At 64.3% G+C, this 57,671-nt stretch carries 44 protein-coding genes and 1 tRNA gene (2 of these 45 only partly in view); 19 read left to right on the top strand and 26 right to left on the bottom strand.

Features of this window, described 5'->3' with window-relative positions; all coding sequences use genetic code 11:
• Positions 1–31: the 3' portion of an MFS transporter gene (locus CJU94_RS10995; RefSeq protein WP_095418712.1), read on the top strand. The gene continues 1,229 nt to the left of window position 1, outside the view; 31 of the gene's 1,260 nt are visible here — the last part of the coding sequence; the start codon falls outside the window, past its left edge; it ends in the stop codon at positions 29–31.
• A gap of 197 nt (positions 32–228) precedes the next feature.
• On the top strand, positions 229–2,133 hold the full coding sequence (locus CJU94_RS10990; RefSeq protein WP_095418711.1) for a propionate--CoA ligase: 1,905 nt from the start codon (positions 229–231) through the stop codon (positions 2,131–2,133).
• 77 nt (positions 2,134–2,210) lie between these two features.
• Here CJU94_RS10990 and CJU94_RS10985 read toward each other — a convergent pair whose 3' ends face one another.
• From CJU94_RS10985 to CJU94_RS10975, 3 genes are all read right to left on the bottom strand, one after another.
• Positions 2,211–3,026, bottom strand: a complete 816-nt coding sequence (locus tag CJU94_RS10985; protein ID WP_095420297.1) for a 5'-methylthioadenosine/adenosylhomocysteine nucleosidase — start codon at positions 3,024–3,026, stop codon at positions 2,211–2,213.
• Between the two features lie 110 nt (positions 3,027–3,136).
• Entirely contained in the window at positions 3,137–5,488 is a 2,352-nt protein-coding gene (locus tag CJU94_RS10980; protein WP_095418710.1) for a UvrD-helicase domain-containing protein, read from the bottom strand.
• A gap of 200 nt (positions 5,489–5,688) precedes the next feature.
• Positions 5,689–9,546 (bottom strand): DNA-binding protein, encoded by a 3,858-nt coding sequence (locus CJU94_RS10975; RefSeq protein WP_095418709.1) that lies wholly within the window; start codon positions 9,544–9,546, stop codon positions 5,689–5,691.
• A 261-nt stretch (positions 9,547–9,807) separates the two neighbouring features.
• On the opposite strand from CJU94_RS10975, the gene CJU94_RS10970 reads away from it, so the two are divergent.
• Both CJU94_RS10970 and galU read left to right on the top strand, forming a co-directional pair.
• Positions 9,808–12,687, top strand: a complete 2,880-nt coding sequence (locus CJU94_RS10970) for a valine--tRNA ligase (protein ID WP_095418708.1) — start codon at positions 9,808–9,810, stop codon at positions 12,685–12,687.
• Positions 12,688–12,760: 73 nt separating this feature from the next.
• Positions 12,761–13,642 carry a UTP--glucose-1-phosphate uridylyltransferase GalU gene (gene galU, locus CJU94_RS10965; protein ID WP_095418707.1) on the top strand — a complete coding sequence of 294 codons (882 nt, stop codon included), beginning with the start codon at positions 12,761–12,763 and terminating at the stop codon, positions 13,640–13,642.
• Positions 13,643–13,768: 126 nt separating this feature from the next.
• On the opposite strand, the gene CJU94_RS10960 is transcribed toward galU, so the two are convergent.
• Positions 13,769–13,996 carry a sulfurtransferase TusA family protein gene (locus CJU94_RS10960; protein ID WP_041746333.1) on the bottom strand — a complete coding sequence of 76 codons (228 nt, stop codon included), beginning with the start codon at positions 13,994–13,996 and terminating at the stop codon, positions 13,769–13,771.
• Positions 13,997–14,292: 296 nt separating this feature from the next.
• Here CJU94_RS10960 and CJU94_RS10950 point away from each other — a divergent pair, with 296 nt between their 5' ends.
• Entirely contained in the window at positions 14,293–15,561 is a 1,269-nt protein-coding gene (locus tag CJU94_RS10950; RefSeq protein WP_425272189.1) for an IS256 family transposase, read from the top strand.
• Here the strand turns inward: CJU94_RS10950 and CJU94_RS10945 are convergent.
• The 4 genes from CJU94_RS10945 to CJU94_RS10930 all read right to left on the bottom strand — a co-directional run bounded on the left by CJU94_RS10945 (position 15,545) and on the right by CJU94_RS10930 (position 18,808).
• Complete coding sequence (locus CJU94_RS10945; RefSeq protein WP_157763733.1) at positions 15,545–15,712, bottom strand: hypothetical protein; 168 nt, start codon at positions 15,710–15,712, stop codon at positions 15,545–15,547. The genes CJU94_RS10950 and CJU94_RS10945 overlap by 17 nt on opposite strands.
• 150 nt (positions 15,713–15,862) lie before the next feature.
• Positions 15,863–16,906, bottom strand: a complete 1,044-nt coding sequence (locus CJU94_RS10940) for a Gfo/Idh/MocA family oxidoreductase (RefSeq protein WP_095418704.1) — start codon at positions 16,904–16,906, stop codon at positions 15,863–15,865.
• A complete protein-coding gene (iolG, locus tag CJU94_RS10935) occupies positions 16,906–17,934 on the bottom strand; it encodes an inositol 2-dehydrogenase (protein ID WP_095418703.1) in 1,029 nt (342 codons plus the stop codon). The genes CJU94_RS10940 and iolG overlap by 1 nt, the downstream gene beginning before the upstream one ends.
• Positions 17,927–18,808 (bottom strand): MurR/RpiR family transcriptional regulator, encoded by an 882-nt coding sequence (locus CJU94_RS10930; protein WP_095418702.1) that lies wholly within the window; start codon positions 18,806–18,808, stop codon positions 17,927–17,929. Before CJU94_RS10930 ends, iolG begins: the two co-directional genes overlap by 8 nt.
• Positions 18,809–19,085: 277 nt before the next feature.
• Between CJU94_RS10930 and CJU94_RS10925 the strand changes: the two genes are divergently transcribed.
• The 7 genes from CJU94_RS10925 to iolB all read left to right on the top strand — a co-directional run bounded on the left by CJU94_RS10925 (position 19,086) and on the right by iolB (position 28,094).
• Entirely contained in the window at positions 19,086–20,132 is a 1,047-nt protein-coding gene (locus tag CJU94_RS10925) for a sugar ABC transporter substrate-binding protein (RefSeq protein ID WP_095418701.1), read from the top strand.
• A gap of 144 nt (positions 20,133–20,276) precedes the next feature.
• On the top strand, positions 20,277–21,434 hold the full coding sequence (locus tag CJU94_RS10920) for an ABC transporter permease (protein ID WP_095418700.1): 1,158 nt from the start codon (positions 20,277–20,279) through the stop codon (positions 21,432–21,434).
• 13 nt (positions 21,435–21,447) lie between these two features.
• The gene (locus tag CJU94_RS10915; RefSeq protein ID WP_095418699.1) at positions 21,448–22,284 is read left to right on the top strand and encodes an ATP-binding cassette domain-containing protein; all 837 of its coding nucleotides are present in this window, start codon (positions 21,448–21,450) and stop codon (positions 22,282–22,284) included.
• Between the two features lie 63 nt (positions 22,285–22,347).
• Positions 22,348–24,390, top strand: a complete 2,043-nt coding sequence (locus CJU94_RS10910) for a bifunctional 5-dehydro-2-deoxygluconokinase/5-dehydro-2-deoxyphosphogluconate aldolase (protein WP_095418698.1) — start codon at positions 22,348–22,350, stop codon at positions 24,388–24,390.
• Positions 24,387–26,360, top strand: a complete 1,974-nt coding sequence (gene iolD, locus CJU94_RS10905) for a 3D-(3,5/4)-trihydroxycyclohexane-1,2-dione acylhydrolase (decyclizing) (protein WP_095418697.1) — start codon at positions 24,387–24,389, stop codon at positions 26,358–26,360. The genes CJU94_RS10910 and iolD overlap by 4 nt, the downstream gene beginning before the upstream one ends.
• A gap of 10 nt (positions 26,361–26,370) precedes the next feature.
• A complete protein-coding gene (gene iolE, locus CJU94_RS10900) occupies positions 26,371–27,297 on the top strand; it encodes a myo-inosose-2 dehydratase (protein ID WP_095418696.1) in 927 nt (308 codons plus the stop codon).
• On the top strand, positions 27,294–28,094 hold the full coding sequence (gene iolB, locus CJU94_RS10895; protein ID WP_095418695.1) for a 5-deoxy-glucuronate isomerase: 801 nt from the start codon (positions 27,294–27,296) through the stop codon (positions 28,092–28,094). The genes iolE and iolB overlap by 4 nt, the downstream gene beginning before the upstream one ends.
• Before the next feature lie 57 nt (positions 28,095–28,151).
• On the opposite strand, the gene CJU94_RS10890 is transcribed toward iolB, so the two are convergent.
• The 10 genes from CJU94_RS10890 to CJU94_RS10845 all read right to left on the bottom strand — a co-directional run bounded on the left by CJU94_RS10890 (position 28,152) and on the right by CJU94_RS10845 (position 39,817).
• Positions 28,152–30,536, bottom strand: a complete 2,385-nt coding sequence (locus CJU94_RS10890; protein WP_095418694.1) for a hypothetical protein — start codon at positions 30,534–30,536, stop codon at positions 28,152–28,154.
• A gap of 389 nt (positions 30,537–30,925) precedes the next feature.
• Complete coding sequence (locus CJU94_RS10885) at positions 30,926–31,639, bottom strand: ABC transporter ATP-binding protein (RefSeq protein ID WP_095418693.1); 714 nt, start codon at positions 31,637–31,639, stop codon at positions 30,926–30,928.
• Positions 31,636–32,388 (bottom strand): ABC transporter ATP-binding protein, encoded by a 753-nt coding sequence (locus tag CJU94_RS10880; protein WP_095418692.1) that lies wholly within the window; start codon positions 32,386–32,388, stop codon positions 31,636–31,638. Before CJU94_RS10880 ends, CJU94_RS10885 begins: the two co-directional genes overlap by 4 nt.
• Complete coding sequence (locus CJU94_RS10875; protein ID WP_095418691.1) at positions 32,385–33,695, bottom strand: branched-chain amino acid ABC transporter permease; 1,311 nt, start codon at positions 33,693–33,695, stop codon at positions 32,385–32,387. Before CJU94_RS10875 ends, CJU94_RS10880 begins: the two co-directional genes overlap by 4 nt.
• Entirely contained in the window at positions 33,688–34,626 is a 939-nt protein-coding gene (locus CJU94_RS10870) for a branched-chain amino acid ABC transporter permease (RefSeq protein ID WP_095418690.1), read from the bottom strand. Before CJU94_RS10870 ends, CJU94_RS10875 begins: the two co-directional genes overlap by 8 nt.
• Before the next feature lie 4 nt (positions 34,627–34,630).
• Complete coding sequence (locus CJU94_RS10865) at positions 34,631–35,080, bottom strand: acyl-CoA thioesterase (protein WP_095418689.1); 450 nt, start codon at positions 35,078–35,080, stop codon at positions 34,631–34,633.
• Between the two features lie 66 nt (positions 35,081–35,146).
• A complete protein-coding gene (locus CJU94_RS10860; RefSeq protein ID WP_095418688.1) occupies positions 35,147–36,295 on the bottom strand; it encodes an iron-containing alcohol dehydrogenase in 1,149 nt (382 codons plus the stop codon).
• A 66-nt stretch (positions 36,296–36,361) separates the two neighbouring features.
• Positions 36,362–36,892 carry an NUDIX domain-containing protein gene (locus CJU94_RS10855; protein WP_095418687.1) on the bottom strand — a complete coding sequence of 177 codons (531 nt, stop codon included), beginning with the start codon at positions 36,890–36,892 and terminating at the stop codon, positions 36,362–36,364.
• A 266-nt stretch (positions 36,893–37,158) separates the two neighbouring features.
• Positions 37,159–38,190: a threonine aldolase family protein gene (locus CJU94_RS10850; RefSeq protein WP_095418686.1), complete on the bottom strand. Its 1,032-nt coding sequence runs from the start codon at positions 38,188–38,190 to the stop codon at positions 37,159–37,161.
• 121 nt (positions 38,191–38,311) lie between these two features.
• Positions 38,312–39,817, bottom strand: a complete 1,506-nt coding sequence (locus CJU94_RS10845) for a YbfB/YjiJ family MFS transporter (RefSeq protein ID WP_095418685.1) — start codon at positions 39,815–39,817, stop codon at positions 38,312–38,314.
• A gap of 115 nt (positions 39,818–39,932) precedes the next feature.
• Between CJU94_RS10845 and CJU94_RS10840 the strand changes: the two genes are divergently transcribed.
• The gene (locus CJU94_RS10840; RefSeq protein ID WP_095418684.1) at positions 39,933–40,850 is read left to right on the top strand and encodes a LysR family transcriptional regulator; all 918 of its coding nucleotides are present in this window, start codon (positions 39,933–39,935) and stop codon (positions 40,848–40,850) included.
• A gap of 182 nt (positions 40,851–41,032) precedes the next feature.
• On the opposite strand, the gene alaS is transcribed toward CJU94_RS10840, so the two are convergent.
• Positions 41,033–43,657 carry an alanine--tRNA ligase gene (gene alaS, locus CJU94_RS10835; protein WP_095418683.1) on the bottom strand — a complete coding sequence of 875 codons (2,625 nt, stop codon included), beginning with the start codon at positions 43,655–43,657 and terminating at the stop codon, positions 41,033–41,035.
• 296 nt (positions 43,658–43,953) lie between these two features.
• On the opposite strand from alaS, the gene CJU94_RS10830 reads away from it, so the two are divergent.
• Positions 43,954–45,174: a CaiB/BaiF CoA transferase family protein gene (locus tag CJU94_RS10830; protein WP_095418682.1), complete on the top strand. Its 1,221-nt coding sequence runs from the start codon at positions 43,954–43,956 to the stop codon at positions 45,172–45,174.
• Between the two features lie 18 nt (positions 45,175–45,192).
• Here the strand turns inward: CJU94_RS10830 and CJU94_RS10825 are convergent, their stop codons facing one another.
• Together CJU94_RS10825 and ggt are read right to left on the bottom strand one after the other, a co-directional pair.
• Positions 45,193–45,756, bottom strand: a complete 564-nt coding sequence (locus tag CJU94_RS10825; RefSeq protein ID WP_095418681.1) for an RBBP9/YdeN family alpha/beta hydrolase — start codon at positions 45,754–45,756, stop codon at positions 45,193–45,195.
• Between the two features lie 112 nt (positions 45,757–45,868).
• Entirely contained in the window at positions 45,869–47,608 is a 1,740-nt protein-coding gene (gene ggt / locus CJU94_RS10820) for a gamma-glutamyltransferase (RefSeq protein ID WP_095418680.1), read from the bottom strand.
• 373 nt (positions 47,609–47,981) lie between these two features.
• On the opposite strand from ggt, the gene CJU94_RS10810 reads away from it, so the two are divergent.
• Positions 47,982–49,691 carry a glutamine--tRNA ligase/YqeY domain fusion protein gene (locus CJU94_RS10810; RefSeq protein ID WP_095418678.1) on the top strand — a complete coding sequence of 570 codons (1,710 nt, stop codon included), beginning with the start codon at positions 47,982–47,984 and terminating at the stop codon, positions 49,689–49,691.
• A gap of 136 nt (positions 49,692–49,827) precedes the next feature.
• Complete coding sequence (locus CJU94_RS10805) at positions 49,828–50,853, top strand: transporter substrate-binding domain-containing protein (protein ID WP_095418677.1); 1,026 nt, start codon at positions 49,828–49,830, stop codon at positions 50,851–50,853.
• Positions 50,854–50,888: 35 nt separating this feature from the next.
• Here the strand turns inward: CJU94_RS10805 and CJU94_RS10800 are convergent, their stop codons facing one another.
• Complete coding sequence (locus tag CJU94_RS10800; RefSeq protein WP_095418676.1) at positions 50,889–51,338, bottom strand: NUDIX hydrolase; 450 nt, start codon at positions 51,336–51,338, stop codon at positions 50,889–50,891.
• Positions 51,339–51,444: 106 nt separating this feature from the next.
• Positions 51,445–51,834 (bottom strand): RT0821/Lpp0805 family surface protein, encoded by a 390-nt coding sequence (locus CJU94_RS10795; RefSeq protein ID WP_095418675.1) that lies wholly within the window; start codon positions 51,832–51,834, stop codon positions 51,445–51,447.
• A gap of 300 nt (positions 51,835–52,134) precedes the next feature.
• Between CJU94_RS10795 and CJU94_RS10790 the strand changes: the two genes are divergently transcribed.
• Entirely contained in the window at positions 52,135–52,374 is a 240-nt protein-coding gene (locus CJU94_RS10790) for a hypothetical protein (protein WP_095420296.1), read from the top strand.
• Between the two features lie 148 nt (positions 52,375–52,522).
• Here the strand turns inward: CJU94_RS10790 and CJU94_RS10785 are convergent, their stop codons facing one another.
• On the bottom strand, positions 52,523–53,869 hold the full coding sequence (locus CJU94_RS10785; RefSeq protein WP_095420295.1) for a cytochrome-c peroxidase: 1,347 nt from the start codon (positions 53,867–53,869) through the stop codon (positions 52,523–52,525).
• A gap of 292 nt (positions 53,870–54,161) precedes the next feature.
• Here CJU94_RS10785 and CJU94_RS10780 point away from each other — a divergent pair, with 292 nt between their 5' ends.
• Both CJU94_RS10780 and CJU94_RS10775 read left to right on the top strand, forming a co-directional pair.
• Positions 54,162–55,739: an acid phosphatase gene (locus CJU94_RS10780; RefSeq protein WP_095418674.1), complete on the top strand. Its 1,578-nt coding sequence runs from the start codon at positions 54,162–54,164 to the stop codon at positions 55,737–55,739.
• A gap of 248 nt (positions 55,740–55,987) precedes the next feature.
• Entirely contained in the window at positions 55,988–56,371 is a 384-nt protein-coding gene (locus CJU94_RS10775; protein ID WP_095418673.1) for a DUF427 domain-containing protein, read from the top strand.
• Positions 56,372–56,475: 104 nt separating this feature from the next.
• On the opposite strand, the gene CJU94_RS10770 is transcribed toward CJU94_RS10775, so the two are convergent.
• Both CJU94_RS10770 and CJU94_RS10765 read right to left on the bottom strand, forming a co-directional pair.
• Positions 56,476–56,549: transfer RNA gene (locus tag CJU94_RS10770), tRNA-Arg, on the bottom strand.
• A 307-nt stretch (positions 56,550–56,856) separates the two neighbouring features.
• Positions 56,857–57,671, bottom strand: partial view of an undecaprenyl-diphosphate phosphatase gene (locus CJU94_RS10765; protein ID WP_095418672.1) — the 3' portion only. 16 nt of this gene lie beyond the right edge of the window; only the last 815 of its 831 coding nucleotides appear in the window; its start codon lies beyond the right edge, outside the window; the stop codon is at positions 56,857–56,859.

Raw genomic sequence — 57,671 nt, 5'->3', positions numbered from 1 at the left:
GGATGTGGAAGGCAAGCGCGCGAAGGCCTGACCGGCATCACGGAAGGGGCATCGGGAGAAAGGCGCCGCGGCGCCTTTTTTCTAGCGCGCCGCTCATGGTGAACCCGCGTTGTCCGCCGAGCCGCGCGTGCTCTATGCTTGTGCGGATACCCGCGTTGTTCTCGCGCCGCGCCACACGGCAGCGCGCCCCGACATGCGTTCACTCACGCAGCAGAAGGATCGCCGCAGATGACCAGCTATCGCGACTTCCATCGCCGTTCGATCGAGCACCCCGAGGCATTCTGGCGCGACGAAGCGCGGCGCATCCACTGGCAGACGCCGTTCGACACGGTGCTCGACCGTTCGAATCCGCCGTTCGCGCGCTGGTTCGTCGGCGGCCGCACGAATCTCTGCCACAACGCGGTGGACCGTCATCTGGCCGAGCGCGCGCAGCAGAACGCGCTGGTGTATGTCTCGACGGAAACCGGCATCGAGCGGCGCTACACCTACGCCGAACTGCACGCGGAAATCAATCGCATGGCCGCGGTCATGCGCTCGCTCGGCGTGAAGCGTGGCGACGTCGTCCTGCTCTATTTGCCGATGATCCCCGAGGCCCTGTTCGCGATGCTCGCGTGCGCGCGGCTCGGCGCGATTCATTCGGTGGTGTTCGGCGGCTTCGCCGCGCCGAATCTCGCGGCCCGCATCGACGATGCGAAGCCCGTGCTGATCGTCACCGCCGACGCCGGCGCGCGCGGCGGCAAGGTGATCGACTACACGCCCCTCGTGGACGAAGCGCTCGCCCGCGCGAGCCACAAGACGCCGCGCGTTTTGCTGATCGACCGGCAACTCGCGCCCGAGCGCCTCAACGCGAGCTACCTGGTCGCCTACGAACCGCTGCGCGAACAGTTTTTCGACGCCCACGTGCCGTGCGAGTGGCTCGAATCGAACGAGCCTTCCTATGTGCTGTACACGTCGGGCACGACCGGCAAGCCGAAGGGCGTGCAGCGCGACGTCGGCGGCTATGCGGTCGCGCTGGCCGCGTCGATGGAACATATCTTCCAGGGCAAGCCGGGCGACACGATGTTCACCGCCTCCGACGTGGGCTGGGTGGTCGGCCATAGCTATATCGTCTACGCGCCGCTGATCGCGGGCCTCACCACGGTGATGTACGAAGGCACGCCGATCCGCCCGGACGGCGGCATCTGGTGGCGGCTCGTCGAGCATCACAGGATCAATCTGATGTTCACCGCGCCGACCGCCTTGCGCGTGCTGAAAAAGCAGGACCCGGCGTTCCTGAAGAAAGCCGATCTGTCGAGCCTGCGCGCGCTGTTCCTTGCCGGCGAGCCACTCGACGAACCGACCGCCGCATGGATCGCCGACGCGCTCGGCAAGCCGGTGATCGACAACTACTGGCAGACCGAAACCGGCTGGCCGATGCTGGCCATTCCGCGCGGCGTCGAAGCGCTGCCCACCAAGCTCGGCTCGCCCGGTGTGCCGTCGGCGGGTTTCAATCTGACCTTGCGCAACGAGCTGACCGGCGAGCCTTGCCCGGCCGGCGAAAAAGGCGTGCTCACGCTGGCCTATCCGCTGCCGCCGGGCTGCATGTCGACGGTATGGGGCGACGACCGTCGCTTCGTCAGCACGTACTGGTCAAGCGTTCCGAACCAGCAGGTCTATTCGACCTTCGACTGGGGCGTGCAGGACGAGGACGGCTACGTGACGATCCTCGGCCGCACCGACGACGTGATCAACGTCGCCGGTCACCGGCTCGGCACGCGCGAGATCGAGGAAGCGCTGTCGAGCCACGCGGCCGTCGCGGAAGTGGCGGTGGTCGGCGTGGCGGACGCGCTCAAGGGCCAGGCGGCGATGGCCTTCGTGGTGCTGCGCGACGCGCAGGCCTATGCCGACGCGAAAAAGCGCAGCAAGCTGGAAACCGAACTCATGGCGACGGTGGACCGTCAGCTCGGCGCGATTGCGCGGCCGACGCGGGTCGTCGTGGTGCCGATGCTGCCGAAGACGCGCTCCGGCAAGCTATTGCGACGCGCGATCGCGGCACTCGCCGAAGGGCGCGAACCGGGCGATCTGCCGACCATCGAGGATCCGGCGGCTTTGCAGCAGGTGCGCGAGGCGCTGGGCGACGCCAGCGACAAGTAGCATGCAACGGGCGCGCCGGGTCGACGCGCGCGCCATTGTCGTCGTGAGCGCCGGCAAAACGCGCTCGACGCCATCCGTCAGACTCGTGAACTCCGCGCCTGCAGAAACCGCGTCAGAATCGCGTTCGAATACGTCCCGGCAATCTCCGTGAGAAACGACACGAACGACGCCGGCGCGTGATCGTCCGCGGTATCCGAGATGGTGCGCACGACCGCGCATGGCACGCCGTATTCGTGACACACCTGCGCGATGGCCGCGCCTTCCATCTCCACCGCGAGCGCATTCGGCAGCGCATCGCGCAAAGCGCGAACGCCCGCCGCGCTCGCCACGAACTGATCGCCGCTGATGATCAAACCGCGATGTACGCGCGGCTCGCGCGTACCGAAACGCGCTGCCGAGGCCGCGCCCTCTTGCGCGACGAAGCATTCGCAGGCCGCCGCCAACTGCCCGGCCAATGCCGCATCGGCGCTGAAATGCGAGATGCCCAGCAACGGCACTTCGAAACGCGGAAACAACGGCGATGCGTCGAGATCGTGCTGAAGCAGCGTGTCGGCGACGACGATATCGCCCACCCGCACCTCGGTCCCCACGCCGCCGGCCACGCCGGTGAACACGATCGCTTCCACGTCGAACGCGTGGATCAGCGCGCTGACCGTGGCCGCCGCCGCGACCTTGCCGACGCGCGCCAGCGTGACGACGCACGGCGCGCCGTGAACGGTGCCCAGGTGATAGTTTCGCTGACCGTGCGTGATGGTGCGCACGCCGGCCTCGGCACGCATCGCTTCGAGCAGATCGCCGAGTTCTTGCGGCAAAGCCGCCAGAATCCCGAGCGGCCGATGCGAAACCGGCGCGCCGCCGCGGTTCGGGTCGAGCGCGGACGTGCGCGCGGCCATGGTGCCTGCGTCAGCCGCTCCTGCCCCGGCCACTCGCGTGCCGGCCGCGCCCGCGTCAGCCGTTCCTGTGCCGGGCGCGCCCATCCCCGGCATGCCGGCGTCCGCCCCGCTCATTCCACCGCCTGCAGTTTGGCGACCGCGAGCGCCAGCCACTTCTCGCCGTGCCGCTTGAATTTGACCTGCGCCTTCGCGTCGGTGCCGCCGCCTTCGAGCGCGGTGATCGTGCCTTCGCCGAACTTGGTATGGAACACCTGTTGTCCCACGCGGAAACCCGTTTCCGCCGCACGCTGTTCATTGGCGAACGCGGGCAACTGCGCCGGTGTGGATGAGGCAGGTCCCGTATAACCCGGCCGCGCGAACCAGTCGCGCCCATAGCCCGCGTTGTCCGAACGGCCGCCCCAACGCGCGCCCGCCTCGACTTTCGGCGTGAGCCACTTGAGCGTTTCCTGCGGCAGTTCGTCGAAGAAACGCGAGCGGATGTTGTAACGGGTCTGGCCGTGCAGCATGCGGCTTTGCGCGAAGGACAGATACAGCCGCTCCTTCGCCCGCGTGATCGCCACGTACATCAGGCGGCGCTCTTCCTCCAGACCGTCCGATTCCATCGCGCTGTTCTCGTGCGGGAACAGCCCCTCTTCGAGACCGGTGATGAACACCGCCGTGAATTCGAGGCCCTTGGCGGCGTGCACCGTCATCAGTTGGACGGCCTCCTGGCCGGCTTGCGCCTGGTTGTCGCCCGCTTCGAGCGACGCGTGCGACAGGAAGCCGGCGAGCGGCGTCATCGTGTCCGGGTTTTGCGCGGGATCGGCGATGCCCGGTGCGTCGAGCACGACGGTATTCGGATCGTCGGTGGCGACGGCCAGTTCGGGTGCGGCGGTCGCGCCCGGACGCAGCGGAATGGAGCGCGCCGGCGTGTCCATGCCGTAGCCCTCTTCGCTGACGAACGCGGCGGCCGCGTTGACCAGTTCCTGCAAGTTCTCCAGCCGGTCCTGGCCTTCGCGCTCGTTCTGGTAGAACTCCGCGAGGCCGCTGGTGCGGACCACGTACTCCACGGTTTCCGGCAGGCTCATCTGCTGCGTTTCCGCGCGCATCTTGCCGATCAGGTTCGCGAAGCCCGCGAGGCTCGAACCCGCCTTGCCCGCGACGTACGGAATCGCCGCGGCCATCGAGCAGTTGTACAGGCGCGCCGCGTCCGCGAGTTGCTCGATGGAGCGCGCGCCGATGCCGCGGGTCGGGAAATTGACGACGCGCGCAAACGCGGTGTCGTCGTTCGGATTGTCGATCAGGCGCAGATAGGCGAGCGCGTGCTTGACTTCCTGGCGCTCGAAAAAGCGCAAGCCGCCGTACACGCGGTACGCGATGCCCGCGTTGACCAGCGTGTGTTCGATCGTGCGCGACTGGGCGTTGCTGCGATAGAGAATCGCGATTTCGCTGCGCGACGTGCCGGTGCTGATCAGCGCCTTGATTTCCTCGACGATCCAGCCGGCTTCCTGCGAATCGGTCGCGGATTCATACACGCGCACCGGTTCGCCGTGGCCCGCGTCGGTACGCAGATTCTTGCCCAGACGCCGCGAGTTGTTGGCGATCAGCTGATTGGCGGCGTCGAGAATATGGCCGTGCGAGCGGTAGTTCTGCTCGAGCTTGATCAGGTGGCGAACGTTGAACTCGTGTTCGAAGTCGCGCATGTTGCCGACGTTCGCGCCGCGGAAAGCGTAGATCGACTGGTCGTCGTCGCCGACCGCGAAGATCGAGTTGGTCTGGCCCGCCAGCAGCTTGAGCCACGCGTATTGCAGCTTGTTGGTGTCCTGGAACTCGTCGACCAGAATGTGCTTGAAGCGCGCCTGGTAGTGGGCGCGCAGCGGCGGATTGTGCGCGAGCAGCTCGTAGCAGCGCAGCAGCAATTCCGGAAAGTCGACGACGCCTTCGCGCTGGCACTGCTGGTCGTAGGCTTCGTAGAGTTCGACGAATTTGCGGTTGAAGTTGTCCGTGGCGTCGACGTCTTTAGGCCGCAGGCCTTGTTCCTTCGCGTTGTTGATGAAGTACTGGAGATTTTTCGCCGGGTACTTTTCGTCGTCGATATTGAGGCCCTTCATCAGACGCTTGATCGCGGACAGCTGGTCCGCGGTATCGAGAATCTGGAAGGTGGCCGGCAGGCCGGCGTCGCGATGATGCGCGCGCAGCATGCGATTGCACAGACCGTGGAAGGTGCCGATCCACATGCCGCGCGTGTCGATCGGCAGGAGCGCGGACAGGCGCGACATCATTTCACGGGCGGCCTTGTTGGTGAAGGTCACCGCCAGAATCGTGGCGGGTGAGGCCAGCCCATGCTGGATCAGCCAGGCGATGCGCGTGATCAGAACGCGGGTCTTGCCGCTGCCCGCGCCGGCGAGAATGAGCGCCGGCTCGTTGGGGAGCGTGACGGCGGCGTGTTGTTCGGGGTTTAGATTGGCTAGCAGGTCGGGCATTTGTCTGGAGGGGCGGCAGGTCGTTCGACATTATATGCCCCCGGGAGGAATGGCTTTTTCGTCGTCACGGCGCTTTTGTCTGTGCGGGTTCGGGTGTGCCGCTTCACGGCCTCAACTGTTGGTGGACTGGCATTGCGCGTGAACGGGCAGCCCCTCGCCCGCAGGGCATGCCCGCGCCCGGTAAGTCGCCTACGGGGTGCTCAGGGATTCGAGCTCAGTATTTTTTGAATGTCTTCCACTCGCGCATCAATCAGATTGGCAATGAATGACGCGCTCACACCGCTTCTGTGCGCCAGATTTCGGATTTCAGCTTTATCGGCCTCGCTGAGCGCAGTCGTTCCATGATGAGACAGTTGCGCTGTGGGGACGTCCATAACATCGTCCTGCGGTGCCACGAGTGGTAAATCCCCCTCGTGCAAACGCTCGATCGCCGCGTAAGGTTGATTGAGTTGCGCAGCAACGTCCTTAAGACTCCCGCCTTCATTCATTGCACGAACCGCCTCGATTTCCTGCTCTGGAGAAAGCGGTGGAATCCACTCGTAATGATCGCCACGTCCCAGCGACATATCGGATGACGTACCCGGTTGTGGAAACCGCGAGCGAGCTATATAGCCACCCGCATACTGCTGCTCGACAAGCGCAACCGTACTTTCGGGCAAGTCGGTCGCCTTGGCGAGATCGCCGGTCGTCAGGCAATAGTCCACATTGCTGAGTATCCGTGCGATGTCGTCCAGTTGCTCCGGCGTCACCGAATCCATGGTTTGCGTCTGGAATTCATTAACAAGGCTACGGGCCTTCCACGGAGAAATGCCGAGTTTCGCGGCAACCTCCTCTTTGTCATAACCCTTCTCGAACATGTCCATTGCCGCATCCCGGTCTTTCGAAGTGAAATGGCTGTCATGTGTACCTTCGCGTATACCGTCGGTCAGACGCCTGACATAGTCGGGATGCATGTCTAGCGACTCGGCCACCTCTTCGGCGGACTTTCCTTGCTCCAGAAGCTCCCTCGCCAACGAATCTCTTGCCATCCGGTGTTCGTTGGCAATCCCCCGCACGGTTTCAAATGGAAGTTTCAGATCCCGTGCAATTTCTCTGGAAGTTTTGCCCTCGTCCAGTTGCTGAATCGCCGCTGTCCGGTTTTCCGGCGTCGTATTCCACCACGACCTTTTGTAAGTAGCGGGGTTGTAATTGACGAGAATGTCGCTGACTTTACTCTTCGAGAACTTGAGCGCGTCGGCAATATGGACATTGGTCTTCCCCTGGTCTTTCAGTGCAAATATCTGGTCGATCTGCTCCGGCGTCACGCCCTTGGGCATGGCAGCAACGATTCCCTCCTGCTTCGCGATCGTCGAAATCGTCGCTTGAGACACGCCCGTCTGCGCGGCGATTTCTCGTTTCAACACGCCCTCCTCGAGCAGTTTGATGATTGTCTGGCGATCTCCGTCCGAAGTTTTCAGGGTGCGCAGAGATGCGGCGGCAGTAAGGGGGATCTTGTGTTTCTCGGCAATTTTGAATACCGAACCTGCCGATATATCTAATTGCCGCGCTATTTCTCGACGCGACATATCTTTCTTCAGCATTTGAATCACTTTCTCGCGGATTTCCGGCGTAATCACAGTGCGACCAGACATAGCTCCGGCAGATGACGCGATACCGGCTTCCTTGGCGATCCTGCCGACAGTCGTTTGGGATACGCCAAATTGCGCGGCTATCTGCCCACGTGACACGCCGTCTTTCAACAACTTGACAATATCTCGCCTGGTTCCGTCTGAGATTGGTACATATTTAAAAGAAGCAGCGGCAAGCGAGGTAATTTTTTCTTGTTTGGCAATTCTGCGTACCGACCCTTCAGATATTCCCAATTTCTTTGCGATTCCGCCGCATGACAAGTCCTCTTCATTCAATAGCCTGATGACTTCCTGCCGGACTTCATCACTAATTTTTTTTCCTGCCGCTCCGCCCCTCAGCCCCACTTCACGATCAAGCTCCCACTTCTGCGTTGTCTCATTCAGGCGGACGGGGTATTGCGGCTTCAAATCCGCCCCTTTGTTAAACACCCGCCAACTGTCTGTATCCCGGTCAAAACGGGCGTGATAAGCCTTTCCGCCAAGTTCGATATACCGGTCACCTTTGGCATCCACCAGGATGCCTCGGGTCGGGCCCGCACGGAGATCCTTCAACGATACGTCGGGATCGGCGTAATTCACCAGCGATCCATGGGGCCCGTCCGCCACGCTCTGGTGCGCGAGCAGGCTGGTGGGATCCACGGCTGGACCAGCCTCGGCCAGGGTCTTCTCCAGCAGCGCCTGTTCCGCTGCCCTCGCGTCGCGACTCAAGGTCTGTTCTGCCTGCAGGCCCTCCAGAACGCCTTTACCCGCTGACTGAACCAGACCTTTGCCGGCAGTGGCGCCGCCCTCTCCAGCCAGGTTGGCCGCCTCGGCATCCCGTGCTGCCGCGGAGACCGCTTTGCCCGCGAGACCGATTTCTCTGGCGATACCCCAGCCTTCCCCACCCAGCATGCCGAGGAGCGCCGATCCATAATCGAGGCCCATGCGGACGTTGTCCGGCAAGGTGGAGGGTTGGAGATCGGCCAGCGGAGCTAAAGGCGTCAGGCCGAGCAGCACGCGCTCAACGCCTTCCAGCACCTGCCCGGCCGTCTTTTCCGCCCGCGCCGCGGGGGTGATGGAATCGTCTTTATAAGTGACGTCCTGGAGGACGGCGTTGTACCGGTCGCTGAGATCACGCACGTAGTCGGCGCTCACGGGCGGCAGGTTGCTGAGAATATCCGTATATTTTTTGGCCGCGCCCACGGATTGCGCATTGAGTGGGCCGCTGACATGATCGTGCCAGGTATCCAGTTTGTCCCGCAATGGCGGCGAATCGTGCATGCGTTCTGTAAAGGCCAGAACGACTTTGTCTTTCAACGCGTCCTCGCCCGGGTTGATCTGAAAAAGTTGACGGCCAATCAGTTCGTAGCGCCTCGCGGGATCGGTCTGCGCCTCGGCTTCCCGCAGAATGCGGTCCACTTCACCGTTGGCCTCCTTCCACTGCGCGTGTTCCACGCGCTGGCGTTTGCCGACTTCGACGGAGATTCGCCCTTGCAGTTTGCTTTTCAGGTCGCTGGCTTCGGCGAATATGCTCTCCCTTTCGCCGGCATCCGCCGCCCCTAGAAACTGTTCGCGCAATTTGTCCAGACTGCCCGAGCGTTCCCGGTCCTCCTTGTTCAGATAGGCTTCGCCCATGGGCGGGTTGAACTGGCCTAGCACCCGGTCGACCGGATCGTTGCGAGCCCGGTTGACTTCCTCGCGAACGGTATGCTCCAGACCGGCCAGCTTCTGGTCTAGTACGTAGCGTTTGTCGCCGTCGGTTTCGAGCTGGTAGGCCGCGCCCACTGTGGCAAGAACACCGCCGTAGAATTGCCGCTCGCTATCCGGAAGCTCGGACAGCATGCCTTGCAAATGCGTTTGCCTTTCCTGAAACCGGATCACCTGAGGCGGATATCCGGTCATTTCCTGCTGGATGCCGGCTTCGATTTCCTGCGCAATTCGGGAGTTGGTCTCGCTGCTGCGGTGAGCGTAGCCATCCACCGTGTCGTACTTCCTGTTGAGTTCCTTGAACTCTTCGGTGCTGGCGGCGGGCAGCATATCTGTGGGTTGCGTGACCTGCGGCGCATTCGCGGCCCCGGCGGAAGACTTGCCGTTCAAACCGTTGAGATCCCCTGCCGCAATGGCACCGGCGCGCGCAGGCACAGCCCTCGCAGAACGGTTTTCGCTCGATAAAGCATCCGGCGCTCTGGCTCTCGCAGTCGCATGGCCGACCTGCACCGGCAGCGCCTCGCCGCAGGTCTGGCGCGACGATAAGGCAGCTGATGTGGAAGGCCCTGCCCGACGGCCGGGGGCATCGTTCTTCTTCGACCCTGCCTGCGAAGCGACGGGTGGTGTGACAGCGGGGTTCGGCAAAGCATTTGCGGCGGGCTCGGGCTTACCGGTGTCTTTGTTCGCCTTATATAGATCCTCCCGCACGGGAGAGGTCGAACCGCTTGCCGGGGATATCGTCATTTTTCCAGACTCCGTGTGAAGGAAAGGAAGGCAGCAAACATGAGGAAAGGCGCGGTGCTGCCAGACCCATTGCAGCACGGCCGAGGTGCAGGGATGTGATACCCGCGTGTACTGGCCCGACGACGTTGCGCGTCCGGTTTGACGCAGACGGCGACCCGGACTCGACTCGCATCTCATCGCGCCTCAAACGGCAAAAATCCCCGGCCGCGGAGCGCCGCTTATAATCAGGCATTCTTTGCATTCACCAGCCGAATCGACACAATGAGCGAGACTCCGAGCGACACCACCTCCACGCTTGCAAAAAGCTTCGAGCCCCAGACCATCGAAGCCCACTGGGGCCCCGAATGGGAAAAGCGCGCGTACGCGACGCCCGTCATCCAGGAAAACCGGAAAGATTTCTCAATCCAGCTGCCGCCACCGAACGTCACGGGCACTCTCCACATGGGCCACGCGTTCAACCAGACGATCATGGACGGCCTCACCCGCTATCACCGCATGCTCGGTGAAAACACCCTGTGGGTGCCGGGCACGGACCACGCGGGTATCGCCACGCAAATCGTCGTCGAGCGGCAACTGGACGCGCAAGGCGTCTCGCGCCACGACCTGGGCCGTGAAAAGTTCGTCGAACGCGTCTGGGAATGGAAACAGCAATCCGGCTCGACCATCACGAATCAGGTGCGGCGTCTGGGCGCCTCGATCGACTGGACGCGCGAATATTTCACGATGGACGACAAGATGTCGGCCGCCGTGCGCGACGTGTTCGTACGCCTGTACGAGCAAGGCCTGATCTACCGCGGCAAGCGCCTCGTGAACTGGGATCCGGTGCTGCTCACGGCCGTCTCCGACCTCGAAGTGGTCAGCGAGGAAGAAAACGGCTCGCTCTGGCACATCCAGTACCCGCTCACGGACGGCTCGGGCCATCTGACGGTCGCCACCACCCGACCGGAAACCATGCTCGGCGACACCGCCGTGATGGTCCACCCGGAAGACGAGCGCTACGCGCGCCTGATCGGCAAGACGGTCACGCTGCCGCTGTCGGGCCGCGAAGTGCCGATCATCGCGGATGATTATGTCGACCGCGAATTCGGCACCGGCGTCGTCAAGGTCACGCCCGCGCACGATTTCAACGACTACCAGGTCGGCCTGCGCCACAAGCTGCCGCAAATCGAAATCCTCACGCTCGACGCGAAGATCAACGACAACGCGCCGGAAAAATACCGCGGCCTCGACCGTTTCGAAGCCCGCAAGCAGGTGGTGGCCGACCTCGAAGCGCTCGGCGTGCTCGAATCGGTCAAGCCGCACAAGCTGATGGTGCCGCGCGGCGACCGCACGGGCGTCGTGATCGAGCCGATGCTGACGGACCAATGGTTCGTCGCCATGAGCAAGCCGGCGCCGGAAGGCACCTTCAATCCGGGCAAATCGATCGCCGAAACTGCGCTCGACGTGGTGCGCAGCGGCGAAATCAGATTCGTGCCGGAAAACTGGACCACCACTTACTACCAGTGGCTCGAGAATATTCAGGACTGGTGCATCTCGCGCCAGCTCTGGTGGGGCCATCAGATCCCGGCGTGGTACGGCGAAAACGGCGAAATCTTCGTCGCGAAAACCGCAGAAGACGCGCGCGCCAAGGCCACGGCAGCCGGCTACACGGGCGCGCTCAAGCGCGACGAAGACGTGCTCGACACGTGGTTCTCATCTGCTCTGGTGCCGTTCTCGTCGCTCGGCTGGCCGAATGAAACGCTGGAGCTCAAGCACTTCCTGCCTTCTTCGGTGCTGGTCACCGGCTTCGACATCATCTTCTTCTGGGTCGCGCGCATGGTCATGATGACCACGCACTTCACCGGCAAGGTGCCGTTCGACACGGTGTACGTGCACGGTCTCGTGCGCGACGCCGAAGGCCAGAAGATGTCGAAGAGCAAGGGCAACACGCTCGACCCGATCGACATCGTCGACGGCATCGGCCTCGACGCGCTGGTCGCCAAGCGCACGACCGGCCTGATGAACCCGAAGCAGGCCGCGTCGATCGAAAAGAAGACCCGCAAGGAATTCCCCGACGGCATCCCGGCGTTCGGCACCGACGCATTGCGCTTCACCATGGCCTCGATGGCCACATTGGGCCGCAACGTCAACTTCGATCTCGCGCGCTGCGAAGGCTATCGCAACTTCTGCAACAAGCTGTGGAATGCCACCCGTTTCGTGCTGATGAACTGCGAAGGCCACGATTGCGGCTTCGGCAAGCCGGCGCAATGCGGCGAATGCGGTCCGGACGGACACCTGAACTTCTCGTCGGCCGACCGCTGGATAGTCTCCCGTCTGCAACGGGTGGAAGCGGAAATCGCCAAGGGTTTCGCCGACTATCGTTTTGACAATGTGGCCAACGCCCTATACAAGTTCGTATGGGACGAATACTGTGACTGGTATCTCGAACTCGCCAAGGTTCAGATCCAGACGGGTCAGCCGAACCAGCAGCGCGCAACTCGCCGCACGCTGCTGCGCGTGCTCGAGACGGTGCTGCGCCTCGCGCATCCGGTGATTCCGTTCATCACCGAAGCGCTGTGGCAAAAAGTGGCACCGTTGGCCGGGCGTTATCCCGAAGGCATGGCTGAGGGTGAAGCGTCCATCATGGTGCAGCCTTACCCCGTTGCCGAACCGTCGAAGATCGATGAAGACGCCGAGCAGTGGGCGGCCGACCTGAAAGCAGTGATCGATGCGTGCCGGAATCTGCGCGGCGAAATGAATCTGTCGCCGGCGGTCAAGGTGCCGTTGCTCGCTACCGGCAACGCGGAGCGCCTGCGCACGTTCGCTCCGTACGCCCAGGCATTGGCCCGTTTGTCCGAAGTGCAGATCATTGCCGACGAAGCAAGCCTGGATGCGCAGGCAGATGGCGCGCCAATTGCTATCGTTGGGAATGACAAGCTCGTGCTGAAGGTGGAAATCGATGTGGCAGTCGAGCGCGAGCGGTTGTCGAAGGAGATTGCGCGGTTGAGCACGGAGATCATCAAGTGCAACGGCAAATTGCAGAATGAGAGTTTCGTTGCAAAGGCGCCGCCGGCAGTCGTTGAGCAGGAGCAGAAAAGACTGGCAGAATTCGAAGCCACGGTGGGCAAGCTGAAAGCCCAATTGGCTCGCTTGCCGGCCTGATCGACGCTCCGTGCCCGCCCCCTGAGAGGCGGGCAAGGACCGATAGCTAATTCAGAGGATTCAGGGTAATCACATGCTAAAAGTTACAAAGGCGGTTTTTCCGGTAGCAGGTCTTGGCACCCGGTTCCTCCCTGCCACGAAGGCGAGCCCGAAAGAGATGCTCCCGATCGTCGACAAGCCTTTGATCCAGTACGCGGTCGAAGAGGCGATGGCGGCCGGCATCACCGAAATGATCTTTGTCACGGGCCGCAGCAAGCGCGCGATCGAAGACCATTTCGACAAGTCGTATGAGATCGAAGCTGAACTCCAGGCGCGCGGCAAGGACAAGCTGCTGGAGCTCGTGCGCAGCATCAAGCCGAGCCATGTGGATTGCTTCTACGTGCGTCAGCCGGAAGCGCTGGGCCTCGGCCACGCGGTGCTGTGCGCCGAGAAGCTGGTGGGCGACAACCCGTTTGCCGTGATTCTCGCGGACGACTTGCTGTACGGCACGCCGCCTGTCATGGCGCAGATGATCGAGGTGTTCGATCACTATCACAGCTCGGTGATCGGCGTGGAAGAGATCCCGGCGCAGGAAACCAAGTCGTATGGCATTGTCGACGGCAAGGAATGGGAAGATTCGATCATCAAGATGTCGGGTATCGTCGAAAAGCCGGAACCGAGCGTGGCCCCTTCGAATCTCGGCGTGGTGGGCCGCTACGTGCTCAAGCCGCGCATCTTCGAACATCTGCGCGCGTTGAAGCCGGGCGCGGGCGGTGAATTGCAGCTGACGGACGCGATTCAATCCCTGCTCGCCGACGAACAGGTGCTGGCGTACAAGTATCACGGCACGCGTTTCGACTGCGGCAGCAAGCTCGGCTATTTGAAGGCGACGGTCGAATTCGCCCTGCGTCACCCGGAAGTGGCTGCGGATTTCGAAGAATATCTGCGCACGCGTTCGCCGGTGCTGGAAGGCTGAGCGGGTCCCGCTAGCCTCCCGATAGCGTCGAACCGAAGTAAAAAGGCGCTGTGCCCTGCTTTCGCGGGCACAGCGCCTTTTGTTTTCTCGCGGCTGCCTGGTTGTCTCGCGGCGTGCGCGCCGGTTTCAGCGGCGTTTCATCAGGAAGGTGAAGACTTTGTCTTGCGCCGAGCTTTCGACGATTTCATTGCCCGTTTGCTTGGCAAACGCGGCGAAATCGCGTTGCGAGCCAGGATCGGTGGCCAGCACCTTGAGAATCTGGCCGCTTTCCATGTCGGCGAGCGCTTTCTTCGCGCGCAAAATGGGCAGCGGGCACATCAGCCCGCGCGCATCGACTTCCTTGTGAATCTGAATTTGCATCGACGATGACCTTCGGGGACAGGGCGTCGTTCGCGACGCCGGACGGAGGCTTGAATTCTACCGCAGGGGGCGCGGGGGTGCTGGGGCGCGGGGTTGTGTCGGTGTTTCTTTTGGGGTTGGCCTTTCCTTGATTTGTAAGTGGTCTATTGGCATCTTCATCTCGGCGCCCATTGCGCGCTCGATGAGTGCCTTGTTGAATGCCAGCATCAGGTCCTGGACCTCGCCGGGCGTCATGGACCTATCCGCGATTTCGTGGGCGGGGCATATCATGAGGGATCAAGGTCATGGATATGCCGATGAAAAAGAAACGGACAGCAGCGTCTCAGGCAGCGGCCCGCGGGCCGCTGCCTGAACTGCCAGATGAGTTGATGGATCAACTGGTCAAAGGGCCTATGTCGCCCGGCGACGTTCAAGACCTGATGCTGGCATTCAACAAGGCCATCATCGAACGGGCGATGGGCGCCGAGATGAATCTGCATCTGGGTTACCCGTCCGGCCAGGTCAAGCCGCTCGGTCAGGTCAACGAACGCAACGGCGCCAGTGGCAAAACCGTCATGACCGACCGCGGCCCGGTTCGGGTCGAGATCCCACGCGACCGGGACGGCAGCTTCGAGCCGATCCTCATTCCCAAGCACGAGCGCCGTTTTACCGGCTTCGACGAGCGCATCATCGCGATGTACGCGCGTGGCATGAGTGTGCGTGAGATCCGCGCTTTTCTAGCCGAGAGCTACGGAACCGAGGTCTCGCCCGATTTCATCAGTTCGGTGACCGACGAAGTCATGGCCGAAGCCTTCGCCTGGCAAAGTCGTCCGCTCGAGACGATGTATCCGGTGGTGTTCTTCGACGCGCTGCGGGTCAAGATTCGCGACGGCGGCATGGTCAGCAATAAGGCCGTGTACCTGGCGCTGGGCATCCAGGCCGACGGCCAGCGCGACGTGCTGGGGCTCTGGATCGAGCAGACCGAAGGCGCGAAGTTCTGGCTCAAGGTGTTCAACGAACTCAAGACGCGCGGCTGTCAGGACATCCTGATCGCCGTGGTGGATGGTCTGAAGGGTTTGCCCGAGGCAATCGCTGCGGTCTACCCCCGTGCCACCGTGCAGACCTGCATCGTGCATTTGATCCGCAATAGCCTGGAATTTGCCAACTACAAGGACCGCAAAGCGCTCGCCCAAGCGTTGAGACCGATCTATGCTGCCGCCAGCGCAGAGGCCGCAGAGCAAGCGTTACGCGACTTCGCCGAAGGGCCATGGGGCGCCAAATACCCGATGATCGTCCAATGCTGGCAGCGTGCCTGGGAGCACGTCATACCGTTCTTCGTGTTCCCCCCGGACATTCGACGGGTGGTGTACACCACCAACGCCATTGAGAGTTTGAACATGCAACTGCGCAAGATCATCAAGACGCGAGGCCATTTCCCGAACGACGAGGCGGCCGTCAAGCTGCTCTGGCTCGCGCTACGCAACATGTTGGCGAAATCGGTGCGGAGCACCTTTGATTGGAAATCCGCGATGAACCAGTTTGCTATTCTGTTCGGTGAACGATTTACGCAGGCCCGTTGAGCACGAGGGTTTTTAACCGCCTCGCCCACGAAAATGCGGACAGGTCCGGCGTCATCGGGCCTCTGACCAGGTCGTCAAGCAGACCTTCCGGCAGGGCAGGCAGCGGCCCTCGGGCCGCTGCCTGCGAAGCGACGGTGCGTTTCTTCTTCATCGGCATATCCATGACTTTTACTTCTCATGATATGCCTCGCCCACAAAATTACGGATAGGTCCATAGGCCCCGCACAGGGGCAACGCCAATAGACCACTAACAAATCAAGGAAAGGCCAACACCAAAAGGAACATAGACAAAGAAACCCACCTACAGCACAACCGCCTCCCCCTTCAGCAAAGACTCCCTCAACGCCCCGGCAATCCGCGTAGCCTCCAACGCATCCGCAAGCGAAGCCCCAACCTGCGCAGCGGAACAACCCACCCCACCCCGCACAGCCGCAACAAACGCCTGCGCCTCGAACAAAAACGCGTCCTCAAACCGATCAAAGAAATTCGCCGTACATTCGTTGCGAATCCCGGTCGCGTCATAAATCTCAACACGATTCGCACGCGGGTTACGACCAATCGCCAGCGCCCCAGCCGTACCAATCACTTCGCTATGCGTATCGTTGCCATGCGCCTGCGTCCGCGACGCATAAAACATGGCCAGCTTGCCGCCCTCGAACTCGCAGATCGCGACACCGTTATCGACATCGCCGAATTCCCGCAGCCCCTCATGCATCGCAGCGACACCCGCCGCAAACACGCGTTTGGCGCGCGGCCGGCCCAATAACCAGCGCGCCACATCGATATCGTGCACCGTGCAATCGAGAAAGATTCCGCCAGACGTCGCCGCAAAGCGCACAAAAAACCCGTGGGCGTCGTTCTGATCCGCGGTCTGCGAGCGCACCAGAAACGGCCGGCCGATCTTGCCCGCTTCGATCTTGTCGAACGCGTCCTGATAGCTCGGATCGAAGCGCCGCATGAAACCAATCGTGGCTTGCAGATGCGGATAGCGCGCAGCCTCGGCGAGTACCCTCTCGCACTCCGCCAGATCCAGGGACAAAGGCTTCTCGCAAAACACATGCTTGCCCGCACGCAACGCATCGACGATCTGTTGCGCGTGCAACGACGACGGCGTCACCAGCCAGACGGCATCGACCTCGCGATCGGCGAGCAACGCCGCGTAATCGTCGTACAGACGCGGCGCGGGCAACGCTTCACGCGCCCACGCCCGCTCCTCGTCCACCGGACTGCAGGCCGCCACGACCGACGCGCCCGGCACGCGATACGCCAGATTCTCCGCGTGCCGCTTGCCCAGACGCCCAAGGCCGACCACACCCACCCGAAGCCGCGCTGCGCCCGCGGTCATCACGACGCCTCGCCTAGTTTGACCGCACGGCCCTCGCGCCACGACCGGCTCGCGGCCTCCGCGAGTTCGAGCGCTTTCAGGCCGTCGGCCACGGTGGTGCGCACCGGCTTGCCATGTGTCACCGCATCGAAGAAATGCGCGATTTCATGCGCGTAAGCGGCCCGATAGCGTTCGAGGAAAAACGCTTCGGGCACATCGCTCGACACTTCGGTTTTCGAATACGCGGTGACTTCCGTCGGCCGCACATTGCCCGCCTGCAGCATGCCGCTGCTGCCCAGCACTTCGAAGCGCTGGTCATAGCCGTACGCGGCGCGGCGCGCGGTATTGATCTGGCACAGACGGCCGCGCTTCGTGCGGATCGTGACCGCGGTCGAATCGATATCGCCGGCCTCGGCGATCGCCGGGTCGCTCAAACAGCTGCCGGTGGCGTGCAGCGTGTCGGCCTCGTCGTCGAGAATCCAGCGAAAAATGTCGAAGTCGTGAATCAGCATGTCCTTGAAGATGCCGCCCGAATGGCGGATGTAATCGACCGGCGGCGCACCCGGATCGCGGCTCGTCACCACCAGCATCTCCGGCGTGCCGATCTCGCCGGCATCCAGACGCGCTTTGAGCGCCGAAAACGTCGGATCGAAACGCCGCTGAAAACCGATCATGCACACCACACCCGCGCGCTCGACCGCTTGCGCGCAAGCCTGCGCACGCACCAGCGTCAGATCGACAGGCTTCTCGCAGAACACGTGCTTGTTCTGCGCGGCCGATTGCATGATCAGATCCGCATGCGTGTCCGTGCTCGAACAGATCACGGTTGCGCCGACTGCGGCATCGCCCATCGCCTGATCGACATCCGCAACCTGCGCGCCGTGCTCGGCGGCGAGCGCGGCGGCCGCCTCGCGATTCACATCCACCACATACTTGAGCCGCACGCCCGGCTGCCGGGCGAGATTGGCCGCATGAATCTTGCCGATGCGCCCCGCGCCGAATACCGCTACGTCGATCGTCTTTGCCGCCTGCTTTGCTCCATCAGTCATCGTATCCTCCGGTGTCTTTGGATTCTTCAACATTCAATTCGAGCTTGTACGCGAGCGCGATGAATAACGCCTGGCACAAACAGATCGTGCTGGTCAGCGAGCGAAACGCGAATGCGCTGCCCTCTTTCACATACAGTTGCGTAGTCGCGTAACGCGCGAGCGGAGATAGTTGGCTATCCGTAATAACCAGCGTCCTGGCCTGATGGTGATGCGCAACCCGCAAGCAATACTGCGTTTCCTTTCCATAGGGCGCGAAACTGATCGCGATCACCACATCGCCCTTTTTCACGCTGCGAATCTGTTCGCGGTACATGCCGCCGAATCCGGACACCAGATGCACGCGCTTGGGCGTGTGCTGCAATGCATAGACGATATAGCTCGCCACGGGAAAGGAACGCCGCACGCCGATTACGTAGATGTTGTCGGCCTGCTGCAACATCTTCACCGCGGCGTCGAACTGCTTGTCGTCGAGCCCGGCTTCGAGTTCTTCGAGACCGCCGCGCGCAGCCGCAATGAATTCGCGTGCCACTGAACCGCCGGACAGCGCGGCCGGCTTTTCGTCGATCAGCTTGCGAATCCGCTGCTGATAACTCGGCGACGAACTGCCTTGCCCGGTATAAGCCTGCCGAAATACCGCCTGCAGATCAGAGAATCCGGAAAAGCCGAAGCGCTGCGCAAAACGCACCACGGCGGACGGATGCACGCCGCAGCTCGCGGCAATGTCGCTGGTGCGATCCACCATCACGCTCGAACGGTGCTGCTCGATATAAGTCGCGACGTTCTTCAACTGACGCGGCAACGCGTCGTAGTTTTCCGCGATGCGCTGCATCAATTCTTCGACGCTCGGCAATTCCTCGGTGCTCTCTTCCGCCATGGCTCTCTCTCGGGTGCTTTTTTGCAGTGCGTCAGCGGGCTGCGAAGCCCGCCGCACGGCGTCCTGACGCTGCCGATTATAGGCAGGCGCCATGTCAAATGGAACGTATTTTCCATTTTTATTTATAATGAAATTTTCATTGCAACGCCTTGGAAGATCGCCTAATCTTGGTCGTGAGCGATGGTGCTTTGGTGGAGACACCCGGGTTTGTACGCGGATGGAAAGCCGCCTGCCAGACGCTCCCTTCAAAAACGACATACCGAGAAAGGTGGAGACAATGAGACTTTGCAAGGGCAAGGCTACGCTCAGGATTCTGGTGACGGCATTGACGTTGGCGACGGGATTCGGCGCGGCCTCGGCCGCCCGCGCGGCTGACGCACACTTCGTGCTGATCAGCCACGCGCCGGATTCGGATTCGTGGTGGAACACCATCAAGAACGCCATCAAGCAGGCCGACGAGGACTTCAACGTCGAGACCGACTACCGCAATCCGCCGAATGGCGACATCGCCGATATGTCCCGCCTGATCGAACAGGCGGCCGCGCGCAACTACGACGGCGTGATCGTCACCATCGCCGATTTCGACGTGCTGAAAAGCTCGATCAACAAGGTCACCGCGAAGAAGATTCCGCTCGTCACGATCAACTCCGGCACAGAAGAGCAGAGCGCGCAACTCGGCGCGATCATGCATGTGGGTCAACCCGAATACGTCGCGGGCAAAGCGGCCGGCGAAAAGGCCAAGGCCGCCGGCGTGAAGTCGTTCCTGTGCGTGAACCACATCGCCACCAACACGGTGTCGTTCGACCGTTGCCGTGGTTTCGCCGAAGCGCTCGGCGTCGACTACAAGGCATCCACCATCGACTCCGGCCAGGATCCTACCGAAATCCAGTCGAAGGTCAGCGCGTATCTGCGCAACCACCCGAACACCGGTGCGATCCTGACGCTCGGACCGACCCCGGCTTCGGCCACGCTGAAGGCAGTCACGCAGATGGGTCTGGCGGGCAAGATCTACTTTTGCACGTTCGACTTTTCCGACGACATCGCCAAAGCGATCCAGAGCGGCACGATCCAGTTCGCCATCGACCAGCAGCCGTACCTGCAGGGTTATATCCCCGTGGCCGTGCTGGCGATCGTGAAGAAAGAGCACACCACCGATCCCGCGAAGATCCGCCAGATTCTCGAGGCGAATCCGAAGTTCAAGGAGCGGCTTGCCACCTACGGTCTCGCACCGTCTTACGGGCCGAAGAATATCCGATCGGGCCCGGGCTTCATCACCAAGGAAAACCTCGACAAGGTCATCAAGTACGCAGGGCAGTACCGCTGATTCTTTTCTCTAGTTAGTCACGCGCACGGCGGGCACCGCTTCGATACGGGCGGGCCGCCCGCCGCCACCGCGCATTACACCGGCTGTCGTTCTCGCCATCCATTCCCGCGCGAGGCAGGCACAACCGGGCTCCAAGGAGACATCATGGGTGTAGCCGGCAAACACTTCCCACCGCACGTCAAGTCGAACAGCGCCGAGGCCGCGTCCTCGCTGCCCGATTCGGATGAACGCTTGCGCAAGGAATCCAGGTTCGGCCACGTGCTGAACCGCCCCGAATTCGCCGCGATTTCCGGCGCGGTACTGGTGTTTCTCGTTTTCGCGCTGACGGCCGGCAATTCCGGCATGTTCAATCTCGACGGCGTAATGAACTGGTCGCAGGTGTCCGCGTATCTCGGCATCCTCGCCGTGGGCGCGTGTCTCTTGATGATCGCTGGCGAGTTCGATCTGTCGATCGGTTCGATGATCGGTTTCGCGGGCATGATGGTCGCGATTCCGTCGGTCTACTTTCATTGGCCGATTTCTCTGGCCATCCTGTTCGCGTTTGCCGGCTCCATGTTGCTAGGCGCGCTGAACGGCTATCTGGTCATGCGCACGCGCCTGCCCTCGTTCATCGTCACGCTCGCGTTCCTGTTCATCCTGCGCGGCCTCACGCTCGCGCTGTCCATCATGTTCGCGGACCGCACGATAGTCTCCGGCGTCGGCGACCTCGCGCAGCAGGACTGGTTCGCGAATACGCTGTTTCACGGCGTCGCGTTGAACGGTCTCTTCACGATGCTCGCGCATCACGGCATCGGCACGCTGCTCGATAACGGTCACGCGCTCGTGCCGGGCATTCCCAAAGTGATTCTGTGGTGGCTCGGCCTCGCGGCGGTTTGCGCGTTCGTGCTGGCGAAAACGCGGGCGGGCAACTGGATTCTCGCGGTGGGTGGCGACGCCAACGCAGCCAAGAATGTGGGCGTGCCGGTGCGTCGCGTGAAGATTTCGCTGTTCGTGCTGACCGCGTTCTGCTCGTGCCTGTTCGCGGTGCTGCAAGTGTGCGACATCGGCTCGGCCGCGGCCGACCGGGGCTTGCAGAAAGAATTCGAAGCGATCATCGCCGCGGTGATCGGCGGCACCTTGCTGACGGGCGGCTACGGCTCGGTGGTCGGCGCGTGTTTCGGTGCCTTGATCTTCGGCGTCGTGCAGATCGGCATTACGTACACGAACGTCAGTTCCGACTGGTTCCGCGTGTTCCTCGGCGTGATGCTGCTGATCGCCGTACTGTTCAATCACTATGTACGCCGCCGCGTCTCGCAGGCGTAACGAGGAGACGACCATGTCCGATACGAATACCGCAGCGAACGCCGTGGACAGCGCCCGTGCTGCGCAGGACGACGTGATCCTCGCGCTCGAAAACGTCAACAAATACTTCGGCAAGGTGATCGCGCTGAGCGGCGTGACCTTGCGCCTGAGACGCGGCGAAGTGCATTGCCTGCTCGGCGACAACGGCGCCGGCAAATCGACGCTGATCAAGACCCTCGCCGGCGTGCATCAGCCCTCTTCCGGCCAGTATCTCGTGGATGGCAAACCGGTGCTGTTCGAGTCGCCGAAAGACGCGCTCGATCTCGGCATCGCCACCGTCTATCAGGATCTGGCACTGGTGCCGCTGCTCTCGGTCGCACGCAACTTTTTCATGGGACGCGAGCCGCAAAAGAAACTGTTCGGTTTCCTGAGCGTCATGGATCTCGAGACCAGCGCCACTACCGCGCGCGACAAGCTCGCCGAAATGGGCATCAACGTGCGCGATCCGCATCAGCCGATCGGCACCATGTCCGGCGGCGAGAAGCAATGTCTGGCGATCGCCCGGGCGATTCACTTCGGCGCACGCGTGCTGATTCTCGACGAACCGACCGCCGCGCTCGGCGTGAAGCAGAGCTTCAATGTGCTGAAGCTGATCCACAAGGCGCGTGCGAAAGGCATCTCGGTGATCTTCATCACGCACAACGTACATCACGCGTATCCGATCGGCGATTCGTTCACGGTGCTCAATCGCGGCAAATCGCTCGGCACGTTCACCAAGGAAACCATCAGCAAGGACGAGGTGCTCGACATGATGGCCGGCGGCGCCGAGATGCAGAAGATGATCGGCGAACTCGAAGGCGCGACGATCTGATTCATTCGCGCGAGGACCGGCGCGGACGCGCCGGCCACCGCGCACAGCTACTCAGGAAACTTCATGGATCATTCCAGCACATCCAGCGCAACCCCGTCCGCCTCTGCGCCGGCGTCCAGCCGCTTCGCGCCGGGCCGCAGCCGCGACATTGTCTGCCTCGGCCGCCTCGCCGTCGATCTGTACGCGCAGCAAGTCGGCGCGCGGCTCGAAGACGTGTCGAGCTTCGCGAAGTATCTCGGCGGATCGTCGGCGAATATCGCGTTCGGCTGCGCGCGGCTCGGCCTCGCGTCGTCGATGCTGGCGCGCGTCGGCAACGATCACATGGGCCGCTTTCTCACCGAGACGCTCGTCAAGGAGGGCTGCGACGTCAGCCACGTGCGCATCGACCGGGAACGCCTGACCGCCCTCGTGCTGCTCGGTCTGAAAGACCGCGACACGTTCCCGCTGATCTTCTACCGCGAGAACTGCGCCGATATGGCAGTGGATGAAGCGGATTTCGGCGAGGCTTTCATCGCGTCATCCAGGGCGCTGCTGATTACCGGCACGCACTTTTCCACCGAACAGGTGAACCGCACGAGCCGCCGCGCGCTCGACTACGCGCGCCGCAATCAGGTGCGCACCGTGCTCGATATCGACTATCGCCCGGTGTTGTGGGGACTCACCGGCAAAGCGGACGGGGAAACGCGCTTTGTCGCGAGCGAAGGCGTCACCGCGCATTTGCAGCGCATTCTGCCCCTCTTCGATCTGGTGATCGGCACCGAGGAGGAATTCCGCATTGCCGGCGGCAAGACCGAACTGGTCGACGCACTCGCCATGGTGCGCGCCGTCACGCCGGCCACGCTGGTGCTCAAGCGCGGACCGCTGGGCTGCCAGATCATCGACGGCGCGGTGCCCGCCTCGCTCGACGACCTGCCGATTCACGGCGGCGTGGAAGTCGAAGTGCTGAACGTGCTGGGCGCGGGCGATGCGTTCGCCTCCGGCTTTCTCTCCGGCTGGTTGCGCGATCAACCGCTCGAAGCGTGCGCGCGCGCCGCGAACGCGAGCGGCGCGCTGGTCGTTTCGCGGCACGGCTGCGCACCGGCCATGCCGACGCCCGCCGAGCTCGACTACTTCCTGCGCGAAGCCCAGGCCGATCCGCAGCGCATGCGGCGCCCGGACCGCGACGCGACGCTCGCTCGCCTGCATCGCGTCTCACCGGCACGCAAGCAATGGGACGAAGTACTCGGTTTCGCCTTCGACCATCGCAACCAGTTCTTCGAGCTCGCGCAGCAAACCGGCGCCGACGACGCGCGCATTGCACAGCTGAAGGGCCTGTTCGTCGAAGCCGTCGCGCAAACCGAGAGCGCGTTGGGTTTGCAGAACCGCATCGGCGTGCTGATCGACGACCGTTACGGCCAGGACGCGCTGAACGCGGCCACCGGCCGTGGCTGGTGGATCGGCCGACCGGTGGAACTGCCGGGCTCGGTGCCGCTCGTGTTCGATCATGGGCGCTCGATCGGCACCACACTGATCCCGTGGCCGCAGGAGCATATCGTCAAGTGCCTCGTGCAGTTCCATCCCGACGAACCCATCGAGCAGCGCCTCGAACAGGAAGCCCAATTGCGCGCGCTGTACGACGCGACGCAGGCGAGCGGCCATGAATTGCTGCTCGAAGTGATTCCGCCGAAACACGCGTATTTGCCGCAAGCGCCGGACACCGTGTATCGCGCGTTGAAGCGCCTCTACAACATCGGCATCTATCCCGAGTGGTGGAAGCTCGAACCGATGGACGCCGCGCAATGGCGCAACATCGACGCGCTGATCGCCGAGCGCGATCCCTACTGCCGCGGCGTGGTTCTGCTGGGCTTGTCGGCGGCGGTCGAACAGTTAAACGAAGGATTCCGCGCGGCGGCGCAATCGGCCACGTGCCGCGGCTTCACGGTCGGGCGCACGATCTTCCACGAGCCGAGTCATGCATGGCTGGCCGGAGAAATCGGCGACGACGAACTGATCGCGCGCGTGCGCCGCACCTTCGAAACGTTGATTGCTTCATGGCGTGCCACGCGTGGCGCGAGCGCCGCGTCACCTGGCGCGTCCAGTCATATCCATCAGGAGCAGGCCGCATGAATCAGCGCGTAATGCATCACGATGCGGCGTCAGCCAACGACGCCAACCAGGCCCGCGCGGGTTCCGGCGGTATGGTGCGCCTCACCTGTGCGCAGGCGCTGGTCCGCTATCTCGCCGCGCAACGCGTCGCGACCGAGGACGGCCACGGCAGCGAGCCGCTGTTCGGCGGCGTGTTCGCCATTTTCGGCCACGGCAACGTGGCGGGGCTCGGCGAAGCGCTGTATCAGCACCGCGACGAACTGCCGACCCTGCGCGCGCATAACGAACAGGCGATGGCGCACAGCGCGATCGCCTATGCGAAGGCGCATTTCCGCCGCCGCATGATGGCCGTCACGACCTCGATCGGACCGGGCGCCACCAACCTCGTGACGGCGGCGGCGCTTGCCCACGTGAACCGCTTGCCGGTTCTGCTGCTGCCCGGCGACATCTTCGTCTCGCGCGCACCCGACCCGGTGTTGCAGCAGCTCGAAGACTTCCACGACGGCGGCGTTTCCGCCAACGACGCGCTCAAGCCGGTGTCGCGCTACTTCGACCGCATCGTGCATCCGGCGCAATTGCTCAATGCGCTGCCGCGTGCCGTGCGCGTACTCACGGACGCCGCCTTGTGCGGGCCCGTCACGCTCGCGTTGCCGCAGGACGTGCAGGCGCAGGCATGGGACTTCCCCGTCGACTTCTTCCAGCCGCGCGTGGTCGCGTTTCATGCGCCCGCGCCGCGCGTCGACGACATCGAGGCCGCTTTCGCGCGTCTGCGCGAGGCCAGGCGGCCGTTGATCGTCGCGGGCGGCGGCGTGCTCTACGGCCGCGCCGCCGATGCCCTGCACCGTTTCTCGACCACGCACGGCGTGCCGGTCGCGGAAACGCAGGCCGGCAAAGGCTCGCTTGCCTGGAACGATCCGTTGAACGTGGGCGCGCTGGGCGTGACGGGCTCGCCCGCCGCGAACGCGCTCGCGCACGACGCCGATTGCGTGCTGGCCATCGGCACCCGCTTGCAGGACTTCACCACCGGCTCGAACACCTTGTTTACGCAAGCCGAGGTGGTCGCCATCAACGCCAACGCCTTCGACGGGCTCAAGCATCGCGCGCTGGTGGTCGAAGCCGACGCGCGGCTCGCGCTCGACGCGCTCGCCGAACCCCTGCAGAGCTGGCACGCGGACCGCGCATGGACCGCGCGCGCGCACAAACTGGCGGCAAGCTGGCGCGATACGGTGAGCACGCTCACCCATGCGCCGCAACGCGATTCCGTGCTGCCTTACGAGGGCGATGTGATCGGCGCGATACAGCGCTCGGCCGCGAGCTCGCCGGCGAACGACATCGTCGTCAGCGCGGCCGGCACGCTGCCCGCGGAATTGCACAAACTGTGGCGCGCCGGCAAGCCGGGCGCCTATCACGTCGAGTACGGCTATTCGTGCATGGGCTACGAGATTGCCGGCGGACTCGGCGTGAAGCTCGCGCGGCCCGCGCGTGAAGTAATCGTGATGGTCGGCGACGGCAGCTATCTGATGATGAACAGCGAGATCGCGACCTCCGTGATGATCGGCGCGAAGCTGATCGTCGTGGTGCTCGACAATCGCGGCTATGGCTGCATTAACCGCCTGCAACAGGCGTGCGGCGGCGCGCCGTTCAACAACCTGCTCGAAGACTGCAAGCAGGGCCCGCTCGGCGCGCCGAAGATCGACTTCGCCGCGCACGCGCGCGCCTTGGGCGCGCAGGCCGAACATGTCGCGAATATCGCGGAACTCGACACGGCTTTGGAACGCGCCCGCGCGGCGGATCGCACCTACGTCGTCAGCATCGATACCGACCCCGCCCGCACCACCGATGACGGCGGCTGGTGGTGGGAAGTGGCGGTGCCGGAAGTCTCGGCGCGCCCCGCTGTTCGCGACGCCCGCGCGAAATACGAAACGCAGCTCGCGGCCCGCGCCGAACCGCCCGGCTCCGCCCGCAACGCCGGCCCCACCGACAACGAATGAGGACGCCCGCATGACTGCTCTCGACGTACGTATCGGCATCAATCCGCTCTCGTGGATGAACGACGATCTGCCTTCGCTCGGCGGCGAGACGCCGCTCGAGGTGGCGCTGACGGAAGGCCGCCAGATCGGTTATCAAGGCTTCGAACTGGGCAACAAGTTTCCGCGCGAGCCGCAGGCATTGAAAACGCTGCTCGCGCAATACGATCTCGCGCTGGTGTCCGGCTGGTATTCAGGGCGCCTCGCACGACGCAGCGTGGCAGAGGAAATCGCCGCCGTCGGCCCGCATCTGGACTTGCTTGCGCAAAACGGCGCGACGGCCATGGTGTACGGCGAGGTCGCCGATTCGATCCAGGGCGCGGCGCAGCCGCTTTATCAACGGCCGCGCTTTTTCAGCGACGCGCAATGGGCGGCGTATTCGGCGCGCGTCGACGAATTCGCACGCTATACGCTGAGCCGCGGCGTGCGGCTCGCCTATCATCATCACATGGGCGCTTATGTCGAGACACCCGCCGATGTCGATCAGTTGATGTCGCGCACCAGTGACGCGGTGGGCCTGCTGTTCGACGCCGGACACATTACCTTTGCCGGCGGCGATCCGCTCGCCGTGCTCGACAAACATATCGGGCGGGTCTGCCACGTGCATTGCAAGGACGTGCGCCCCGCCGTCATGAAGCTCGCGCGCAATCGCAACTGGAGTTTTCTCGACGCGGTCATCGCCGGCGCCTTCACGGTGCCGGGCGACGGCGCGGTGAATTTCCCGGCGATCATCGAGCGATTGAAGCGGCACGGTTATCGCGGCTGGCTGGTGGTCGAAGCCGAGCAGGATCCGGTCGTGGCGCCCTCATTCGAGTATGCGCAGAAAGGCTACAAGACATTGCGCGCGTTGGTGGATGCCCCGCTCGACGCCGCTGACAAGACCCGGCAGGAGGCAGCATGAGTTTATTGGTCAAGGCGCAGCGCGAAGGCCAGACGATCGCGCGAGTGACACCGGAGTCGGCGTGCTGGCGGTATGTGGGATTTGCCGCTTACCGGCTGGGTACGAACGAAGTCGTGCACGTGCACGAGCCGGCGCGTGAGGTGTGCATTGTCGTGCTCACCGGCGCGGTGGATATTGAAACCGCGCAGACGACATGGCGTTCGCTGGGTTCGCGTGACAGCGTGTTCGAAGACGCCGCGCCGTATGCGGTGTATCTGCCGCCCAACGTGCGGGCCACGGTTCGTGCCTGCCGCGATGCGGAAATCGGCGTGGCGAGCGCGCCGGCCAACGGCGAGTATCCCGCGAGGTTGATCGAGCCCGCTTCGATGAAACGCTCGACGCGCGGCAAAGGCCTGAATACGCGATACGTTTGCGATATTCTTCCGCAGACCGAGCCCGCAGAGTCTTTGCTGGTGGTCGAAGTCAGAACGCCTGGCGGACACGCTTCGAGCTACCCGCCGCATAAGCACGATACCGATAATGTGCCGCAGGAGAGCTCACTCGAAGAAACCTACTATCACCGCCTCGATCCGCCGCAAGGGTTTGCGTTCCAGCGCGTGTACACGGACATGCGCGATATCGACGAGTCGATGGCCGTGGAGGATCACGACGTCGTCATGGTGCCGCGCGGGTATCACCCGGTGGTCGTGCCGTACGGCTATGACTCGTATTATCTGAACGTCATGGCGGGCGGCAAGCGGGTCTGGCATTTCCGCAATGACCCGGCGCATGAGTGGATCATCAATAAGGACGCTTGAACCTGAAGCCTGCGCGACGCATCGACATGGCATCGCGCAGGCTTCAAACGGGTCGCGCTACTTCCTGACGGCCAGATCGACATCGAGGCCGCCGTCCTCCCCCATCCTCACGGTTCCCTTCGACACGTCCTTGCGATAAGCGTACAGGTCGAACTTCATCACGCCCGGATTCGAACTGTCCTTGATGAACGTGCGCGTGTTCGTCACCAGCGAGTTGAACATCTTCACGTCGCCGGACTCGATCCATACGAAGCTCCTGCCCGCGCTCGCGGGCGGCCTGGCGGCGGCGACGCTGCCGTCGCGCTTGAACTTCAGCACGAGGCCAGCGTCGGTGACGGTCGCGCTCGCGAGACGCCCTTGCAGAACCGGCGGCGGAAACACCGTGTACTGATCGAACACCAGTTCATTGCCCTTGAGCGCCACGCCCTTGCGCGTGAACGGCGTGAGCGAAGCGAGCGGAATATCCAGCGCGCGCAGCAGGCCGGCCTGCGGCACGCCCAGCACTTTCACCGAAGTCGGCTCATACACGAGATGCCGCTCGTCTTTGGCGACGATCGTGCCGCTCATCGCGGTCGGCAGCCACACGCCGGGAAAGTGATTCCACAACTTGATGCCGCCCGCCACTTCCAGCTTGCCGTCCACCGGCTTCAACTGCAAGTCGTTGAGCGAGCGCGGCTCGTAGTCGAGCAGATAGTCGTTGAAGAGGGCCGCCATCGCTGGCCACGGCTCCACGACCTCGCCGCCGATGATACGGATATCGTACTGATCGGGATCATCCAGATCGACAGGTTGTCCAGACTTTTTCGGCACCATCTGCGCATCCAGCGAGCGCACGTGAAAACCGATCCGCCCCGCCACGTAGAAATCGACGTTCTCGACGTGAATCAACGGCGCGGGGCCCGGCGAATGCCGTTCGTCGCTGGACGCCGAACCCGGCGTGGTCATGCGTTGCCCGGCAAACGCCGCGCGCGTGCCGACCGGAATCGCACGCGCCACCGAGGCGCCTTGCACAGCCTGCGGCACGCGTTGCCACACGAGCCGCGCCTGCGCGAGCGCGGCCTGCTGGGCGCGAATGAAGCTGTCGTTAAAGCGCGCGCTCGCGCTGCCGGTTTGCGTCGGCGTGTCTTTGTCCGCGCCGGCTAGCGTCGTATACGACGGCAGATGCACGTCCAGCGCGCCTGCTTCGTCGAAGGTGAAATAGCCGGCCGCCATCTGCTCGCGGTAGTGGTACAGGTCCAGCACGAACGGCGCGTTGCGGTCGATCGGCGTGAGCGCCATGTCGATGTTCATCGGCATGGAACGCATGAATTTCACGTCGCCGCCTAGCACCAGCATGCCGCGCGCGGGCATCGTCGCGGGCCACACGATGGTGGGCACGCTCCGGTCGTCGAGCGTGAAGCGCACGCCCGCGGCGCTCGTCTCGATCTGCGTGATCGTCATGTGCAACGCGGGCGGCGGCGTCAGCTTGGCCACCTGCATCACGACGTCGTCGCCGTCGAGACGCGCGATCGGCGTGTCCACTTTCAGCAGGTCGGCCATCTTCACGTGCGCGGCCTGCATCAGCTTGTCGGCGCCGACGCCGGCCACCTCGACATGATCGGCATGAAACACGAGTTCCTCGCGATTGCGCATCGACAGCGATCCGCTCAGCACGATCGGCACCCAGGTCTCGCGATGCATCTCGCCGGTAATGCGCAAGTTGCCGCCGTCCTGCGGCACGACGCGCATATTGCGCAGCGGCGAGCCCTGATACTGGAACAGGTAGCGATTGAAGATCGCCGTGAGTTTGGCGCTGTCGAGCGTGACCTGGCCGCGGTGGACGTCGATCGTCACGCTGGTCGGATCGTCGAAGACGATCGGCTGGCCGGCATGCGCCGGCGTCAGTGTCGCCGCCATGTCGTGAATCATGAAGCCGATGTCGCCGGTCACGCGGAAGTCCACGTCGCGCGCGAACATCAGCGAACCGTCGATACCGGAATCGCGCAACGTCAGCGGGCGGCTGCGCTTTTCGGTCATGCCGCTCGCCGCCGGCACGCGCGCCGCCACGCTTTGTTCCACCGCGAGTTGTTCGGCCTTGGCGAGCTCGATTGCGGGACGACGTGTGGAGGCGGCAGGCTGAGCGATGAGCGTGGCGCTCGTCGAGGCGCTGGTTGTGGCCGCGTTGGCGTTGGCGCTTGCATTGACCTTCGCACGGTCGCCGCGGGTGCTGACGCCGTTGCTCGCCACATCGGCCGCCCCGCTCGCGGGATTTGCCGGCGCGGATGCCGCGTCGCCGATCGTCGAACTGGCATCGGCGCAGGCGGACATCAGCAGCGCGGTCGTCAACAGCGCGGCGCCCGCGCTGATCGGCGCATGCCAGGCACGCCTCGGCCTTGCCTCGCGCGAAGCCGGCGTCAGCGGACAGGTCGCCGGCACCTCATCCAATGCGCGTCGGTGTTTCATGATGTCTCCTCCTGGAGCCGCGACGCGTCTCTCGCGCGCCGGGCACGGCATGATGAGTCGCGCATACGCGGGCTTTAAACAGCAAGCCGCCGTCGCGCGTCTTTTACCCGATTGTCTTGATTTGTCAGCGCGCTGCCGACAAGATTTCTGGAGGACGCTCACCAAACGATCAAGCGTTTGAATCGCCGCAACGGACGACTGGAAAGCCGCATGTACGCGGCGTGAGCGGCGCGCCGGCAGGCGGGATTCAAACGGCATGTTCGACCGCCTCCCGCGCGGCGCGCACGACGCGCAAGCCGACCCACGCCGGCCGCATCCAGGAGGACAGCAAAACGATCATCCAGCGCGATGCGGCGCTGCAATAGGAACACCGCGCGGACGTGTCCCGCTCAACCCACGCCGAGCCATTCCCGCATCACGTCGGTGCACTGCGCGAACGACGCGAGCGCGCCGTCGAACACGATTTCGCCGTGCCCCATCACCGCGACGCGGCTGGCAATGTCCTGCGCGATCACGAGGCGCTGCTCGATCAGCAACATGGCCACGCCGCGATCGCGCAGCGTCCGCAAGCATCGGGCGACCTGGTCGATCACGAGACTCGCGAGACCTTCACCGGGTTCGTCGATCACGAGCAGATCGGGGTCGCCGAGCAGCGCCCGGGCGAGCGTCAACATCTGCTGTTCGCCGCCCGATAGCGCGCCCGCGCGTGTGCGCTTGCGCTCGCTCAGCACCGGGAAAAGCGCGTAGGCGTCGTCTAAGGTAAAGCGCGGCGCGCGGCCGCGCTCGCGTGGCGCGAGTCCGAGTTGCAGATTCTCGTGGACGCTCAACGTCGGAAAGACATCGCGATGCTCGGGCACGTAGCCAAGCCCAAGACGCGCAATCTCGAAGGTGCGCAAACCGCCGAGCGGGCGGCCCGCGAAACGCAGTTCGCCTTCGCTATGGACGAGCCCCATGAGCGCGCGCGCCAGCGTCGAGCGGCCCGAGCCGTTGCGGCCGACCAGCGCCAGCACTTCGCCCGCCTCGACGCTCAGCGTCACGCCGTGCAGCGCCTGGCTCGCGCCGTACCACGCGTTCAGCCCGCGGATCTCGAGCAAGGCGCTCATGTGCCGAAGCCTTCGCCGAGATAGGCCGCGCGCACCGCCGCGTCCGCGCGAATCGCGGCAGGTGTGCCGCTCGCGATGATGCGCCCTTGCACCAGCACAGAAATGCGATCGGCGATCGCGAACACCGCGTCCATGTCATGCTCGACCATCAGCAGCGTACGGCCCGCCGTGGTCTCGCGAATCAGTTCGATCGCGCGCGCCGCTTCGGCGCGATTCATGCCGGCGGTCGGCTCGTCGAGCAGCAGGGTATGCGCGCCGCCCGCGAGCGCGATACCCAGATCGAGCGCGCGCTGCTCGGCATAGCTGAGCGTGCCGGCCAGAACCTGCCGGCGCGCACTCAAGCCCACCGCGTCGAGTACTTGTGCGGCGCGCGCGTCGACCGTCCGCGAGCCGCTGAAACGCTGCCACCAGCGCGTGCGGTCACGCTCCGCCAGCAGCGCCGCGCAGCGCAGGTTGTCGAACACGCTGAGCCGCGCAAACACGCTGGTGCTCTGGAAACTGCGCGCGAGGCCGCGGCGCGTGATCGCGGCCGGCGCGAGACGCGTGATCTCGGCGCCGAACAGATCGATGCGCCCGGCGTTCGGCCGCGCGCCGCCCGCGATCAGATTGAACAGCGTCGACTTGCCCGCGCCATTCGGACCGATCAGCGCATGACGTTCGCCGGGCTGAACCGCGAGATCGACACCGCGCAGAACCTGCGTGGAGCCGAAGCGTTTCTCGACGCCGTAGAGCGCGAGCGCCGGGATCATCGCGCGTCTCCGGTGGCGGGCGAGGCGCTCGAACGCCTCGCCGCAAGAAGGGCTTGCGCGCGAATCGCGTAGTGCGCCGGGAGTCCGCCCAGCGCGGCCAGCATCAAGACCGCGCCCCCCAGCCCGAGCGGCGACGCGCGCAGCCATCTCAGCGCGCCCATGCCACCCGTACCACCCAAGGCCGCGCCGTCGTCCACACCGAATTGCGCGGCGTAAGCCCATTGCACCGTCAGCACGATGGCCGCCGTCCACAGCAGCGCCGCGGCCATGCCCCACAGGTAAGCCGCGCGGCAGCGGCGCCAGCCATGCGCCGCCACGCGCGCCGAATGTCGCTGCGCGAAGCCCGCGAGCCCGTCCGGCGAAATCACCACGACCATGATGAAGAAGAGTCCCAGATAGAACGGCCACGCCCGCGTCACGCTCGCCACCGCGACACTGAAAAACGTCAGAACGGCCGCGCCCGCGACCGGCCCGAAGAACACCGCCGTGCCGCCGATCACCGTGGCGATCAACACCGCGCCCGAGCGCACCATGCTCACGCTTTCCGTCGACACCAGTTCCACATTGATCAACGCCAGGGTCCCCGCGATACCCGCGAAAAACGCCGACGCCACCACCACGCCACAGCGAATCCGGCGCGGATAGCAACCGATCGCCGCCGCCCGCACCGGGTTGTCGCGCACGGCGTTGGCAACGCGCATGAAGGGGGTGCGCGAGAGCGCGAACATCGCCACGCAGGCGAGCAGGCACCACCCCGCGATCAGCGCGTACGCCTCGCGCGCCGGGCCGAAGCTCCAGCTTCCCCACGGCGCTCCGCTCGCCCGGTCGATCGCCACGCCCGCCTCGCCGCCGAACCAGTCGGGTAGCGTCCACGCGGCGGCGGCCACGAGTTCGCCGAGACCGAGCGTAATCATCGCGAAGGCCGTGCCGGCACGCCGCGTCGAGATGAAACCGAACAGCACACCGCACAGCGCGCCGCCGATACCGCCAACCAGCGGCAGCAGCACGAGCGGTACGCCGACCCGGTTGAACACTTGCGCGGCCACGAGTGCGCCGAGGCCGGAGAATGCGGCATGACCGAACGACAGCAATCCCGTCTCGCCGAGCAGCAGGTTGTAGGAAAGCGCGAACACGATCATCGTCGCGGTCTGTGCGAGATAGGCGAGCAGCCAGCTTTGCGGCCAGATGAAAGGCGGCACGGCGAGGCACAGGATGAGCGCCAGCCAAGGCGCAAGCCCGCGCCAGAACGAGCGCGGCGCGCTCGCGGACGGCGCCGGTGGCGCCGAGGATTCGTGCGCGTCAGACATGGTCGTCGCGCCGTCCGAAAAGTCCGCGCGGGCGCAGCGCCAGCATTGCAACCAGCAGCAGATACGGAATCAGCGGCGCGAGTTGCGCGAGCGTCAGCGCGTCCCATTCGGCCGGCAGCGATGCGTCGAACATCGACAGCACCTCGCCCAGCGACAGGTTGCTCGCCACGGCCAGGGTCTGCACGCAGCCCACCAGCAGCGACGCCGCCAGCGCGCCGCCTAGCGAGCCCAATCCGCCGATCACGACCACCACGAACACGATCGAGCCGAGCGACTCCGCCATTCCCGGTTCGATCACGAAAAGCGGCGCGCCGATCACGCCGGCCAACGCGGCGAGCGCCGTGCCGGCCGCGAACACGCCGGTGAACACACGCGGCACGTTGTGGCCGAGCGCCTCGACGGCGCTCGCGTGCGTGAGTGCGGCGCGCACGATCAGTCCGGCCTTCGACACGCACAACACCGCGTAGAGCGCGCACAGCATGGCGAGCGACACCACCATCATGAAGGCCCGATAGCGCGCGAAGGCCGTGCCGTAGACAGTGAAAAGCGGCCCGTCGAGCACGGCGGGCAGCGTCGCGGAAAGCGCACTCAAGCCCCAGCCGAGCTTGACCAGTTCGCCGAGCAGATATGCCGCGCCGAACGTCAGCAGCAATTCGGCGAGGTGGCCGTGCGCGCGCACGCGCCGCAACAGCCAACGCTCCAACGCCGCGCCGATCAGCCCGACGATGAGCGGCGCCACGACCAGCGCGCTCCAGAACCCCGCGCGCGCCGCCACCGAAAAGCCGACGTACGCACCGAGCATATAGAAGCTCGCGTGCGCGAAATTCAGCACGCCGAGCATGCTGAAAATCAGCGTCAGGCCCGCCGACAGCATGAACAGCAGCAGGCCGTAGCTGACACCGTTGAGCAGATTGATGACGAACGACTGCACGCGCCTAGTCCGCCTGCCCGGCGACGCTCAACGGTTCGAGCGCCGCGCGCAATTCGGCGGGCAGGCTCACCGGACGCCGCGTGACGCGATCCACGTAGACATGCACGAAGTGTCCTTGCGCGGCGGGCTGATCCTCGCCCTCCTTGAAGAGCCCCACTTCGTAGCGCACGCTCGATGTGCCGAGCCGCACCACCCGCAGGCCCGCCTCGACCCGCTCGGGAAACACCAGCGGCGCGAAGTAGTTGCAGTGCGTTTCGACCACCAGCCCGATCGTCGCGCCATGCTCGAAATCGAGCACGCCGGTACGGATCAGATACTCGTTCACCACCGTGTCGAAGTAGCTGTAATAGACGACGTTGTTGACGTGGCCGTAGACGTCGTTGTCCATCCAGCGCGTGGTAATCGGCAGGAAATGCGGATAGGCGGTGCGCGCGGCGGGTACGGGTTTGTTCATGCCTGGCGTGAGTAGGTGAATATGGTTGGCGTTGCCGTGCGGGTTGCGCGGCGCCTGCCGGCTTCTTCAGAGCGACTCGGTCAGCATCCGGCGATAGTCGTCCGCCGTGGCTTCGCGGGGATTCGTGCGGTGACAGTGGTCCGCGAGCGCACCCTGAATCACCTTGTCGAACATGCTTTCGTCGACGCCCATCTGCCCGAGGCCGGTCGGCAAACCGAGCCGCGCGGTCATGTCGAAGAGCGCCTGCGCGAGATCGGCGTTCTGCGGCAAATTCATCACGCGACGCATTCTTGCATAACGCCGCTCGGCCACCACGCTGTCCGCGCTCTCGTTGAACCGCAGCACCGCGGGCAATACCACCGCGTTCAGCGTGCCGTGATGCAGCGACGTGCTGCCGTTCACCGTCAAGCCGCCCAACGGATGCGACAGCGAATGCACGCAGCCGAGCCCTTTCTGGAATGCCATCGCGCCTTGCATCGAGGCGCTCATCATGTTCAGACGCGCGTCGCGATCGCCGCCGTCCGCCGTCGCGCGTTCGATGTTGGCCCACGCGCGCTCCAACCCGTCGAGCGCAATGCCGTCCGCGGGCGGATTGAAGGCCGGCGCGAGGAAGGTCTCGATGCAGTGCGCGACCGCGTCCATGCCGGTGGCCGCCGTCAAACCGGGCGGCAGGCCGAGCGTGAGCGCCGGATCGCACAACGCCGATTTCGGCAGCAGATGCCACGAATGAAAACCGAGCTTGCGGCCGTCGTTGAGGATCACGATTGCCCCGCGAGCGACTTCGCTGCCCGTGCCCGCCGTGGTGGGCACCGCGATCAGCGGCGCGGCCGCGGCCGTGATCTTCGGGCTGCCGCCTTCGATGGTCGCGTACTGCGTCAGCGCGCCGGGGTGCGTCGCCGCGATCGCGACGCCCTTGGCCAGATCGATCGACGATCCGCCGCCCACCGCGATCAGACCGTCGCAGCCTTCGTCGCGATAAGCCTGGACCGCCGCGAGCACCATCGCTTCGGTCGGGTTGGAAGGCGTGTCGTCGAAGACCGGGACCTCACCGAATTTCAGCGCGCCGAGCGCGCGCTGTGCGAGGCCGGCTGCGACGACGCCTTTGTCGGTGATGATCAGAGGCCGCTTGATGCCGACGCGCCCGCATTCCGACGGCAACTGCGACAGCGCGTCGTAGCCGAGATGGATATGGGTCAGATAGAAAATATAGGCCATGCCGTGCTCCTCCCCGAGCGCGAGCCCGAGCTCGATTTCGATTTAGATGTCGTGCTGAAGGGTCCGCTACTGCCCCGGCCTCTCGACAAACTCGAACGGCAAGCCGCGCCGCCGCATCCACTCGCCGAGCGCCTGGCCGGTGCCCGCGCGCCACGGCCGCAATCTGGCCGGCTCGACCAGCCGGTATTCGAGCAATTCCGGCGACAGCGCAACTGTGCCATATGCCTTCACGTGATACGCGATGATCAGTTCGTTCTTGCGGATGAATTCGTACACGCCGATCAGTTCGACTGTCTCCGCGTGCAACGAGGTTTCCTCGAACACTTCCCGGGCAATGCCCTCTTCCGGCGTCTCGCCGTTTTCGAGGAAGCCCGTGATCAGCGCGAACACGCCCTCCTGCCACGCGGCATTACGCGCCAGCAGGATCTTGCCTTCATATTCGACGATCGCCGCCACCACCGGCAGCGGGTTGTTCCAGTGGACGTAGCCGCACTCGGTATCGGGACAGGTCTGGCGGACGCGGCCGCCTTCGTGCGCGGCATCGGCGCGCTCGATCAGAGGCGTGGAACAGCGTGGGCAGAATCGGTATTCGGTCATGGCGTGAGAGAGACGTCCCGTTTGTCTTGTGTGATCGAGTGTGGGGTTTGGGGTGTGGCGTTTGGGTCGGTATCTGGTTTGGCGGTCGGTTCGTGGCTAGCTCGCGGTTGGTTCGTGGGTGGTCGGCGGTTGGTTCGCGGTTGGTTCGCGATCCAGCCGGGGCACGGGCCCGTGCTCGGGCCCGCGCTCAGGCTAGCGCCCGGGTTGGAGCGCGACCGCGGCGCAAACCCGGCCTGGCGCACGCACGCCATGCGCTGGAGGCAATCTCACGCCGCGCACAACTCGCGCACCTCGGCGGCGAACCGTTCGACCGTTTCCGGCTGCGTATCCCACGCGCACATCAACCGGCAGCCGCCTGCGCCGATGAATTCGTAGAACTTCCAGCCGCGCGCGCGCATTGCCTTGGCGGCTTGCGCGGGCAATTGCGCAAAGACCGCGTTCGATTCACTGGGAAACATGATGCTCACGCCCGGAATTTCCTGCAACCGCGTTTGCAGCAGTTGCGCCATCGCGTTCGCGTGGCGCGCATTGCGCAGCCAGACGTCGTGGTCGAGCAAACCCAGCCAGGGCGCGGAAATGAAACGCATCTTCGAGGCCAGCTGGCCGGCCTGCTTCAGGCGGTAGGCGAAATCGGCGGCCAGCGCGCGGTCGAAAAACACCACCGCTTCCCCGACCGGCAAGCCGTTCTTGGTGCCGCCGAAGCACAGCACGTCGACGCCCGCGCGCCACGTGATCTCCGACGGATGCACGTCCAGCGCGGCGACCGCGTTGGCGAAACGCGCACCGTCCATATGCACTTTCAGATGACGCCGCTTGGCGATCGCCGCGATCGCGCGCACTTCCTCGACGCTGTAGACCGTGCCGACTTCCGTCGATTGGGTCAGCGTGACGACTTTCGGCTTCGGGTAATGGATGTCGGCGCGGCGCGTGACCACCGCTTCGATCGCCTCCGGCGTGAGTTTGCCGCCGACGCCCGGCGCCGTCAGCAGCTTCGAGCCGCCCGAGAAGAACTCCGGTCCGCCGCATTCGTCGGTTTCGATATGCGCGAGTTCGTGGCAGATCACCGAGTGATACGACTGGCACAGCGACGCGAGCGCCAGCGAATTGGCGGCCGTGCCGTTGAACACGAAGAACACTTCGCAGTCGGTCTGGAACAGCTCGCGCAGACGGTCGCAGACCTGGTTGGTCCAGGAGTCGTCGCCGTAGGCCGGCTCGTGGCCGCTGTTGTTGGCGGCGATCAGCGCATCGAGCGCTTCGGGACAGATGCCGGCGTAGTTGTCGGACGCGAAATGTTGCATGGCTGGCGGCGCGCCCGGCGACAGGCGCGCTGAGATGACGGGAAAGCGGTCATTTTAGTGCGCCCTTCGGTTATTTGTTTTTCGCTTGCGGGCCTGCCGGGGCGGCGGCGCAGAACCGCGTTCAACTGCAGCCGCAATCGGGCATGCGGGCACGGCCACGAGTGATGCGCGCGACGCCGATCAACCCGGCCGCGCCCACCAGCAAGGCAGCCGCCGCCAGCCACAGCGCCGGCGAAAACGATCCGCTGTGCCCGGCGATCGGCGCGGCGACCAGCGGGCCGACGATCTGGCCGACGCCATAAGCGGCCGTCGCATAACCCATCAGGGCGGCTGCGTCGTCGCCGCGCAGACGCCGCGCCTCGCGCATCGCAAACAGCGTGATCGCGGTGAACGGCAGACCGATCAGGATGCTGCCCAATGAAAAGCCGCCCGCTGTCGGCCAGACGATACCGAGCGCGATGCCGCCTGCCTGCAGCACATAGCAGCCGGCGAGCAGCGAGCGGTTATCCCAATGCACCGGCAAACGCGCCGCCAGCAGTGCGCCGACGATCAGCGCCGCGCCGAACATCGGCCAGAACAGGTCGGGCCAGGACGAGCCGGGCAACGCATGACGTGCGATTACCGGCAGGAAAGTCGCGGTGATGATGTAGCCGAAACCGGGGATGCCGTAGAGGAGGACGAGCCAGAAGGCGTCGGCGGGGTGGGCGGTGGTTTTGGTGGGGGTGGAATTTGAGGGGGTGGAATTTGAGGGGGCGTGATTTGAGGTGGTGTGATTCAAGGCGGCTTGGGACGCGGCGGCTTGGGACGCGGCGGCTTGGGACGCGGCGGCTTGGGTCCGGACGGCATGAGTCCCGACGGACGGGGACGCGGCAGCTTGGGTCTGGACGGCGTGAGTCGCGGCGGACGGGGACGCCGCAGCTTGGGTAGTGACGGCGGCGTCCCGGCCCATGGCCTCGGTGACGGTGAACTCAGTGGCGGCGGCCTTGCCATCGGAACCCGCCGCGTAAGCACGCGGCCCATGTCCGCGCCCGCTGAACACCGGCCAAACCGCAATCGACAGCACTGCGGCAACCAGCCCGAAACCGATCCACCCGGTCGCGGGCCCATACCCATCCGCCGCAGTGACCAGCAGGCCCGTTCCCACAATGCCCGCGCCCGGCCCCGTATAGATCACCCCGCCCCACTCGGGCGCACGGAGTTCGGCGAGCCGCCGCAAACCCCATTGCGACGCAAACACGAACGTCATCGCACTGACCGCCCCAGCGACGAAGCGCACCGCCGCCCACACCCAGAACTGACTCGTCACCCCCATCGCCAAGGTCAGCAGCACCGTCGCGGCAAGCCCCGCGCGCACCATGCGCGCCGGCTCGACCCGCAGCGCGGCGCAACTGACCGCGCCGACGAAATAGCCCGCGTAATTGAAAGATGCCAGCCAGCCGCCTTGCTGGATGTCGATCTGCGGCTGGCCGAATGCGCTGCCGTGAAGCATCAGCGGCAGGAGCGGCGTGAACGCAAAGCGCCCGATGCCGAGCGCGACGGCCAGCGTGACCATGCAGGCAAGCGCGGCGCGGCGGGCGGCGTGACGCCCGTCAAGGGGGCCGTAGGCGAGGGAGGCGGAGTCGTTCATGGGTGGGCGGCGATTGAGGCAGTCAGCAGACCGGATGGATTGAGTCCATAGTAGCTTGACCTTTCAATCACGAAAAATGAATAATTCGGATACCACCAATCGCCAGGAGAGAATCATGGATCTGGCCGCCTTGACCATATTTCGCGCCGTCGTGCGGGAAAACGGCGTGACGCGCGCCGCTGCCAAGCTCAATCGCGTGCAATCGAACGTCACCACGCGCATCAAGCAGCTCGAAGAGCAGCTGGGCACCGACCTGTTCATCCGCGACGGCCGCCGTCTCGTGCTGACGCCCGCCGGCGAGACGCTGCTGCCCTACGCCGAGCGTCTGCTCGCGCTCGCGGACGAGGCCCGCCACGCGGTGCGAGAAGACCGGCCGAGCGGACGCCTGCGTTTGGGCACGATGGAAAGCGTCGCGGCAACGCGTCTTCCCGCGCTGCTCGCGCGTTACCACCAGCGGTGGCCCGCGGTCGCGCTGGAACTGGAGACCGGCACGACCGGCAAGCTGATCGAGCGGGTACGCGAATTCGAAGTGGATGCCGCGTTGGTGGCGACGCCGTTGGACCCGGCCGCGCTCGGCGAATTATTCGAGTCGGTGCCGGTGTTCCGGGAAGAACTGGTGATGCTGACGCCTCGCGGCCACCGGCCGATCCACGACGTTCGGGACATTGCGCTGTCGACGCTGATCGCGTTCGAGCGCGGCTGCGCTTACCGGGCTTATATCGAGAAGTGGTATCTGGAACACGGCGTGAGGCCGGCGCGCATACTGGAGCTGGGCTCCTACCACGCAATCGTGGCGTGCGTGGCCGCTGGTGCGGGTGTGGCGGTCGCGCCGCGGTCGGTGCTGGATTTGCAGGCCGACGCCACCAATATCGCAGTGCATGAACTGCCCGACATCGGCGTGATCGACACACTGCTCGTCTGGCGGCGCGGGCATTTTTCGTCCGCGCTAAACGCGCTCAAGCAGGCGATGGTGACACCGGAGAATCCCGCGAATATGCCTGAATTCGCAACTGCTGCGCAAAGCGTATCCTGACTTTGCGGCAGCGCCGACGGAGCGCGGCGCGGCTGAAGAGTGATTGCGCGAAGGTGAACTGCCAACCAACACACGCAGCCCACCGCGCCCACGTGTAACCCATCGCAGCCGGGCTGCAAAAAACTCGGGCCACGCGGCACGCCCACACTCCCGGAGCACCGCGTGGCCCAATCATGCTCGAATCAAAGCTGGCCTTCGACCCAGCCCTTGACGCCGGCCAGCGCCGCCGGCAGATTCGCCGGCTCGGTGCCGCCCGCCTGGGCCATATCCGGACGGCCACCGCCCTTGCCGCCCACTTGCTGGGCCACGAAGTTCACCAGCTCGCCGGCCTTGACCTTCTTGCTGGCGTCCGCCGTGACACCGGCGATCAGGCTCACCTTGCCGCCTTCGACCGAAGCCAGCACGATCGCCGCGCTCTTCAGCTTGTCCTTCAGCTTGTCGACGGTTTCGCGCAGCGTCTTGACGTCCGCGCCTTCCAGCGTGGCCGCCAGCACGTGCACGCCGCCGACTTCGATCGCCTGACCGGCCAGTTCGTCGCCCTGGCTCGACGCCATTTTCGACTTCAGCGCGCTCAGTTCCTTTTCCAGCGACTTCACCTGGTCCTGCACCTGGACGATGCGCTGCGTCAGCTCCGACGGCTGCGCCTTCAACACCGCGGCGGCCGCATTGATGCGCGCATCGAGATCCTGCACGAAGCGCACGGCGTTGTCGCCCGTAATCGCTTCCACGCGACGGATGCCCGCGGCCACGCCGCCTTCCATGACGATCTTGAAGAGGCCGATGTCGCCGGTGCGATGCACGTGCGTACCGCCGCACAATTCACGCGAAAAGCCCAGGTCCAGCACGCGCACTTCGTCGCCGTATTTTTCGCCGAACAGCGCCATCGCGCCGCCCTTCACGGCTTCGTCGAACGGCATGACGCGCACGATGCCCGGTGCGTTCGCCAGCACTTCGGCGTTGACGATTTCCTCGACACGGCGAATCTGTTCGTCGGTCATCGGCGCGTTGTGCGCGAAGTCGAAACGGGTCTTGTCGGCGTCGACGAGCGAGCCCTTCTGCTGCACGTGCGCGCCGAGCACTTCGCGCAACGCCTTGTGCATCAAGTGCGTGGCCGAGTGGTTGCGGGCCGTGCGGGCGCGCCGCACCGCGTCGATTTCCGCCTTGACGACGTCGCCCACCTTCAGCGTGCCCTGTTCGAGCGTGCCGTGATGACCGACCACGTCGGCCTGCACTTTCAGCGTGTCGCTCACCGCGAAGCGCACACTCGCGTTGGCCAGCACGCCCTGGTCGCCGACCTGGCCGCCCGATTCCGCGTAGAACGGCGTGTGGTCCAGCACGACGACAGCCTGCTGGCCGTGGCTCGCCTGCTGCACCGATGCGCCATCCACATACAAAGCGATCACTTTCGCGTCGTCGAAGACGATTTCTTCGTAACCGTGGAAAGTGGTCTTCGCGCCCGAGTATTCGAGGCCTTGCGCCATCTTGAACTTGCCCGCCGCGCGAGCCTGTTCGCGTTGACGCGCCATGGCTTCGTCAAAGGCGGCTTCGTCGACCGTGACTTCGCGCTCGCGGCACACGTCTGCCGTCAGATCCAGCGGGAAGCCATACGTGTCGTGCAGCTTGAATGCGAGTTCGCCGTCGAGCGTCTTGCCGCCCCTGGCTTCGAGATCAGCCAGCGCGCCTTCGAGAATCGACATGCCGTGCTCGATCGTTTCAAAGAAGCGCTCTTCTTCCTGACGCAACACGTCGGTCACGCGTTGCTCGGCGTCCTTCAGTTCGGGGTACGCGCCGCCCATTTGCGCGACGAGGTCCGCCACCATGCGGTGGAAGAACGAGCCCTTCTTGCCCAGCTTGTAGCCGTGACGGATCGCGCGGCGCACGATCCGGCGCAGCACGTAGCCACGGCCTTCGTTGCCCGGAATCACACCGTCGACGATCAGGAACGAGCACGCGCGGATGTGGTCGGCGATCACCTTCAGCGAGTTGTTGGTCAGGTCGCTCACGCCGGTTTCGCGCGCGGCGGCCTTGATCAGCGCCTGGAACAGGTCGATCTCATAGTTGCTGTGCACGTGCTGCAGCACCGCGGCGATACGCTCCAGACCCATGCCGGTGTCGACGCACTGCTTGGGCAGCGGCGTCATGTTGCCCTGCGCGTCGCGATTGAACTGCATGAACACGAGATTCCAGATCTCGATGTAGCGGTCGCCGTCTTCTTCCGGCGATCCCGGGGGGCCGCCCCACACGTCCGGGCCGTGGTCGTAGAAAATTTCCGAGCACGGGCCGCACGGGCCGGTGTCGGCCATTTGCCAGAAGTTGTCCGACGCGTAGCGCGCGCCCTTGTTGTCGCCGATGCGGATGATGCGCTCGACCGGCACGCCCACTTCTTTCGCCCAGATGTCGTGCGCTTCGTCGTCTTCGTGATAGACGGTGACCCACAGCTTGTCTTTGGGCAGCTGGTACACGCCTGTCAGCAACTCCCACGCGTAGTGGATCGCGTCGCGCTTGAAGTAGTCGCCGAACGAGAAGTTGCCCAGCATTTCGAAGAACGTGTGGTGACGCGCGGTGTAGCCGACGTTTTCCAGATCGTTGTGCTTGCCGCCGGCGCGCACGCTGCGCTGCGCGGTCGTGGCGCGCGAATACGGACGCGACTCCGCGCCGAGGAACACATCTTTGAACTGCACCATTCCCGAATTGGTGAAGAGCAGGGTCGGGTCGTTGCCGGGCACAAGGCTCGACGAGCGGACGATCGTATGGCCCTTCGATTCGAAGAACTTGAGGAATTTGTCGCGGATTTCGGCGGCTTTCATAGCGTGCGGGGGACGGGTTTGCCAGTTCCCTGGCTGTTACCGGCGGCATCATGGGATGCGCCAACTGTTTGTTTCTTAAACGACTGATTATACGGGATCGGCGCCCGTGCGCGGCAGCGCGCCCTGCACGGTTAGCCGTTCGGCCAGGTTTGAGCGGGCCCGGGCGGGACATTGCCGGGCGCGTAGTTGGTCCTATGCCATTCGGCTGACTCCGCCCGCGTGCCGGAATCGCTTAAGATTGCCCCCATCCGCGGCGTCTCGCGCGCCGCTTCGCCACCCAGGAGACATCTACGAATATGGGCGCTCTCAGTCATATCCGCGTGCTGGATCTCACACGCGTGCTCGCCGGACCCTGGTGCGCGCAGACCCTTGCCGATTTCGGCGCCGACGTGATCAAGATAGAGCGCCCCGAAGTGGGCGACGACACGCGCCACTGGGGGCCGCCGTATCTCAAGACGCCCGAAGGCGCGGACACGCGCGAGGCCGCGTATTACCTCGCGGCGAACCGCAACAAGCGCTCGGTCACCGTCGACATCGCCTCGCCCGAAGGCCAGCGGATCATCCGCGAACTGGCCGCGCAGAGCGACGTGGTGCTGGAGAATTACAAGGTCGGCCAGTTGAAGAAATACGGTCTGGATTACGCGTCGCTCAAGGAGGTGAAGCCGGATCTCATCTACTGCTCGGTGACCGGCTTCGGACAGACCGGCCCCTATGCCCAGCGCGCCGGGTATGACTTCATCGTGCAGGGCATCGGCGGCTTCATGAGCATTACCGGCGAGCGCGACGGGCAGCCGGGCGGCGGCCCGCAGAAAGCCGGCGTGGCGATCGCCGACCTCATGACCGGCATGTATTCGACCATCGCCGTGCTCACCGCGCTCACGCACCGCGACCGCACGGGCGAAGGCCAGTACATCGACATGGCGCTGCTCGACGTGCAGGTGGCGATGCTCGCCAACATGAACTCGAACTACCTGGCGAGCGGCCAGCCGCCGGTGCGCTGGGGCAATGCGCATCCCAACATCGTGCCGTACCAGACTTTCCAGACGAGCGACGGCTGGATCATCGTCGCGGTCGGCAACGACGGGCAGTTCCGCAAGTTCGTCGAGGTGGGCGGCCGCCCGGAACTGGCAACCGACGAGCGTTTCGCCACCAACCCGGCGCGCGTGCGGCATCGTGACACCCTCGTGCCGATTCTCGCAGACATGGTCCGCCTGCAGGGCAAGCAGCAATGGATCGCCGCGCTCGAAGCCGCAGGTGTGCCGTGCGGACCGATCAACGATCTCGGCGAGGTATTCGAGAACGAGCAGGTGGTGGCGCGCGGGATGCAGGTGGCTCTGCCGCATCCGTCGGGCGGCACCGTCAAGCTCGTGCGCAATCCGATCAAGATGAGCGGCACGCCGCCGCAAGCCCTTGCGCATCCGCCCACGCTCGGAGAACACACTGAGAGCATCTTGCGCGACGTGCTCGGCTACGACGAGGCGAGAATCGCGGCGCTGCGGGCGCAGTCGGTGATTTGAGCCGCGCGGCGGCGCGGTTCAAGCCGCCGTGCGCAACGACTCCAGCCAGTTGCGCCCTTCGTCCCAATCGCCGAGTCCGCTGTCCGCGTTGATATGGCCGCGCGCGCCGATATCGATCCAGCGGCTGCCCCACGCGTTCGCACAGGTCTGCGAAAACGGCACGCCGCCGTAGGGGTCGTCGCTGCTGGATACGACAGTGGTCGGAAACGGCAGGCGCGTGAGCGGCACAGGTGCGAAACCGCTCGCGTCCTGCGGGAAATGGGCTTCGGCGGGATCGGGCGGAGCGACCAGCATAGCGCCCGCCACCTTCGCAAGCTGGGCGGCGCCCGCGTAGTGCGACGCCCAGAAGGCAACCGTCAGGCAGCCGAGGCTATGCGCGGCGAACACGACAGGCGCATCGGCGGCGGCCACGGCTGCATCGAGCGTGCGGCACCACGCGTCGCGGTCGGGATGGTCCCAGTCCGGCATCCGCACCCGTACGAATGACGAATTCAGTGCTTCCCAGCGCGTCTGCCAGTGGCCGGCGCCGGAGCTTTGGTAGCCGGGCAGTACGAGTGTGCTCCGTTGTTTTTGTCCGCTCATCGCGTTCCCCGTCGTTGGTCGTTTAGTTGGTTGTTTCGTTGGTCGTTTCGTCGATCGTCACTTGCGGTTATTCGCCACTTGCCATGGTTCGTCCTGGGCGAGGCCGCGCTCGTCAACGCATCACGCGCGCCACGCCTACGCCGCGCGGATCCGCCGCCGGCTCGGGTGTCGTGCCCTCGATGCGGATCATCTGCACGTCGCCGTTGAACGACTGACCCTCGAGCGTGTAGCCCATGCCTTGCAGCTGCTCGGCCAGCTCGCCCGTGACCGGATGATACGGCTCGAAATAGATCGTCTTCTGCGGCAGCAACTGATGATGAAAACGCATGGCGGCGAGCGCGTCGGCGGGCGGCATATTGAAGTCGTACAGGTCGGTCATCACCTGGAAAATCGACGTCAGAATGCGCGAGCCGCCAGGCGTGCCGATCACGAGCGACACCTTGTCGTCCTTCAACAGCATGGTCGGCGTCATCGACGAGAGCGGGCGGCGGCCGGGCGCCACCGTGTTGACTTCGGCATTGCTCGCGCCGGCGGGCCTGGTGACGAAGTCGTCCATGGCGTCGTTCAACAGGAAGCCGGCGCCGTCGACCACCACGCCCGACCCGAAGTCGCCATTTAACGTGTAGGTGTTCGACACCGCATTACCCCACTTGTCGACCACCGAAAAATGCGTCGTTTGCGCTTTCTCCGGCGCCGCGTCGCCGAGGTCCGGCTTCACCGGCGCCGCGCCCGGCACTTCGTCGGGTTTGACTTCGTCGGCGCGTTGGGCGAGGTAGGCGTCGTCGGTCAGTTTGCCGACCGGCACCTTGAACGAATCCGGATCGCCCAGGTATTGCTGGCGGTCAGCGAACACACGGTCCTCGATTTGAGCGATCAGATGGATATACGGCGCGGAATTCAGCTCGAGGCCGTCGAACGCCGGTTTCAGATCGGCCTTCATCTTCAGCATCTGGATCAGCCCGACGCCGCCCGAACTCGGCGGCGGCGCGGTGACGACGCGGTAGCCGTTCCAGTCGGCGGTGAGCGGCTGGCGCCACACGGCCTTGTATTGAATCAGGTCCTGCTTCGTGACGAGGCCGTGACCGTACATCTGCTGGGCGATCAACTCCGCGGTGCGGCCTTCGTAGAATTCGCGCCCGCCGTCGCTGGCAAGGCGCGACAGTGTCTGCGCGAGTTCGGGTTGACGGTACGTGACACCCGCTTTCAGATTGGAAAAGTAGGCGTCGAAATTGGTCTTGCCGGCGAAGCTTTTCGCCGCCGCGTCGCGGCGCTGCTGCAACCACGGCTCGACCTGGAAGCCGTCCGCGGCATAGCGGACCGCGGGCGCCAGCACCTGCTTCCATTTCAGTTTGCCGAACCGCTGCTGCGCCTGCCACATGCCATCGACCGTTCCCGGCACGGCCACCGCGCGGTGGCCGACGGCGCTCATGCCCGGCAGCACGTTGCCCTTGTCGTCGAGGTACATGTCGCGGGTCGCCTGTTGCGGCGCGCGCTCGCGGTAGTCCAGAAAGTATGGCTTGCCGTCCATGAACACGGTCATGAACCCGCCGCCGCCGAGATTGCCCGCGTCCGGACTGGTCACGGCCAGCGTGAAGGCGATCGCGACAGCGGCGTCCACTGCGTTGCCGCCGGCGGCGAAGATCTGCTGCGCCGTATCGGCGCTGTAGCGGTCCGGCACGGCCACCGCCGACGCGTCGAATACGGCCTTGGGCGGAGGCGTTTTCGCCACCGCAACCGTGGGCGCGAGCGCGCTGCCGGTGAATGCGGCAAGCAGCGCCGACGCTGTCAGGATCCGGGCGAAACAAAGCGAGGTGAAAGGCGCGCCATGCGCGCCGTGCGTGGGGACAGACATCCGAGAAACTCCGGCAACTGAGGGCGCCATGGTGCACGAACGGCAGGATTGCGTGCAAGGCATGCAGGGCGACAAAAAGCTGTGCGGCCCGGGTGCGCGAGGCACACGGCCCGGCGCGGCGCCAGAAAGCCCGATGCAGGCATTCGACACGCGAGCGGACAAGGCCGCGCCGCTCGCATCCTATGTCGGCGGAGAGCGCATCGACAAATCGATTTACCTCCTGTTACAGCGCCGCGCCGGCCCCCGAATCCCCCTCGAAACCGCTCAAACGTTGGCTGCATGCCGCAGTCGGCAGCCGCAACGGGGCTCGTCAGGTAGAATTGTCGGATAAGAGGGCGCATTGCGCGCCCCCGACAGACTTTCACCTTCTCGCATGAATACCGAACGCAACGACGCGCCAGCGGCATCCAATTTCATCCGCAACATCATTGACGAAGACAACCGCACCGGCAAGTGGGGTCAGCGCGTCGAAACGCGCTTTCCGCCCGAGCCGAACGGCTATCTGCATATCGGTCACGCCAAGAGCATCTGCCTGAACTTCGGCGTGGCGCGCAGCTACGGCGGCGTGTGCCATCTGCGCTTTGACGACACCAACCCGGAAAAGGAAAGCGTCGAATACGTCGACTCGATCATCGACGCCGTGCGCTGGCTCGGCTTCGAGTGGGAAAAAGACGGCAAGGAACAGCTCTACTACGCGAGCGACTATTACGACAAGCTGTACGAATTCGCCGAACTGCTGATCGAACGCGGCAAGGCTTACGTGGACAGCCAGTCGGCCGAGGAAATGCGCGCGAACCGCGGTTCGGCCACGGAAGTCGGCACGCCCTCGCCCTTTCGCGAACGTTCGGTGCAGGAGAACCTCGACCTGTTCCGCCGCATGAAGGCCGGCGAGTTCAAGGAAGGCGAGCACGTGCTGCGCGCGAAGATCGACATGTCGTCGCCGAACTTCAATATGCGCGATCCGGTCATCTATCGGATCCGCTTCGCACATCACTACCGTACCGGCGACAAATGGTGCGTGTACCCCATGTACGACTACACGCACTGCATCTCGGACGCGCTGGAAAATATCACGCATTCGCTGTGCACGCTCGAGTTCGAAGATCATCGTCCGCTGTACGACTGGATCCTGAACGAGCTCGCGGAGGCCGGCATTTTCACGCGCCCGCTGCCGCAACAAATCGAATTTTCGCGCCTGAACCTGACCTATGCGATCACCAGCAAGCGCAAGCTGCTGCAACTCGTGACCGAAGGCCATGTGGACGGTTGGGACGATCCGCGTATGCCGACCATCGTCGGGGTGCGCCGGCGCGGTTTCACGCCGGAGGCGATCCAGTTGTTCTGCGAGCGCATCGGCATCACCAAGGTCGATTCGTGGATCGACATGAGCGTGTTCGAGGGCGCGCTGCGCGACGATCTCGATGAAAAGGCGCCGCGCACGGCCGCCGTCCTCGACCCGGTCAAGCTGATCATCGACAACTTCCCGGAAGGCGTGAGCGAGCCGTGCAATGCGCCGGTTCACCCGCATCATCCGGACATGGGCGTGCGCGAGTTTCCGATTTCGCGCGAACTGTGGATCGAGCGCGACGACTACAACGAAACGCCGCCGAAGGGCTACTTCCGCCTGTTCCCGGGCAACAAGGTACGTCTGCGCTACGGCTACGTGATCGAATGCATCGGCGCGGACAAGGACGAGAACGGCAATATCGTCGCGGTCCACTGCAACTACTTCCCGGACAGCAAGTCGGGCACCGAAGGCGCGAACAACTACAAGGTCAAGGGCAACATTCACTGGGTCAGCGCCGCCGCCGCGTGCCCGGCCGAAGTGCGTATCTACGACCGCCTGTTCAAGGAGCCGCAACCCGACGCCGGCGGCCGCGACTTCCTCGAGGCGCTGAATCCGGATTCGAAGCGCGTGGTCAACGCCTACCTGGAGCCGGGCGCGCGCGAGGCGCTGCCGGAACAACGCTATCAGTTCGAGCGCCACGGCTACTTCGTTGCCGACCGCGTCGATTCGAAGCCGGGTAAGCCCGTATTCAATCGCATCGTCAGCCTGCGCGATAGTTGGGGCAAGCCGGCGTAAGCTGGAAGCAAGCTCCTGTTACGCAGTGACATAGAACACGGCGTGCGTCTTGTGGAAGGATGCACGCCGTTTTGTTGCCTCATGTTCCATCGACAGTGACGGCGCGGTGGGTGCCGGCGCCAGTCCCGGAGGTCCGATGAAAGTTGCAGCCCGCCACGGGGCGAGTATCCGAAACGCAGTGCAGGACACGAGGCAGGCCGCGGCACGGCCCGCAGCCAGAAGCAGCAACGGCAACATGGCGCGTACCGCGCGCGGCGGCTTGCGGAGCGCGCATCGCGCGCTCATGGCGCTGGCCACCTTCGGTGCGGCGTCGCTCGCCTGCTCCGCTCACGCGGAAGAGCTGACCGGCACGCTAAAGAAAATTCACGACGACGGCGCGGTCGTGCTCGGGGTGCGTGAAGCGTCGATCCCCTTCTCTTACTTCGACGGCAAAGACACGGTCGGCTACTCGCAGACGATCGCGCTGCAGATCGTCGACGAGATCAAGAAAACGCTCGGCATGCCGCAACTGAAGGTGCGCGAAGTCACCGTCACCTCGTCGAACCGTACGCCGATGCTGCTCAACAACCAGATCGATCTGGAATGCGGCTCGACCACGCACACGGTGGAGCGCGAAAATGTGGCCGCGTTCTCCAACAGTTTCTTCCAGTACGCCGTGCGCATGATCGTGCGCAAAAACAGCGGCATTACGGATTTTCCGGACCTGGCCGGCAGGGCGGTCGTGACGACCGCGGGCACCTCGGATGAACGTCTGCTGCGCCGCCTGAACACCGACAAGCATCTGAACATGCGCATCACCAGTGCCCGGGATCATGCCGAAGCGTTTGGCGCACTCAAGGATGATCGGGCCGTGGCCTTCGTGATGGACGAGCCGATCGTGTACGGCTTCAAAGCGACCGACCCGCGTCCGGACGACTTCGTGGTGACGGGCACGCCGCTCGGTTACGAAGTCTACGCGTGCATGTTCCGCAAGGGCGACGAGCCGCTACGCAGTCTCGTGAACGGGGTGATCACGCGCGGCCAGATCTCCGGTGAAGCGGAGCGTCTGTACAAGCAGTGGTTCACGCAGCCCATTCCGCCGCACGGCATCAATCTGAATTTTCCGCTGTCGGAGCAGAACCGCGCGCTGTTCGCGCATCCCAACGACCGCGCGCTCGACTGAACCTCAGGCGACCTGCGCACTCGCCGCCCGCGCCACTATAGCGACCGGTGCAGTTCCGCGAGCGACAGCGTGGTCTGAAAGAGCCGCGTGAGACTGCGGCTCGCATATTGGTCGACCTCGTCCGGCGCGGTCCAGCGGTAGGCGTCCATTTCCGGAATCAGCGTGCCGTCGGAGCGGCGCGGAAACAGCGACGTGCAGGTGCACACGCTCAGATCGAGTTCGTCGGCGGTGGCGCGCGCGCCGAACAGATGCAGGTCCTTGTCGCGCCGGTAAACGAACAGGCCAAGGTCTTTCAGACGCGCGGGATCGATGGCGATCCCGGTCTCCTCGACCATCTCGCGCAGCGCCGTGGCGTGTGGCGCCTCGCCTTCTTCGCCGTGCCCTTTCGGAATATCCCAGTGTGATGTCTCCGTGGCGTGCGCGAGCAGCACGCGGCCGTCCGGATCAAGCAGCACGACGCCGCACGAGACAACCCGGGCGCTCACCGCGGCTCCGCTTCACGCAAACGCAAACACGAGCAGCGCCACGCACGCAGGGCTTCGAGCCGCTCCGTCAGCAAGCGCACGCGCGCAGCCATGACGGCCCGCATGGTCAACGCTTTTTCTGCAATTGCCACGCGCCGCTACCCTGCTTGCAGAATTGCGGGCGCAGGTTCATGGATTGCCCCTTGGCACTCAGCACGACGCCGACGTCGCGGCAGGTGCGCGCGCCGTCTTTGGCCGTGCTGGCCAACGTGATTGCGGCGTCGATCTTCACGCTGTTGCCGGTGCCTTCGTTGACCCAGTTCGCGGTTTCGCCGTCCTGTTTGTCGTTCAGTGCGGAGAGGACCGCCTGCTTGACCGAGTCGATGTCGCGTTGCTTCATGTAACTGAGCGGTGTGTCGTTCAGAAAACCGAGGTTCGCTGCTTGCGCGCCGATCGCGCCACCCAGCAGCAGGCTGCCGGCGGTCAGATGACACAGGACACGGGTTCGCATCGACATGAAGGGTTCTCCTCGAAAGTGTTCGGACGGTCTCGAGCGCGCTCAGGGCATCTCGTGATCTGGACCCCAAAAGCATAGCATGTCGCTCTCGATGTGAGCTCGCGAAACGGCTGAGCTGTGCGCTGGGGCAAACGTCCGTGCGCCGCGTATGCGGCGCGCATTTCTCGGCGAATCTCGCGCTCGCGCATATGGCGCGCATCGGCAATTTTAGGACGCGTCCCATTTCGAATGGTAAGACGCTTTCGTAACATGGCCTCCTGCACTTTCGCGGCGATCAAGCTACGCGCCACACATCGAGCCATGCACATGCTATCCACCCTGGAAATCTTCGCTGCCGCGCTGGCGCTGCTTTGCGTCGCGCTCGTGCCGGTTGCTTTTCGCCGCGATCCGGGACTTGCACGGCCGATCGTGCGGATGGATGCGTTGCCTCGCGCTCGCTGGCCGAATCTGCTGACGCGCGCCGGCATCGCCTGCCTGCTCGTGTCGTTCGCGTGGCTGCTCGCCGGCTGCTATTACATGCTGGCGAGCGTGGGCGACTAATTTGGCCTGCACGGCTAACTCCGCCGGCACTAGCAACCGTCGCGTCGCCGAGATTCGCCTCTTGCCTCTTTTCGCGGACCTCTTTTCGCGGCCTCTTTTCGCGGCCTCTTTTCGCGGACCTCTTTTCGCGGACCTCAATTCGCGGGCTTCATTTCGCGGCCACTGAATTGACCGCCCCGCCACCCGCGTTGTAGCCGTCCGTCAGCGTATTCAAGAAGGCGACCACGTCCTTGATCTCAGCCTCGTCGAGTGCCGGCTTGTCGCCCGGCTTGCGGTCGAACGGCGCCTCGGTATTCAGATTGGCCCAATACTGCTGCGGCAGATCGTCGAACTTCTGCACTTTGCCTTTCGACACCGGATAGAACTTTTCGGGGTTCGTGTCGCGCTGCGCATAAAAACGCACCACCTGCTCGAGCGAGTGGTAGATGCCGTTGTGGAAGAAGCTCTTCTTCAACGCCACGTTGCGCAGCGTCGGTGTGCGGAAAATGCCGCAGAACTCGGCGCGTCCCTTCAGATCCGTGCGCTCCGGGCCGCACGCGCCGAGGTCGTAGAAATGCGGATCGCGATTCACGGGCAGCGCGCGATTGCGCGGCACGCCGATCGCGATCAGACCGAAGTCACTGAACTGCGGTGGTGCACCGTCCCTTGCGCGCTGGCTGATGTGGCAGCTCGCGCAGTTGCCTTTCTTTTCGTCGTTGAAGAGTTGCAGGCCGCGAAGTTCGGCTTGCGTCAACTGTGTCTTGCCCGCGAGATACGCGTCGTACTTGCTGGAGTACGGATAGAAGGTTTCAGGCGTCTGCTCGAAGGTTTCGAGTGCTTGCAGCACGGCTTTGAAGGTGGCGTCGTCGCTATCGAAAACGTGCTGGCCGAAGGCCGCGCGGAAAGCGTCGGCATACGGCGCGGCCTTCACCGCCGCTGTGACCTTGGCCGGCGTGCTGCCCATTTCGAACGACGACAGCAAAGGAATGCGCGCCTGGTCACCGCCGCGGTCGACGCGGCCGTCCCATGTCAGGCCGCCTGTGGGTCCTGCGTCCACGCTTTCGTCGCCTTCGTCATCCGACTCGTGATAGTGCTCGGCGAACGCCGGCACCGATTGCAGATACTTGAGCGTCGGCGCGGCGCGCATGCCGGTGCGGTGCATGTCGCTGCCGCCCAGTTGTACCGATAACGCGTTGGCCGGCGAAAACGCATGGTCCGGACTGTGGCACGACGCGCAAGCGAGCTTGCCCGAGCCGGAGAGCGACGCATCGAAAAACAGTTGCTTGCCGAGCGCTGTCATCTGCCGCACGGATTCGTAGACTTGCGCGCGGGATTGGCCCGCCTCATGGGCGGCGACCTGCACGGCCGACGCGGCGCCCGGCACGGACGAATGCGACGCGCCCGCGCTCGCCGCTTCGCTCGCGACGGCGGTCGTAGCCGGCGCCCCCGCATCACACGCGGCAAGAATCGTGGTCATGGCCGTCAGCGCGAACGCTGCCGCGAGCCGCATGCGCATCGCCACGGGCCCGGCGCATCGTCGCGCCTCGACGACCCCCGCCATCATTTTTCGAATCCCCGACAGACCTGGCCGCATTTGAAAAGGTGAGTTTGCGATAGTGAAGTCCGCGAGCGTATTTCATCCGCATGTCGTTTAAATGACATACAGCCGACGACATTTTCACTTAAGAAGCGATTCGTAATTAATTACATCTTTCTGTCAAATTGCCTTGCGAAACTTTCGCCGGCGGCCGTCCGTGTAAGTAGTGCACGCGGCCCGTCCCCAACGCGAGAGAGAGAACCCACATCAAATGAACAAGAAACTGATCTGCGCGACGCCTATCGCGATCGCAGCAGCGTTGAGTCTGTATGCGTGCGGCGGCAGCGAAGTCACCCAGCCGGACATCACCTCGATCAAGACGGTCGTGGTGATTTACGCGGAGAACCGCAGCTTCGACAATCTGTACGGCAACTTCCCCGGCGCGAACGGCCTGCAGAACGTGACGGCGGCCTCCGCCACCCAGGTGGACCGCAACGGCACGACGCTCGCGACCTTGCCGCAGGTGTGGAACGGTCTCACGCAAACCGGCGTGACGCCGGTGGTGACGCAGGCCATGACGGCAAATCTGCCGAACAGCCCGTTCGCGATCGACGATCCGAACGGCTTCAACACGCCGATCAGCGCCACGACGCGCGACCTGTATCACCGCTTCTACGAGAACCAGATGCAGATCGACGGCGGCAAGAACGACAAGTTCGCCGCGTGGGCGGATTCGGGCGGTCTCGTGATGGGCCACTACACGCTCAATGCCGACAAGCTGCCGCTGTGGAAAATCGCACAGCAGTACACGCTGGCCGACAACTTCTTCATGGGCGCCTTCGGCGGCTCGTTCCTGAACCACCAGTGGCTCGTGTGCGCGTGCACGCCGACCTATCCGAACGCGGACAAGAGCCCGGCGGCCGGTTCGATCTCGGCGGTAGAAAGCGACGGCGTGACGCTGAAGCTCGCGGCCAACTCGCCGGCTTCGGCGCTGAGCGGCCCGCCCAAATATGTGAATTCGGGCAACCTCACGCCTGACTTCTACGCGATCAACACCATGCAGCCGCCGTATCAGCCGAGCGGCAACAAGGCGGCGTCGGGCGGCGACGCGAATCTCGCCGATCCGGCCGTGGCCACTACCCTGCCGGCGCAGACCCAGCAGCATATCGGCGATCTGCTGAACAACGCGAAGGTGTCGTGGGCGTGGTACAGCGGTGCGTGGGGCGCGGCGGTGTCGGCGGCGCAAACCGGCACGTCGAACGTGATCTACGGTGCGAATCTGTCTGCGCCGAACTTCCAGCCGCACCACCAGCCGTTCAATTATTTCGCCGACCTCGCACCGGGCACCGCGAACCGCTCGCAGCATCTGCTCGACGGCGGCCTCGCCGGCTCGGAATTCATCAAGGCGATCGACGGCGGCACGCTGCCACAAGTGTCGTTCTACAAGCCGCAGGGCAACCTGAACGAACACCCGGGCTACACCGACGTGGCCTCGGGCGACCAGCACATCGCCGACGTGATTTCGCATCTGCAGAAGAGCCCGCAGTGGAACAACATGCTGGTCGTCGTGACATACGACGAAAACGGCGGTTTCTGGGATCACGTGGCGCCGCCGAAGGCCGACCGCTGGGGTCCGGGCACGCGCATTCCGGCGCTGATCATCTCGCCGTTCGCGAAGAAGGGTTATGTCGATCACACGCAGTACGACACCACGTCGATCCTGCGTTTCATCACGCACCGCTTCTCGCTGCCGACGCTGCCGGGTATCGCGGCGCGCGACGCGGCGCTGGCGAGCAACGGCGGCAAACCGATGGGCGATCTCACGGCCGCGTTGAACATCCGGCCGTGAGCAAACGACAAAACGCGTTCGCTATCAGACGGACGACGTTCAGCATCAAGCAACAGTCCGCCGGACGGTGAGACTTTGACGGGGCAGCTTCGGCTGCCCTTTTTTTTGCGTCGCGGCGTGCGACGCGTTTTCACGAGCGGCGTATGCTTCGAGCCAGGACGCAATCGTCTCGTCGATAGCGGCTCGGTTCGGTTCGACTCGCTTCGCAACGCATTGCAGCTTGCCCACCCATTCAGGAGTTCGACAGCATGACTGAAAGAACCATCAAGGTGCCCGGTCCCGATCATCCGATCACGGTCGAACCGGCCAGCGCGCGCGTGGTCGTGACCGTCGCCGGCAAAGTGATCGCCGATACGGGCAAGGCGCTGGTGCTGCGTGAGGCGGCGTATCCGCCGGTGTATTACATTCCGCGCACCGACGTCGAGATGACGCTGCTGGAGCGCACCGATCACACAACCTTCTGCCCGTATAAAGGCGATTGCGCGTACTACAGCATTCCCCTCGGCGGCGAGCGAACGGTCAATGCGGTGTGGACTTACGAGTCGCCGTACGCGGCGGTGAGGGAGATCGCGCAACACCTCGCGTTCTATCCGAACCGCGTCGATTCGATCGACGTGAAACCGGCAGCCTGAGCACGACGCGGCAGAAACGGTGCGCGACGCTCGCCACGTGCCGGCGTGAGGCCGGCGCGAGCCGCGGCACGCCACGTGGCGTGCGCAATCGCAAACATGAGAAGTACGGCAGGAGGGACTCGAACCCCCCACCCTCGGCTTAGAAGGCCGATGCTCTATCCAGCTGAGCTACTGCCGTATTGAAGTGAGACGATGCAACCGCACACGGCATGCATCGCCCGCAATGAGAACCCGCTCTCGGGCATGGGACCCTGTGCCCGGCAAGCCACAAGGTTCGTGGAATACCGAAATTCTAACTGACCGTGAGGGAGACAGGAAATCCACCTACACCACCCACGCGTACGGACTGACTGCCTCGGCTCGGCCCAGGCGCCCTGGCACGTCCTGACACGTAAAAAAACAACGGGCCCGGCAGGTCGAGCCGGGCCCGGATTATAACCGATCGCTCCCTGCCCGCCAGCACGCTGCGAACAGGGCGAACGTCGTCAGACCGGTTGCGGATGCAGCACGAACCAGCCGAGGAACACGATACCCGCGATCACGCAATACACGCCGAACGAAGCCAGACGTCCGCGGCCTTCGAAATAGCGCATCAGGAAACGCACGCTGAGATACGCGGCGATCGCGGTGAGCACGCCACCAAGCAACGCGTCCGCGAGCTGGCCGGGCGCATGAAAGAGCTTCGGCAACTCGAGCACGCCAGCCGCGAAAATAATCGGCGTGCCGAGCAGAAATGAAAACTCCGCCGCCTTCTCCGCCGTCAGACCGGCCGCATTGCCGGCGATCATCGTCAGACCGCTGCGTGAGAAGCCCGGAATCAGCGCGCCGATCTGCGCGAGACCGACAAAAAACGCCTGACCGAAACTCAGCTTCTCCGGCGCCTGATGCGCGCGCTTGCGCTGCAGGCGGTCGCCGAACCACAGCAGCACACCGTTGACGATCAGCGCGATCGCCACGATCCGCAAGTCGTGGAAAATCCGCTCCAGCCGCTTTTCCAGCAGCAGCCCGACGAGACCCGCCGGAATCGTGCCGATAATGAGCGCCCACATCATGTGCGCGTCGTCGTTACGGCGGCCGCCGAACGACGCGAAGAAACCGCGCACCAGCGCGCACCAGCGCTTGCGGAAATACCACAGCAGCGCGAACGCCGTGCCGAGATGCAGTGCGACGAGGAACGGCAGCAATTGCGGCGCGTGTTTGTCGATATGCATACCGAACAGGGCGGGCACGAGCAACGTGTGGCCGAGGCTGCTCACCGGAAACAGTTCGGTGACGCCTTGCAGCACGCTCAGGAAGATGA

The organism is Paraburkholderia aromaticivorans (assembly GCF_002278075.1).
Lineage (GTDB): Bacteria > Pseudomonadota > Gammaproteobacteria > Burkholderiales > Burkholderiaceae > Paraburkholderia > Paraburkholderia aromaticivorans.
The sequence above is the reverse complement of the archived record's forward strand: the minus strand, read 5'-3'. Positions and strand labels throughout refer to the sequence as shown.

What these genes read in the sequence shown, in the direction of transcription:
- CJU94_RS10775 (WP_095418673.1), top strand. Translation starts at nt 55,988, where the DNA reads ATGACTGAAAGAACCATCAAGGTGCCCGGTCCCGATCATCCGATCACG.
- CJU94_RS10845 (WP_095418685.1), bottom strand. Translation starts at nt 39,817, where the DNA reads ATGAACGACTCCGCCTCCCTCGCCTACGGCCCCCTTGACGGGCGTCAC.
- CJU94_RS10970 (WP_095418708.1), top strand. Translation starts at nt 9,808, where the DNA reads ATGAGCGAGACTCCGAGCGACACCACCTCCACGCTTGCAAAAAGCTTC.
- CJU94_RS10945 (WP_157763733.1), bottom strand. Translation starts at nt 15,712, where the DNA reads ATGAAGAAGAAACGCACCGTCGCTTCGCAGGCAGCGGCCCGAGGGCCG.
- CJU94_RS10865 (WP_095418689.1), bottom strand. Translation starts at nt 35,080, where the DNA reads ATGAACAAACCCGTACCCGCCGCGCGCACCGCCTATCCGCATTTCCTG.
- CJU94_RS10920 (WP_095418700.1), top strand. Translation starts at nt 20,277, where the DNA reads ATGGGTGTAGCCGGCAAACACTTCCCACCGCACGTCAAGTCGAACAGC.
- CJU94_RS10985 (WP_095420297.1), bottom strand. Translation starts at nt 3,026, where the DNA reads ATGGCCGCGCGCACGTCCGCGCTCGACCCGAACCGCGGCGGCGCGCCG.
- CJU94_RS10855 (WP_095418687.1), bottom strand. Translation starts at nt 36,892, where the DNA reads ATGACCGAATACCGATTCTGCCCACGCTGTTCCACGCCTCTGATCGAG.
- ggt (WP_095418680.1), bottom strand. Translation starts at nt 47,608, where the DNA reads ATGTCTGTCCCCACGCACGGCGCGCATGGCGCGCCTTTCACCTCGCTT.
- CJU94_RS10885 (WP_095418693.1), bottom strand. Translation starts at nt 31,639, where the DNA reads ATGAGCGCCTTGCTCGAGATCCGCGGGCTGAACGCGTGGTACGGCGCG.
- CJU94_RS10880 (WP_095418692.1), bottom strand. Translation starts at nt 32,388, where the DNA reads ATGATCCCGGCGCTCGCGCTCTACGGCGTCGAGAAACGCTTCGGCTCC.
- CJU94_RS10785 (WP_095420295.1), bottom strand. Translation starts at nt 53,869, where the DNA reads ATGCGCATGCGGCTCGCGGCAGCGTTCGCGCTGACGGCCATGACCACG.
- CJU94_RS10875 (WP_095418691.1), bottom strand. Translation starts at nt 33,695, where the DNA reads ATGTCTGACGCGCACGAATCCTCGGCGCCACCGGCGCCGTCCGCGAGC.
- CJU94_RS10990 (WP_095418711.1), top strand. Translation starts at nt 229, where the DNA reads ATGACCAGCTATCGCGACTTCCATCGCCGTTCGATCGAGCACCCCGAG.
- CJU94_RS10795 (WP_095418675.1), bottom strand. Translation starts at nt 51,834, where the DNA reads ATGTCGATGCGAACCCGTGTCCTGTGTCATCTGACCGCCGGCAGCCTG.
- CJU94_RS10980 (WP_095418710.1), bottom strand. Translation starts at nt 5,488, where the DNA reads ATGCCCGACCTGCTAGCCAATCTAAACCCCGAACAACACGCCGCCGTC.
- CJU94_RS10950 (WP_425272189.1), top strand. Translation starts at nt 14,293, where the DNA reads ATGCCGATGAAAAAGAAACGGACAGCAGCGTCTCAGGCAGCGGCCCGC.
- galU (WP_095418707.1), top strand. Translation starts at nt 12,761, where the DNA reads ATGCTAAAAGTTACAAAGGCGGTTTTTCCGGTAGCAGGTCTTGGCACC.
- CJU94_RS10830 (WP_095418682.1), top strand. Translation starts at nt 43,954, where the DNA reads ATGGGCGCTCTCAGTCATATCCGCGTGCTGGATCTCACACGCGTGCTC.
- CJU94_RS10825 (WP_095418681.1), bottom strand. Translation starts at nt 45,756, where the DNA reads ATGAGCGGACAAAAACAACGGAGCACACTCGTACTGCCCGGCTACCAA.
- CJU94_RS10940 (WP_095418704.1), bottom strand. Translation starts at nt 16,906, where the DNA reads ATGACCGCGGGCGCAGCGCGGCTTCGGGTGGGTGTGGTCGGCCTTGGG.
- iolD (WP_095418697.1), top strand. Translation starts at nt 24,387, where the DNA reads ATGAATCAGCGCGTAATGCATCACGATGCGGCGTCAGCCAACGACGCC.
- alaS (WP_095418683.1), bottom strand. Translation starts at nt 43,657, where the DNA reads ATGAAAGCCGCCGAAATCCGCGACAAATTCCTCAAGTTCTTCGAATCG.
- CJU94_RS10975 (WP_095418709.1), bottom strand. Translation starts at nt 9,546, where the DNA reads ATGACGATATCCCCGGCAAGCGGTTCGACCTCTCCCGTGCGGGAGGAT.
- iolG (WP_095418703.1), bottom strand. Translation starts at nt 17,934, where the DNA reads ATGACTGATGGAGCAAAGCAGGCGGCAAAGACGATCGACGTAGCGGTA.
- CJU94_RS10840 (WP_095418684.1), top strand. Translation starts at nt 39,933, where the DNA reads ATGGATCTGGCCGCCTTGACCATATTTCGCGCCGTCGTGCGGGAAAAC.
- CJU94_RS10890 (WP_095418694.1), bottom strand. Translation starts at nt 30,536, where the DNA reads ATGAAACACCGACGCGCATTGGATGAGGTGCCGGCGACCTGTCCGCTG.
- CJU94_RS10850 (WP_095418686.1), bottom strand. Translation starts at nt 38,190, where the DNA reads ATGCAACATTTCGCGTCCGACAACTACGCCGGCATCTGTCCCGAAGCG.
- CJU94_RS10915 (WP_095418699.1), top strand. Translation starts at nt 21,448, where the DNA reads ATGTCCGATACGAATACCGCAGCGAACGCCGTGGACAGCGCCCGTGCT.
- CJU94_RS10910 (WP_095418698.1), top strand. Translation starts at nt 22,348, where the DNA reads ATGGATCATTCCAGCACATCCAGCGCAACCCCGTCCGCCTCTGCGCCG.
- iolB (WP_095418695.1), top strand. Translation starts at nt 27,294, where the DNA reads ATGAGTTTATTGGTCAAGGCGCAGCGCGAAGGCCAGACGATCGCGCGA.
- iolE (WP_095418696.1), top strand. Translation starts at nt 26,371, where the DNA reads ATGACTGCTCTCGACGTACGTATCGGCATCAATCCGCTCTCGTGGATG.
- CJU94_RS10930 (WP_095418702.1), bottom strand. Translation starts at nt 18,808, where the DNA reads ATGGCGGAAGAGAGCACCGAGGAATTGCCGAGCGTCGAAGAATTGATG.
- CJU94_RS10790 (WP_095420296.1), top strand. Translation starts at nt 52,135, where the DNA reads ATGCACATGCTATCCACCCTGGAAATCTTCGCTGCCGCGCTGGCGCTG.
- CJU94_RS10780 (WP_095418674.1), top strand. Translation starts at nt 54,162, where the DNA reads ATGAACAAGAAACTGATCTGCGCGACGCCTATCGCGATCGCAGCAGCG.
- CJU94_RS10860 (WP_095418688.1), bottom strand. Translation starts at nt 36,295, where the DNA reads ATGGCCTATATTTTCTATCTGACCCATATCCATCTCGGCTACGACGCG.
- CJU94_RS10925 (WP_095418701.1), top strand. Translation starts at nt 19,086, where the DNA reads ATGAGACTTTGCAAGGGCAAGGCTACGCTCAGGATTCTGGTGACGGCA.
- CJU94_RS10805 (WP_095418677.1), top strand. Translation starts at nt 49,828, where the DNA reads ATGAAAGTTGCAGCCCGCCACGGGGCGAGTATCCGAAACGCAGTGCAG.
- CJU94_RS10810 (WP_095418678.1), top strand. Translation starts at nt 47,982, where the DNA reads ATGAATACCGAACGCAACGACGCGCCAGCGGCATCCAATTTCATCCGC.